A 57,671-nucleotide genomic window follows, 5' to 3' on the forward strand; every position below is an offset into this window, starting at 1 on the left:
ATATGTATAATTCATATAATTGTATGAACATTTACAAATGTATTGGAAGGGATTTGGAAATGTCTGGCGAATGTAGAGGTACTTCGAGAAATTTCTATTGACAACATAGTCTACATTATTAATAGCAAAAAGTCATGATTACGGATGGTTACTTTGGCGGATTTGATTCTATCAGAAAGTAAAGTATGGGGAGGATCACAATGTCAGCAAAAAAACGTAAGTGGCTAAAAATGGTGTTTACGGGATGTATTCTTGGTTCATTGTTAGTAACAGCAGGATGTTCAGGGAAAAAAGTAAGTACAGATGATGAGAAGACGATTAAGGTAGGTGTACTAGCTTCGTTAACAGGACCGCTTGAATCATATGGGAAACAAACGGTAAACGGGTTTGAACTAGGACTAGATTATGCAACAGGCGGGACAGGGAAAGTAGAAGGGAAGAAGATTAAGTTTGTTGTAGAAGATACGGAAACAAAAGCGGATGTAGCAGTTAAAAAAGCTACGAAACTATTAGAAGAAGAAAAGGTCGATTTTCTTGTTGGATCTTCGAGTTCAAGTGATACATTAGCAGTGTTACCATTAGCGGAAGAATATGAAAAAATAATGGTTGTTGAACCTGCGGTTGCAGATAGTATTACGGGGAAGAACTGGAATAAATATATTTTTAGAACAGGCAGAAATTCATCTCAAGATGCTATTGCTGGTGCTGCATCCATTGCTAAAAAAGATGTAAAGATTGCAACGTTTGCTCCAGATAACGCGTTTGGTCGTGAAGGAATTGCTGCGTTTAAAGCGGGAGCGAAGAAACTAGGGGCGAATATTGTAAATGAACAATATGCTGATACGAATTCTACTGATTTTACTGCAAATATTCAAAACATCATTAGTTCAAAACCAGATTATTTATTTGTTGTTTGGGCTGGTGCGAATTCACCATGGAAGCAATTAAAAGATATGAATGTAGAAGCACAAGGGATCAAGATTTCAACGGGCGCACCGGATATACCAGCATTAAAGACGATGGACGCATTAGTAGGCATGCAAGGATTTTCAGTGTATTATCATACACTTCCGAAAAATAAAGTAAACGATTGGCTAGTGGAAGAACATAAGAAGCGTTTCAATGGAACAGTTCCAGATTTGTTTACAGCTGGAGGAATGTCAGCTGCAATTTCCATTGTTGAAGGGTTAAAGAAAACAAAAGGAGATACAGATGTTGCTACGCTTATTAGGAAAATGGAAGGAATGGAATTTGAAACACCAAAAGGAAAAATGAAATTTAGAGAGAAAGACCACCAAGCTTTGCAAGCGCTTTATTCTATAACGTTACAAAAACAAGAGGGTATTGATTATCCAGTACCTGTTCTAGAGCGAGAATTAACAATGAAAGAAACCGAACCACCAATGCAAAATGAATAGACTGAATATTTAAAAAGATGTAAGGGGAGGAGGGAATCTCTCTTTACATCAACTTCTCTTTTTTATCCTGAAATATGAATTTTTTGAGGAGGGGATAGAGTGAAGAACTTGTTAGAGACTAGAAATCTTTGTGTCTCATTTGGAGAACATCATGTTATTAAAGACGTAAATTTGATGATACCAAAAGGAAAACTTATTTCTATTATTGGACCTAACGGAGCAGGGAAGACAACTCTATTTAACTTGTTAAGTGGACAAATTCCCCCAACAAAAGGTCAGATTTATTTTAAAGAACGTGACATTACAAAGTTATCGATTCCAGAGCGAACCCGCCTTGGTATGGGACGCTCTTTCCAGCTTACAAATATTTTTCCGGAATTAACAGTGATTGAAAATGTACGCTTAAGTGTACAGTCGTTCGTTCAAGATTATTATAGTTTTTTTCCAAACTTCTCACGATTCAAGCAGCAGACGGGAGAGGCGAGGCGTCTTCTGAAGACAGTATTGCTTCACGAAAAAGAAGAAGTGCTAGCGAAAGATTTAGCACATGGGGAAAAGAGAAAATTAGAATTGGCCATGCTGCTAGCGCTCAGAACAGATGTATTACTACTTGATGAACCAACAGCGGGTATCTCTGTTGAGGAAGTCCCGGCTATTCTTCAAGTGATAGAGAATATAAAGAAAAATCGTGAGAATACAATTGTACTTATTGAACACAAAATGGATATGGTTTTACATGTATCTGATCATTTAATTGTATTATTTCATGGCGAGTTATTGGCCGAAGGGTTACCAGAAGAGATTATGAAGGATGAACGTGTACAAACGGCGTACTTAGGGGGATTATATGGTGACACTATTAAAAGTGGATAATATAGAAACGCATTTGGATCAGTTTCATATTTTGCAAGGTGTTTCTTTTATGGTTGAGAAAGGAACAATTACCGTATTGTTTGGAAGAAATGGCGCTGGAAAAACAACAACTTTACGTTCAATTATGGGGTTTCATCGGATTTCTAATGGAGAAATTTATTATTGTGATGAGAAAGTAAATGGTTTATCTACCCATCTGATTTCGCGAAAAGGAATGGGCTATGTGCCAGAAAATCAAGGGATCTTTCATGATTTAACGGTAGAAGAAACATTTGCCCTTGCGGGAGCGAAGAAAGGGCTAGAGGTCGCAGGGAAAGTAGAATGGATGCTCAATTTATTTCCAGATTTAAAGCAATATTGGAATAAAAAAAGTGGGTTGTTGAGCGGAGGACAAAAGCAAATGCTGGCGATTTCAAGAGCATTCATTAATAGTGATGGATTGCTATTAATTGATGAGCCAAGTAAAGGATTAGCGCCGATTATGATTGAAAAGTTAATGTCGGCAATTTTGAAAATGAAAGAGAAAACAACTGTTTTACTTGTGGAACAAAATTTTATGATGGCAAGCCAGATCGGTGATTATTTTTACATTATGGATAACGGGAGAATTGTTCATAACGGTCCGATGCATGAATTGAAGGAAGATAAGGAAACGTGTCATAAGTATTTAGGGATTTCTTAACATTGATACGAAGGAGGTATAGAACGTGGATGTGTTAGTGAACTTGTTTGTAAACGGCATTTCAACAGGTATGCTTATTTTCTTATTAGCATCTGGACTGTCACTTATTTTTGGTTTAATGAGTGTACTCAATTTTGCTCATGGTGGATTGTTTGCATGGGGAGCTTTTACAGGTGTGTGGTTATTTAATATGACAGATAGTTATGTAATTGCATTAATAGGGGCGATTTTGATGGGAATGTTTCTCGGTTTCGTTTTAGAAAGATTTCTTATTCGTCCTGTTTATGGAAATCATGTTCGTCAGCTTCTCGTTACACTTGGTGGAATGCTCGTACTTAGTGAATGTATAAAAGTATTTTGGGGACCGAATCCAATTAGTGCTAAATTACCAACATGGTTACAAGGAAGCTATACATTTGATGGAGTTATATTAATTAAGTATCGTTTATTTGTGATTGTTATTGGAGTCATGATTTACATCGGCTTGATGTTGTTATTACGTAAAACAAAAATAGGTCTTATGATTCGTGCAGGTGTAATGGATAAGGAAATGGTTCAAGCACTTGGTATAAATGTAAAAGCTATATTTTCATTTGTCTTTTTATTAGGGGCTGGAATGGCGGCATTAGGCGGTTTTCTTCTTGCGCCATATTCAGGAGTTATTTTTGCTGAAATGGGTATGCAGTATGCTATTTTAGCATTTATTGTTGTCATTATTGGAGGGTTAGGCAGCGTACAAGGTTCAGCGATCGCGTCTTTAATTGTAGGGTTGGCTGGAGCGTTTACGGCTTATTATATACCTGATTTATCACTTGCAATCAATATGTTAATGTTGTTGTTTTTCTTAATAGTCAAGCCAACAGGACTCGTTGATGAAAAGGGGTGAAATGGTGAAAAGCACATTTAATCGGGCTGGGGTATATTTTGGGATAGCTGTATTGGTTTGTTTAAGCGTGTTCCCTTTTGTAAATGATTCGCGAAGTTTACTCATTTTGTTTACACAAATTTTCATCTTTGCTATATTTGCGATGAGTTTTGATCTTCTCCTTGGTTATACAGGAATTGTTTCATTCGGTCATTGTATGTTTTTTGGAATAGGAGCCTATTGTGTGGCGCTTTTATTTGATCGATATGAGGTTTCGGTGCTTAGCTTTTTTATTGGCATTGCGATCGCGATTGTACTATCAGCGATAATTAGTTATATAGTTGGCTTACTCTCTTTACGGTTAAAAAGCCACTTCTATGCAATGCTAACACTGGCTATTTCCCAATTATTCTTTGTACTTGCTGAAAAGTGGCGAGCTGTCACGCATGGGGGAGATGGCTTTACATTCGGTGTACCTGATATGTTTCGTGATCGGTTCATATTTTACTACATTACACTCGTATGTCTACTTGTGATTTTTTTATTGCTTCGTCTATTTACTCAATCTTCTATCGGAAAAGTTTTGAAGGCAATTTCGCAAAATGAGCAACGAGTAGAAGCACTTGGATATAAGGTTCTTCACTATAAAATTATTGCGAGCATCGTTGCGGGAGTAGTAGCAGCGATTAGCGGTGGTTTATTCGTTATTACATTACGATTTATAAATACATCTGTTTTTTCAATTGAAATGACTTTGAATGCTTTATTGATGGCAATGATAGGGGGAGTTGGAACACTAATCGGGGCGATTGCAGGCGCGGGGATTATTGAATTTCTAAAGTATTATTTATCAGAACTGGCGGCGCAGTATCCAATCTTTGAGCGATGGACGATTTTCCTTGGGTTATTATATATTATTGTGTTATTAGGTTTTCCAACAGGATTAATTGGAGCGATTAAAAAAATAAGAAATATAACCAAGAAGAAGAGGATAGAGAAAGGTAAGAAAGTTGAGCATAGTGCATGAAGCCTGTCCTCAATATTCAAAGAGAAATGCAGAAAGTAGCAGCGAATTAGCAATCATCGAGGAGAAGCACCTATCTCATAAAGTTTTACTTTATGAGATTTTTTGCGTGTATTTCAATCATCATTTTTTGATGATGTATTAAATGAAGAAGAACAAAATATTCTATACGTTTATGACCTGTGTTCTTAAGTATAGCGAAAAAAGAATTACCAGCAGAGTAATTTTTTTATGTATAATTTATGGAGATTTAACAGTTGAAGAGCTTGGGACAAAGTTAGATTTACCTCTGTTTTTAGAAGAAAGAAGAAAAGAAATAGAAGAAAAACTAGTGCGATTTTAGTAAATGGTATGGAAAAAGCCGACACGAATTCTTTTCGTATCAGCTCATTCAAAACGGTACATCTTTTTTAAAAACATCGTAACTATATTTTAAATTCACATCCACTCAAACTTCTTTATTACTCAATTTAAAAAGCATATACAACCTCTTGGCGAGAAATTGCGGTGTATATGGCATGTCCCTATGTAACCACTTTACAATCGTTCCAATTAAAGCTGAGGAACCGTACCAAATAGCAATATCTTTTGGAATATCTTTAGTAGCGAGAAAGGAGTCACTTTCTGCTCTCTCTGTTATATGGCCTGAAAGTGTATTTAACAAACGTTCTGTAAAAATCGGTGTTCGTCTAGAACCAAGAACTACTTTATAGAATTTAGCATTGTCAGTAATGTATTCAAGTAGGTCTACGAGTTTTAACCATCTTTATAAAGAAAGTTAAACGGGCTTCCGAATTAGAATCTAACAATCCTGTAGAGATGGTAACGACAGAGAAATTAAGTACAAATTAAAAGCCATTTGAGTTTCTGAATAAAAAAAGAAGCAATTTATACCATTTGTTAGTCAACATGTTTGCAGTACATCGCTTCTATCTTTATGCAGACTGGAAATGTGATGTACTCCAAATATGATTATTTATAGAGTGACTTATACAATTTTTATTTTTAAGGAGGAATATCAGTGAGTAAAGAAGTCATTGCAATTACAGAAATCCCTAATTTCCAGACACGTACTGAAGAGTTTTTTCCTTTAAAGTGGTATAAAGAAATGCTTCACAATCATTCTGTTTATTTTCACGAAGAAACGAATACATGGAATGTGTTTAAGTATGAAGATGTTAAACAGGTGTTAACCAATTATGAAGTCTTTTCAAGTCAGGGGCCTAGAAGCGGTCTTTTTGTCGGCGATAATAAAAAGTAAGAAAGCACTTCACCTATAACAATGATTACGTTCCTTGATCCTCCTGATCATCGAAAAGTGCGTTCCTTATTAGCAGCAGCTTTCACTCCCCGCAGTTTAAAAGAGTGGGAACCTCGTATTCAACAAATTGCAACAGAGCTTGTAGAAAATATACAAGAAAACACTACAATTAATATTGTGGAAGCTTTGGCGTCCCCTTTACCTGCTCTAGTAATTGCCGATTTATTCGGCGTACCTGCACAAGGTCAAGGTCAGTTTAAAGAATGGGTTGATATTTTGTTCCACCCATACGACAAAGAAAGGTTAGAAGACCTTGAACAACAAAAACAAAAGGCAGCGAAAGAATATTTTGAATACCTTTACCCTATTGTAGTTCAAAAACGTTCGAACCTTTGTGATGATATTATCTCGGATTTGATTCAAGCTGAAGTAGATGTGGAAAAATTGACGGATAATGAAATTGTACAGACAACTATGTTACTTTTAGGGGCAGGTCTTGAAACAACTAGTCACGCAATAGCAAATACATTCTATTCATTGCTTTATGATGACAAGTCATTATATGGAACACTAAGAAATGATATAGGGTTAGTCCCAAAAGCTGTTGAAGAAATGCTTCGATATCGTTTTCATATTTCAAGGAGAGATCGTACGGTCCAACAAGATAATAATCTATTAGGGGTTGAGTTAAAACAAGGTGATGTAGTCGTTGCTTGGATGAGTGCATCTAATATGGATGAAAACATGTATAGTGATCCTTTCTCTATAGATATTCATCGTTCAAACAATAAAAAGCACCTGACTTTCGGAAGTGGTCCGCATTTTTGTTTAGGTGCACCTCTTGCACGATTAGAAATGAAAATTGCATTAGAGGCATTCTTACAAAAATTTTCTAGTATCGAATCAGTAGAAGGGTTTGAATTAGAAAAAAACTTAACTCCTTCTGCTACGGGACAGTCCTTGACTTATCTACCAATGAAAGTTTATAAGGAGTCCTGCCGACAAACCGCGGATATCGTACGTTATCAGGATCTAAATTGTGAAAATTCATAAAAATTAAGGGATGATACATATTACACATGACTAATATGTATCATCCCTTTTACTTTTTGTTCCATAATCGGGCCAGATTGTGGAGGAGCGTTTTAAAAGAAAATTGGGCAGGTTAGTTGAAAAAAGGTTGTGAATAGGTATGGTTATTTTACGAAAATTGGATAGTAGCAAATTTAAAATATTGCTATAGACTTCATCAAACGGTATATAGTAAGGATGATTTGAATTTTCTTATTTGTAATTATATAAGACATACAGATTCGAGTCTTTAGATAGTCGCTTAAAGAGCTATCTTTAAGCCGTTCTAAAGGCTTTTTTGTTGTTCCCGTAAGTTTGAACGCTAGTAAAAATCATTAAATTATTGGAGGTGATGGAATGAAACTTACCTTGCAAAGGCAGCGAAGGGATGTGTTGTGGTGCTGTCCTAACTCAAATGAACGAAAGAATATTCTGTTTAGAAAAGAGAGAGTATTATCCGCTTTATAAGTGGGTTTAGAACAAAGCGGATAAAGGCAATACTGAGCCATAGTAGGAATGTATGTGAAAGGATGAGTATATGTTTGAAGAAGATGGAATAGTGTTGCTTATGGAACCTGTAGATGAAAGAAATCTTAGGAAATTCATTTTGACTATACCTCAGTCAATTTATAAGAGGAAAGAAATTTCTTTACAGTATGGAGCGGCTATAGGAGAAGGATACACAAGTATTATTGAGGAAATCATCAGTGTACATATAGCACCTGAAGTTATAACAGCTATAGGATATGTAAGAGAGGAAACGGCATGATAAAGGAATTGACATACTTGAGTGAGTCTTAAGTATGTCTTTTTTAGATGTATTTGTATGTATATATACAAATGAAGTTACATATATAACTTATTTGTAGGTGATATATGAGGAAAAATAAAAAATGATTGGGATCAACGTTTTGTAGGGTCTCTATACGATATGACGTGAAGATTCGTATTCGTGCTTTTTCCTCTTTTTAACCATGAAAAGCACGTATGTTTTCCAAAATTGATTAAGAAAAGGAAAATGCAAAGTTTTGCTAGAATATATAATTTGAGGTAAGGAAAATGAAAACAAAATAGCTAACATTTTTAGACGATAGTATAACGAAAGGAATATGTGTTTATGAATAATCCTCCACTTAACTACGTTTGAAGTAGGGGTACTCATTCGGTAAAATCTGATAGATGTATAGAAGAAACAATAGGTTAGTATTCATTTAGGAGGTAAAATATGAAATTAAAAAAGACTATATTACTTGTGTTTTTATTTACAATTGGTTTAATGGGATGTTCTGTCATTGAAGAAGGTAAGAATTCAATTGATTACGCTCAAAAGGCAACAGACTATGTGAATGAAGTAAGTACGTTTGCAAATGAAGCGCCGGGATTAGTAGAAAAAGCAATCAATGATAGTACTGCTCGCAAAGAATTAGAAACTAAACTCAGAGAAATTCAAAAGGATATTCCAGCTTTTAATGAATTGACACCTCCTGATGTAGCAAAGGACATTCATCAGCAAATTGTTGGATATAATGAAAAGTTAAATGAATTAATTGATACAACTATGAAAAAGATAGAAGAAGGAAAATTAGATGTAGAACAATTCAAAAACTCGGAACTTATGCAGACAGTTCAACAACTTAAAGATTTGAAAGATAAGATTCAAAATTTAGGGCAGTAAATATAGATTGAAAAAAGTCCGTTATGTATAAATGGGCTTTTTTAAATTGAAGGTATAACAATAAGGCGTTTACTTATTATTTAGAAAAAACGATACCTTTTAGCCGATTAAACTATTTGGGAGATATCGATTGTATCTCCTTTTTGTAAAGTGTTAAGTAGAATCATTGTATCAACCATTTTATGTCCAATTGAAAAAATTGCGGGAATAAGATTTGAAAATTCTTATTATTGGATATTTTATAGTATAACATATCTTTAGCCAATAATCTTAAAAGAATATGTATAGTAGATTATTAATCTACTGTTTGCCCTTGACGATTTAAAGCCATTGTTGTTATGGTTAAATTTGAAATTATAATAGGTTGAGTAAAAGGAGTTTTCGTGATGAAAAGGTTAGGGTGGAGAAGAGTAACGATACTATGTGTTGTTCTTTTAGGTATATGTTGGTTCTTTTTCCATGGAAGTATATTAGAAAAGAGCGGTACGAATGTTTCAAAAGCAAAAGAAAAGACGGCGATAGATGGTTCGCTTTTGCAGGTAGCAGAGCTTCCAAAGACAGGACTAACTGAAAAAGAAATCCCACAAAAGTATGTCCCGGAAGTAGAAGCAAAAGCAGCAATAATCATTGATGCAAATGATGGACAAATTATGTATAAAAAGCATGAAGAGGATGTGCTTGCTCCAGCGAGCATGTCAAAGATGATGACAGCTTATATTCTTTTAGAAAATATACATAAAGGAAAGATTCATTGGGATGATCAAGTGAAAATAAGTGCGAAATCAGCACAAACAGAAGGTGCCAGAATTCCAGTACAAGCGGGGGATGTAGTGACAGTTAGAGATTTATACCATGCACTAATGCTTGAGTCTGCAAATAATTCTGCGGTGGCTTTAGCAGAACATATAGCGAAGACAGAGCAAGAGTTTGCACAACTTATGAATAAAACAGCCGAACAATTGGAGTTATCAGAAGCGACTAAATTTGCAAATGCTTCTGGGCTACAGGAAGCAGACGGCAGTGAAACAAAGATGACTGTAGCTGATGTAGCGAAGTTAGCGTATCATCTTGTGAAAGATTATCCAGAGATAGTAGAGGTCACACATTTACGTCAAAGTCAGTTAGCATTTAAAAGTACGACTGTTACAAGTACAAATGAAATGTTGAATCCATCTAACCAAGAACTTTATATAGAAGGAATGGATGGGCTGAAAACAGGATTCACTGATAGTGCAGGTTATTGTTTTACAGGGACTGCGAAACAAGGTGATAAACGAATCATAACAGTTGTTATGGGTACGGAAAGTAAAATGAAACGTTTTACAGAAACGCATAAACTAATGTCTTATGGCTTCCAGATTGTTAAGTAAGTGAGGAATCTAATTTGAAGGAAAACAGCTTGTTTGAAACTCGAATTGAGTGGAAAATAAGCTGTTTTTTTATTTAATGGGGAATATAAAAAGTGTTAACAACACAAAATGAAGAAGTATGAGTGAGAAAGTTTGAATTTATTTTTGTTTGCTGATATTATAAAGTTATAAACTTATTATTGATAAGTTAGAGGTATATATAACATTATACATATTAGTAAGGCTCAAAATAAAATTGGAGGGAATTAGTATGGCAAAAGATTTTTATTCAGCAATTGAAGACAGAAGATCCATTTATGCAATTAGTAAAGAGCAAGTTGTTTCTGATGAAAAAATTCAAGAAGTAGTAAATCATGCCGTAAAGTATACACCTTCATCTTTTAATTCTCAAAGTGCAAGGGTTGTTGTTTTATTAGGTGAGCAACATGACAAACTATGGGATATTACGAAAGAAACCTTACGAAAAATTGTACCAGAAAATAATTTTGCACCAACCGAAGAAAAAATGCATGCATTTAGAAGTGGTTATGGAACAGTTTTGTACTTTGAAGATAGTAAAGTAATAGAAGAACTTCAAGAAAAGTTTACGTTATATAAAGAAAATTTCCCGACTTGGTCCCAGCAATCATCAGGAATGCTGCAATTTGCGATTTGGACAGCATTAGAAATTGAAGGATTTGGTGCAACGCTACAACATTATAATCCATTAATTGATGAAGAAGTGAGAAAAGAATGGGATATTCCAGACACTTGGAAGCTGATTGCACAAATGCCATTTGGTAAACCAGTTGCACCAGCAGGGGAAAAAGAATTTCAGCCGTTAGAAACTCGAGTGAAAATTTATAAATAAAGTAGAAAAGGATTATCAATTTTGATAATCCTTTTTCTGTGCCTGTTATAGAATATCTTTATAATTTATAAGGATTTTCTTTTGCTAATTCATGTCTTTGTTGTTTTATAGCCATTTTTAATGTATTCTTTTTTCTTTCAATGGGTTCTACTTTTTTGAATGTTAGTAAGGATAGTAAGTATACGAGTGCATAATGAAATTCGGTATAATGTTTTGAACTATTATCAATAATGTGCTCCATAGATAAAAATGAACCTCCTAATATTTAAATATGCAGTAGTCAATTTATCCCGCATTAATGGGCAGTAAGAACCGGATTGGTGAGGGGTGGTTAAAGCTTCATTTTATCATTTTTAGGTTAAATATTCCATTTTAGATTTTAAGGTTTATAAAATCCCTAAATAATCCCCTATATTTTTTTCAATGAGAAGTACCGTTACGATGATAAATAAAATTCAGATGATCCCGTACATATAGATTTATTAGAGAATTATATATGGCACGATATATTAGTCAATCGTTTGGTGAAAGATTGTGATCAAAATATGGATTCTTGGATTGCTCCAGAGCGAGATAAATTCTTTTTTATATAAATTTCATTTTTTAGAATAATATATGGTTGATAAATGTTTAAATTTTTGTAATGATAAGAAGGTGGCTCATGGAAAGAACTTCTTTGTATGGAAATAGTTAATGCTATTTTGAAAGAGCGGTAGAAAAATAAATTCGTCACAGAGGTATTATGCTTTTATTGGTGCTGCATGTGAAGAAAGAATACTACTGGAAATTTCGGTTGGATTTATAATAAATAGGAAGTTTATTATTGCGAAGCTGTATTTGAAGATGAAGTTCACATGAAGTTCACACAAAATTCACGTCAATCATTTAAAATGATTAACGTGTGAAAAATAAAACTCTTGTTAAAAAATGGAACTTGATGAATATTTTGCTTTTATAATATTGTAAAGTATTAAGTTTGTATTTTTTTAAAGAGGATAGTAGGGAAAGGAAGTAAATACAACTTATGAAGAAAGTAATAGCAGGTTTAGCAGCAGCGTCTGTAGCTGGTATGGCAGTTCCTGGAATGGATTCGGCTCATGCACAAGTATCAGAAGATGCATTAAAAGAAATCAATGGACAAACACAAACTCAAACACAAACTCAAACACAAACTCAAACAACAGTAGCTGAAACACCAAAAGTGAATTCTGAGCTAAAATACACAGTGACAGCTGATGTATTGAATGTACGTACAGGTGCTAGCACAGGACATGATATTATTGCTAAAGTACAAGAAGGTCAAGTGTTACAAGTAATCGGTCAAGAAAATGGCTGGTTTAAAGTAAACGTAAATGGTCAAACAGGCTATGTAAGCGGTGATTTTGTAACAACTGGTGAGAAAAAAGGAACTGCTGTTCAACAAGGAACAGGGAACTATACAGTGAAAGTTTCTTCACTTAATGTACGTACAGGTCCTAGCGCTTCTCATACAGTTCTAGGTACTGTAAGCAAAGGGCAAACTGTACAAGTTGTCGGTGAAGTACAAGACTGGTTCAAAATTAACTACAATGGCGAAACTGGCTATGTAAGTAAAAACTTTGTATCAAAAGGCGGTACAACTACAAATGTAGGTACGGAAACGCAACAACCAAGCAATAATGAAATGACAATTCGAAAAGATGGTTCATATGTTGTTGATACTGGAGCGTTACGTGTACGTACAGGTCCAGCTACATATAATGCTGTAATTGGTGGCGTATTACAAGGCCAAACATTACAAGTTATTGGTGGAGAAAACGGTTGGTATAAAATTAACCACCAAGGAAAAACAGGTTATGTTAGTGCAGATCATGTTAAGTTTGTAAAAGGTGGTACAGCAAATGTAACTACGCCTTCTCGTCCAACAACTGGCGGTGAGCAAGGAAATACACAAACAGAAAAACCGCAAACAGAAAAACCAACAATACCATCTGCTAATGGCTCATCAATTGTGTCTATTGCACAATCATTAAATGGTTCACCATATGTTTATGGTGGTACAACACCATCTGGTTTTGACTGCAGTGGCTTCGTTTACTACGTATTAAAACAAGCAGGACACTCTGGCGGACGTCAAACTGTTGCAGGTTACTGGAGCAGTAAACCACATACTAGCAATCCACAACCAGGTGATTTAGTATACTTTAGCAATACTACTGGTAGTGGTGGTATGACTCATATGGGTATTTACTTAGGAAATGGACAGTTTATCAGTGCAGAAACTGAAAAAACTGGTGTGAGAATTCAATCAGTAAACAGCTCTTACTGGAGTAAGCACCTAGCTGGTTACACAAAAGCGTAATAAGAGAATCTTATTCTTAAATATTATAAGGAAAAGCTTTCTAGGAAACTAGAAAGCTTTTTTTCTATTTTATATGTTTACTTTAATGATTGTATTTACGAATCAAGTAAAAATTTAGAATACAAATCGTGAAAATAGTTAGGACGAAATAAGTTTGCAGCGTGACCTGCTAACGGAATTTCTTTATATAAAACGTTTGGAAGAATGGATTTTAAATCAAATAAACAGGATTTATATAGATGATCGTGTTCTCCCATTACCCAAAGAATAGGTTGTGATAGTTCTCTTAGTCGAGATTTCAAATCGAATTCGAGACGGTGTTTGAGTGATTGGGCAATAATAGATGAGTGCAATTGCAATCCAAAGCGATAATAAATGTTTTTTGAAATGACAGCAAAAGGATTAGCTTTTAATACACCACTTGGGAAAATTGTATTTGCATATTGATAAAGCCAAGTGGAATATTCATTTTCACGTTTGTCCCAAAACTTTCGAAAGACGTTATACAAAAGGGATGGATTATTGTAATGACCACCAATATGACAAAGGCTTAATACCTTCTCTGGATACGTGTGAGCAAATAGAGTAGCGATATAACAACCATAGCTTAGGGCGCAAATATGAGCCTCTTGAATACCTTCTTTTTCATAAAGGTCTGATAATTGCTGTACTAGTCTGTCTAAAGAAAAGTCTATTGCTTGTCCTTTGTCTTCACCATGACCTAGTAAATCATACGTTATAATATTGTAAGAAGGAGAAAATCGTTTATATTCTTTTTTGAAGGCACGACGATTTCCGACTAATCCGTGAATGAATATAATGGTTTTCTTTTCAGAATTCTTTTTTGCTTGCACGGTATAGGTATACCCCTTTCGATGAATGAAGATTAGATAGATGTGTATGCTATGAAAATATATATTTTCCATAGTTATATATGAGTAATCATTCTATAGTTTTTTATAGACTATAGGGTGTTCAATTTATATTAAGTACCAGGTAATAATATCAGATGGTTACATCTGTTGTAAAGATAAGGTTTGATGTGTTTTATTACCAAAAATCAGATTAATTGTTTACATTCATATCTTATTCTAATTTTAGAAATAAGCGTTGAGTTTGAAATAAGGAGATGAATAGAGATGGAAACACAAAATAAAGAGAAGGAAAAGGGGAATTGGAGGCAGTTTCTACGCCTTATTCAAGATACAAATCCTCCGAAAGGTATTCTTATTTTTGCATTAGTAATGAGTTTGTTTTCAACAGGGGCGAGTTTGTTTATTCCAATGCTTACAAAAGGGTTAGTTGATAATTTTTCAATTTCTTCAATAAATACAATTCAGATTGTTAGTTTAGTCGCGTTCTTCGTTGTTCAAACAATCGCAGCAGGATTATCAATTTATTTGCTCAATTACATTGGGCAAAAAATTGTAGCTGGAATTAGAGAAAGACTATGGAAAAAAGTTCTTGTTTTACCAGTTTCTTATTATGATCAAAATAAGACTGGTGATACGATTAGTCGCATGACGAATGACACAGGTGTAGTAAAAACATTAATTTCAGAGCACTTGTCCAATTTGTTAACGGGTGGTATTTCAATTGTTGGATCATTAATTGTATTGTTTGTTTTAGACTGGAAAATGACAGTTCTATTGTTAACTGTTATTCCGTTATCTGTTTTGATTTTAGTTCCACTTGGAAGAAAAATGTATAAAATCTCTAAAATATTGCAAGATGAGACAGCCTCTTTTACAAGCGTTTTAAATCAAGTATTATCAGAAATCCGTTTGGTGAAATCTTCAAATACGGAATCAAGAGAATATGAAAATGGTAACAAAGGAATTCAAAAGTTACTACAATTTGGTTTGAAAGAAGGAAAAGTTGAAGCATTCATTACACCAATTATGTCATTTGTTTTAATGGCGCTACTTGTTATTATTGTAGGATATGGTGGAATGCGAGTTTCTAGCGGGGTGCTAACAACAGGAGAGCTTGTGGCATTTATTTTATATTTAGTGCAAATTGTTATGCCAATGAGTCAGCTATCTATGTTCTTTACACAATTTCAAAAGGCAATTGGTGCAACAGAACGTATTAATACAATTTTAGAGTATGAGGTTGAAAATCATACAGAGGGCACTAATGTGACAAATGCAAAACAATCAATTTTGATTGAAAATGTAGATTTTGAGTATAACGAAGGTGAGAAAGTATTACAAAATATTCAGTTTACAATTGAATCAGGAAAAGTGACTGCGATTGTAGGCCCAAGTGGTAGTGGGAAAACGACATTGTTTTCTTTATTAGAACGCTTCTATGAACCAACTAGTGGTGTAATAAAATTAGGTGAAAACCCTATTTCAACATATTCATTACAATCGTGGCGACGTCAAATTGGATATGTTTCACAGGATAGCCCATTAATTGATGGAACGATTCGAGATAACATTTGTTATGGAGTTGAAGAAAAGATAAGTGATGAGGAAATAGAACGAGTATCGGCGATGGCTTATGTTGATGCATTTATTCATGATTTACCGAAAGGGTTCGATACAGAAGTTGGCGAACGTGGTGTGAAATTATCTGGGGGACAAAGACAACGAATTGCGATTGCTCGTGCATTACTCCGAAATCCGCAAATCTTAATGTTAGATGAAGCGACTTCTAGTCTTGATAGTAAATCGGAATCTGTTGTTCAAAAAGCTTTAAATAATTTAATGAAGGGCAGAACAACTTTAGTGATTGCACACAGACTTTCTACAGTTGTAGATGCAGAGAAAATTATTTTTATTGAGAAAGGGAAACTTACGGGAAGTGGTTCGCATGATGAATTGTTACGTTCTCATGATATGTACCGGGAATTTGCAACACAGCAACTGAAAATTAAAGAGGGAGCACTATAAAAAGCGATTGTAGTATTGGATTTTGAAGCAGTGGATAGTTTCTTTAACTTCACTGCTTATTCATTATAATGAATGATAGGGTAATAGAGGAGTGGAAGACAAATAAAAATGTCATTCACTCTTCTATTTATAGGTTACCTTTAAGTAACCTACGCACATCAAAGTGCATAATTGCATTTCGGATTAGATGCAGATAGAATTCATAGTATAAAAAATAACATAGAATGATTGAGGAGTGTTATATTTGGCAGAATTATTACAAGGGAAAAATGCATTAATTACAGGAGCGGGAAGAGGGATTGGTCGTGCAGTAGCAATTGCTTTAGCGAAAGAAGGCGTAAATGTTGGTCTTTTAGCGCGCTCTGAAGAGAACTTAAAAGCAGTTGCGAAAGAAGTGGAAGCTGAAGGCGTGAAAGCTGTTATTGCTACTGCTGATGTATCTTCATATGAAGAAGTTACGACTGCTATTGAAACATTAAAAAGTGGATTAGGTTCTATTGATATTTTAATTAATAATGCGGGTATTTCTAAGTTCGGAAAATTTTTAGAACTAGATGTTGCTGATTGGGAAAAAATTATACAAGTCAACTTAATGGGTGTATACTATGCAACTCGTGCAGCGTTGCCAAGTATGATTGAACAACAGTCGGGTGACATCATTAATATCTCATCTACAGCAGGACAAAAAGGTGCGCCAGTAACGAGTGCATACAGTGCTTCTAAATTTGGTGTTCTTGGTTTAACAGAATCATTAGCGATGGAAGTACGTAAACACAATATTCGTGTAACAGCTTTAACGCCAAGTACAGTTGCAACAGATATGGCAGTAGACTTAGGATTAACAGACGGTAATCCAGATAAAGTTATGCAAGCAGAAGATATTGCAGAGTTTATCGTGGCGCAGCTTAAATTAAATAAACGTACATTTATTAAATCTGCTGGGCTTTGGTCTACTAATCCGTAAGATGTTATAAATAAAAAAAGATTTAGCTTAGGGCTAAATCTTTTTTTATTTGTTTTTTATTCTGAATTTTCACTTATAATAAATTTGAAGGGGATGGTGTTGACATGTATCATTTTGATAAATGGAAGGCTGTTGATAATTACATTACGGACATGCTTGTGCCAACTGATCTGATTCTGGAAGAGGTACTTCCGTATAGTTATAAGAAAGATGTGGACTTTACAATAAAGTTGTAGACTAATCCAATTTGGTTATGAAACATATGATAAAAAGCATGACAGCTTATGTCATGCTTTTTTGTTTTATAATTAATAGAGTTAGTATAGTCATATGGACACAACTTAGTTAAGTCCTTACAAGGGGTTTTAAGGAGGAAGTGTACATATGACAAACAAGAAATTTAATGAAGAGTTTAAAAAAATGGTTGTTGAATTATATTGTTCGGGACAATCTGTAAAACAATTGAGCAGTGAGTATGGCGTATCAGAAGTAACCATTTATAAATGGATTAAAATATATTCTCCTATCACATCAGTTGATAAAGATGAACTGACGCTAGAAGATCTAAAACGAATGAAAAAAGAAACGCTTCGTCTAAAAGAAGAGAATGAAATCTTAAAAAAAGGCTATGGCCATATTCGCGAGAAAATAAAAGATACAGAATTACACCAATTTATTGATTGTCAAATAGAAACGCAATCTGTTCATATGATGTGCCAAACTTTTGGGATAGCAAGAAGTTCTTACTACCAATCTCAGCATAAAACAGAGTCAAAGCGTAGTCGTGAAAATAAAGAATTAACCAAAAAAATTATACAAATTCATCAAGACAGTGGAGAGCGTTACGGTGCGCCAAAGATTCATCAAATACTACTAGAACAAGGGTTACAAGTAAGCATAAAGCGTGTGCAACGGCTCATGAAAAAAGAAGATATTCTTTCCGTTATCTTAAAAAAATACAAACCACATTTATCAAAATCAACTATAGAGGAACGTACAAATCTATTGGAACAGGACTTCTCTACCATGACAATAAATGAAAAATGGGTAGCGGAGATTACTTACATTCACACGCAAAAAGATGGTTGGTGTTACCTTGCATCTGTCATGGATTTGTATTCTAAAAAAATTGTTGGATATTCATTTTCACGAAATATGACAACGAATCTTGTGGTAAAAGCGTTAGTGAGCGCTTACTATACACAGAAATCACCAAAAGGGCTCATTCTACATACTGACTTAGGAACACAATATACAAGTCAGGAATTTCAAATCTTACCCGCGAATTATAAAATAAAGCCGTCTTTCAGTAAGAAAGGCTACCCGTATGATAACGCTTGTATCGAGTCATTTCATGCCATTTTAAAGAAAGAAGAAGTATATCGTACAAAATATGTCACATTTGGACAAGCAAACTTAGCATTATTTGAATACATCGAGGGATGGTATAACCGCAGGAGGATTCATAGTAGCTTTGGTTATAAAACTCCCCACCCCAAGTAATAGAAGATCTAGCCCAAAAAGTAGCTTAGATTTAATTTCTTTGTGTCCAAAATATTGACTCGAATCCAGTTTATTCAATAAAGAATGACTTTCACATAGTAGGAATCATAACTTTTCCTAAAATACAGGTTTATACTTCCCTTTAATATAATCGTTACAAGTGTGTAGAGATAATAAAATTGTTTAATTTTATTCTTAGAAATACAATAACCATCTATCAATCACTTTGGCAGATGGTTATTAAAGATGTTTAAAAAACACAGTTTTTTTTCAATTCTATGATGTTTAGGAATAATAAAGTTGTTTAATTCCAGAAATTAAATTCCAAAGTGAATCATATATTTATTCTCTTCTTTTGCTTGAATAATTTTTTTAGCTAATTCGTTAAGATCAACAGATTGCCTCATATCTTTGTAAGATATAACCACATCTAAGAATTGAGATAATGATTCAGGTGGAATAATTGTAATACTCGAATACGCTAAACCGTATTCAGGGCGTTTTAACGAATGAAAATACGTTTTCATTGTCGATAAGGGTTTAAGCAAATTTTCGATGATATGATCATCTACAGAAATACAGTTATGTTCATCTGGAGTGTAACTCTCGTAAGTTTTTTGATAATTGATGTCATTAATTACGCCAAATTCGTGATTTAAAGCCATAAATTCAACTCCCCTTTTGATAATTTTCCTATCCTTTTCTTAACTATTGTAGCTTTGGACTAAAGTTTGATTAAAACCCTCTTACAAATCCACATTCTGTGTTACACAAAAAGACTCCATTTTGAAAAAAGATTGATCAAAATAGAGTCTTTTTGTGGCTGGATGTTCAATTTTTATAAAAAAGTCTGATCAAAACACATTTAGAATTCTTTAATTGAAAAGATATAGCATCGCATCTTTCTTATAAACATCATGACTTTATTTCATATCCATACCTTCTACGTAAAAAAACTATTTAATTATTATGCATTTCTACGTTTAATAAATAACATAGTTCCAAGGATTAGTAACAAAAGACCAGCACCCACTGAGAGCCACATATAGGACATATTTCCACCTGTGGCTGGTAATGTTCCTGCTTTTGATGTTTTTTCTGTTTTAGGTTGCTCTGTTTTAGGTTGCTCTGGCTGTGATTTTTCTGTTTTTTTCTCTTTGAACCTCACTGTATGACCCATATCTTCAATGTCAACGTTAATTCCCACTAAGATTCCATCTTGATATAGTTCTTCAAACACTACTACTTCTTTACCTTGTAGTTCAGAAGCATTAAATGTGAAGTCAAGTGTGATAGAACCATTTTTCTCTTTTGCAGTAAACTTAGATTCTGCTGTTACTTCTTTACCATCAACTAGTAACGGTTTGTGTGTTGCTTTATCCATTAGTTTACTTTTTACCACGTATTCTTTACCTACGATTAAGTCAGTGTATTCAACTTTATCTTGGATAGTTACAGATTTTGTAGCGTCTAACTCTTTAGAGCCATCAGCTTTGTTAGTAGCAGTTGTTTTAATTACAGGTTCTACGAATCGAACTGTATGACCCATATCTTCAATGTCAACGTTAATTCCCACTAAGATTCCATCTTGATATAGTTCTTCAAACACTACTACTTCTGTTCCTTGTAATTCAGCACCAACGAAAGGAAAGTCTAATGTTACAAAACCATTCTTTTCTTTTGCAGTAAACTTAGTCTCAGCTTTTACTTCTTTACCAGCAATTAATAATGGTTCTTTAGTAACTTTGTTCATTAGTTTACTTTTTACCACGTATTCTTTACCTACGATTAAGTCAGTGTATTCAACTTTGTCTTGGATAGTGATATCCTCTTTTGAATGAATCTCTTTAGAGCCATCAGCTTTGTTAGTAGCAGTTGTTTTAATTACAGGTTCTACGAATCGAACTGTATGATCCATATCGTCAAGGGACATGTTAATTCCCACTAATTCACCATCTTGATATAGTTCTTCAAACACAACTACGTTCATTCCTTGTAATTCAGCACCAACGAAAGGAATGTCTAATGTTACAAACCCATTCTTTTCTTTTGCAGTAAACTTAGTCTCAGCTGTTACTTCTTTCCCCTCAATTATTAATGGTTTTTTAGTAGCTTTGCTCATTAGTTTACTTTTTACTACGTATTCTTTGCCTACGATTAGGTCAGTGTATTCGACTTTATCTTGGATGGTGATATCCATTTTTGAATGAATCTCTTTTCCACCATCGGCTTTGTTAGTAGCAGTTGTTTTAATTAAAGGTTCCACGAATCGAACTGTATGTCCTACATCGTTAATGTCAGTGTTATTTGCCACTAAGACACCATTTTGATATAGTTCTTCAAACACAACAACGTTCATTCCTTGTAATTCAGCACCAACGAAAGGAATGTCTAATGTTACAAACCCACTCTTTTCTTTTGCAGTAAACTTAGTCTCAGCTGTTACTTCTTTCCCCTCAATTATTAATGGTTCTTTAGTAGCTTTGCTCATTAGTTTAGCTTTTAAAGTGTACTCTTTACCAACAACTAAGTTAGTATATTCTACCTTGTCTTGGATAGTGATATCCGCTTTTGAATGAATCTCTTTTCCACCATCAGTTTTGTTAGTAGCAGTTGTTTTGATTGATGGAATCTTTTCGTTTGCTATAACCTCTGCGTTAGCCTTCGGTAACATTAAGTTAAAGAAAAGAGACACTACAGAGAGTAAAGCTAGAATCCTAATTACATATTTTTCCCCCATATTTCCAACCTCCTGCTTGATTTAGATTACAAATATTTTAATATCTAAAATATTTGTAATGAACTACAGTTCCATTATAAAACAAAAAATTACATACTTTAACATTTTATTTAGTCTTTTTAAATTTAAATTATAGGGATTTATCAATAACCTGTTGTGACATGAAGCATATCAAATATTTGATGGTTGTTGGTTTGAAATAAAGTTTAATCCAAATTACAAAGACTTTATTTTGAAAAAATCCCATTCAAAATAAAGTCTTTTCGGAATATTTAGTAACTTATTTTTATAAGAAAGTTTAATCAAAACACATTTAGAATTCTTTAATTGAAAAGATATAGCATCGCATCCTTTTTATAAACGTCGCACCTTTCTTCAAAACTTCGCATCTTTCTTATAAACATCGTGACTTTATTTCATATCCATATCTATACGAATGTCGAAATATTCTTATTTTCATTATACCGAGAATCATTAAAATATGACGTGGGTTCTGATTATTATTCCATTTTTTTAAACAATATTATTTAGTGATAATAGACTTTATTGTAAATAAAACAACTCTATTATCACTAAATAAAAAGCAAGAGTTTACGAACATCTCGCATTTTCGTGTGATAAGCCCTTTGTATTGTAAAAAACGTATATTCAAATATTAATTGCGATTATAAGGTAACTACTGTTAAACTATAATTACAATGGAGGTGTTTAGATTGAACAAAATGTCTTTGGGTCTTACTTTTGTTTCAGTAGGTATTATATTCTTACTGTTATCATTTACAGTATCGTTACCAACTGTATTATGGGCAGTTTCACTTGGAACAAGCATTGTACTGAATTTCACAGGTACTGCAATTTTAATGCAGTTTATCAAAACAACAAAAGAGAGTATATGATTAAAGTACGTAACCTAATAATTGAGGTCACGTACTTCTTCACTATAAAAATCAGCACCATTATTTAACATAGCCTTAGATAAAAATAGTTCATTGTTATTGATCGTCCAAACCAATGGGATAAAGCATCACATCTTTTTTAGAAACGTCGCAACTTTTTTCAAAACTTCGCGTCTTTTTTTTAACATCGTGACTCTATTTTAAATTCACAGTATGAACAAGTAGTACATGACTATCTTGTAATTAACGGTAAAATGAAGTATGAAACATTGTCTGATTAGTTTAGAACTATCTTGTAATAATAAAAAAGAATGCCCATTTGTAATGGGCATTTATATTAATTTTAGTCCGCAACCTTCTTGTAATCAAACAACTTCAAGTGAATGCTGAAGCTGAGTTGCCGGCGCACGATGTTTCAGCAACTCAAGGAAAGTTCTTGCAATTACTTGTACAAATTCAAGGAGCTCGTAATATTTTAGAAATTAGTACTTTGGGTGGATATAGTACAATATGGCTTGCAAGGGCATTACCAACAGGTGGTCGTCTCATTACGCTTGAAGCAAGTGAAAAGCACGCTGCAATTGCTCGTGCTAATATTGAAAGAGCTAAATTGAGTGATGTGGCTCATGTGCGAATAGGAATGGCAATAGACTCGTTACAGCAAATAGCTACGGAAGGTTATGAGCCATTTGATCTTATTTTCATTGATGCGGATAAACAAAACAATCCAGTGTATTTTGAGTGGGCTCTTAAACTCTCAAAGTCAGGCAGTTTAATTATTGGCGATAATGTAGTGCGCGAAGGAGAAGTAATTGATGCTTCTAGTGATGACCCACGTGTGCTGGGAATACGTCGTTTCTATGAATTAATTGCTAGTGAACCGCGTGTCACTGCTACAGCGATTCAAACAGTAGGGAGTAAGGGATATGATGAATTTGTAATTGCGCGTATAATAAAGGAAACGGAAAAATAGAAGGGGAGCTCTGACAAAGAGGTGAGTTTGTGAGTAATTTAGAACAAATAGATTATTTATTAAATTATTTTATTAAGAATACACCTACATTAAGTAATGGGAAAGATATGATAGAAGCAAATGTGGCAAGTATTAAAAATGTCTTTAATTTTGATAGTTATAAAGCTGCACTTGAAATTAGTTATAATCAATTTGAGGAATGGTTAAATGAATTGCTGGATAAAGAAAAGCCACAAGAGGATATAGTAGCCTTTAATTTCGGACTGTATGAGACTGAAAATAGCATTCAATTATATATTTCCGGCTCAAATGAATGGCACAGCGATGATGAAGGCTGGGCAAGTAATAATGATTATTTTCCAGAGGACACATCTCCAAGTATAACGCTTTATGAAAATTTATATAGAGTGTTAGAGAACAACCTCGTATTAGGAACATTTTTAACGATTGCTTCAACTATTATGTTTGTGAATACATATGTACTAAATAATCCAGGGAAATTTGCTAAGGATGTTGCACTTGCAACAGGATTTGATGATGGAGATTTATACAACTTTAACAAGGTGAAGTAAAGAAGAACATTTATGATAATTATCAACAGCAACCTTTAAAAGAGCTGAATTAAAAGGTATGAAGAATTAGGAGGAGAAAAAATGAAGAAAATGTTTGATATGTTATAACGTGTATGTAAGACAGAGAATTCTTCTCGTGCTCCTCCAAATTGAATAGAGTACAGTGGATTAATAAAATTTGGAGGTTATAAAAAGATGAGAAGCGAAAAAGAAATGATGGATTTCATATTAAATACAGCGAGAGAAGATGGACGTATTCGTGTAGTTATTATGAATGGATCTCGTGTGAATCCAAATGTGAAGAAAGATTGCTTTCAAGATTACGATATTATATATGTTGTGAAAGATATACAGTCATTCACATCTGATCATAGCTGGATCGATAGATTTGGAGAAAGAATGATTGTGCAAATGCCAGAAGAAGGTACTTTAGTTCCACCCGCAGAGGATGGCAGGTTTCCGTATTTGATGCAGTTTATAGACGGGAACCGAATCGATTTGACTTTAGTTCCAGTAGAATTAGTAAATGAGCTTCTTGATAGAGATAGCCTAAGTGTACTTCTTCTAGATAAAGATGGATGTATTGAGCCGTTTCCACCAGCAAGTGATTCAGATTATCTTATAAAAAGACCAAGTGAAAATGAATTTGCGGATTGCTGTAATGAGTTTTGGTGGTGTAGCACGAATGTCGCAAAGGGATTGTGGAGAGAAGAGTTATCCTATGTGAAAGGGATGCTTGAAGGTCCCGTGAGAAATATGCTGATACAAATGCTAGAATGGCATATTGGGATGAAAACAAATTTTACAGTAAGCGCAGGAAAGTTTGGGAAGTTTTTTGAACAATATCTTGAGAATAACATATGGAAACAATATATGGATACATTCTCAAATGCAGACTATGAAAAGATTTGGAATTCCGTCTTTGTAATGGGAGATTTATTTAGGGAAATTGCAATCGGAATTGCTAGCTATTGTGGTTACGAATATCCACAGGGTGATGATGATAGAGTGACAAGTTATTTAAAGCATGTGAAGTCTTTACCGCAAGATAGTAAAACTATTTATTAAGTTTTTTAGATAGGAAGGAATGAGATCGTTCCAATGATGGAGCGGTCTTATTTTGGTTTGTAAATATGTATCTTTCTAACAAAATTTGAATGAACGGCATATAAAATGTAAGGGAGGTTTTTATTATGTATTATTTTTATCCATCAGAAATGCTTATTCCTTTTCAATGGACTCCAGAACGTAATAGCCCTTTCTATAATGTGTATTCTTATGTGCCGCATTCAAATGTACTTTATTATCAAAATCCTTCTCATTTGAATCTTGAATTGGTAAATATCGGTATGGAGAATGAGGTTCAAGGTGCTGAAGAAGAGAGGGGTTCTTGGACTCCGTTTTCGTGGGTTGAAAAATATGCTTATGCATTTTCAGGTCCCTATAATAAAGCTGAAGTTGCTCTTACATTTGATGATGGGCCAGACCCTGTATTTACCCCGCAAATATTAGATAAGTTAAAAAGTTATGGTGTGAAAGGTACTTTTTTTCTTCTAGGTGAAAATGCAGAAAGGTATCCTAATGTAGTAAAACGAATTGCGGATGAGGGACATATTATCGGGAATCATACGTACAATCACCCCAATTTAGCTAAAGTGAGTGATGAAGAATACCGAAATCAAATTGTAAAAACAGAAGAGATATTGAAGAAATTGGTGGGATATGCGCCAAAGTTTATACGGCCACCTTATGGTGAAATACGTGAAAAACAGCTGGGATGGGCTACAGAGCAAAACTTTATGATTGTGCAGTGGAGTGTAGATACAGTTGACTGGAAAGGTGTAAGTGCAGAAAAGATTACAAATACTGTATTAGGTAATGCGTTTCCAGGAAGTGTTGTATTACAACATTCGACGCCAGGAGCGAACTTGCAGGGATCCGTAGATTCATTAGATCGAATTATTCCTGAACTGAAAGCGAAAGGATCACGATTTGTGACGCTTCCTAGCATGTTTCAAACGTCGAAACAGAGAAAGTAAATATAAAACAATAAGTTTGAGCTATGAATATAAAATACTGTATTCAGCTTATACATCATTTAAGCAAGAGTGGTGTATTTTTTGTTATGGAAAATATAGATTTGTAATTACTTTTTGTTGTATTATAAAGGGGTAAACTGGAAAAGTTTAGGGAGATGTGAGGTGATAAGATGATATATGTACTTATAAATATAGGAATGAGCATATTAATCGGTATTATATTTATACTAGCTGCACTCATATTGCAAAAAAATCCACCAACAGATATAAACGCAGTATACGGATATCGAACAAAGCGATCAATGAAAAATAAAGATTTATGGGATGTTGGAAATCAATATAGTGCGGAAGTGATGAAACAAAATGGACTTTTAATGATATTAATAGGAAGTTTAATAGGGATGCTATTTAGGTATCCGCATACAATGATTGCTATTTTAGGTCTTATGATCGTATTAATCATTTGCTTATTTATACGGGTGGAGAATAGATTAAAAGCGCTGGAGAAATAATGGGAATATTCCGTATATCTTGTTATTAAAAAATACTGACTCCCATGCTATATAAGCTAGGAGTCAATCAGAATTCATAAATTATTGTTATTTAATATGTCTCGACTTTTTTCTATGACAAATTCATAATATTCAAGTTCATATGGATAGATATCTGCAAATGTTATTGTAATAGGTTCAGCATTTTTGTTTGAAATGGAAATTCCTGTTGCAGATGTGACTTCTCTTTTTAAAAGCTGTAAAAAAGAAGTCGCAGTTATTTTCATTACATCTTCTACTTCATCACCTGGTGCGAACGGAAGTGATTTTGTAACAGCGTGAAAATACATATGACACATTTCACGGTCAATGAAGTGCGGAATTTCATGATTGATTTTAAAAATGCCTTTGTATTCTAAGTCAGTAGCTTGAAAGGATAAGCCTAATTCCTCTTCTATTTCACGAAGACCACCTATTCGTACATCTTCATTATGCATAATATGTCCAGCAGATGTAATATCCCATTTTCCTGGGAAATCTTTCTTATTTTTAGCTCGTAATTGGAAGTATAAAGAAATGTCTTCGTTTTCTCTTTCCACAAACCAGCAATGGAATGTTTCGTGCCAATCACCGTCACGATGTACGTCATCACGTAGTTTTTTTCCAATGTTGTTTCCTGCTGGATCAAATATCGTTAACCATTCTGTCATTTATATTCCCCTTTCTGTATAGTTTAGTATACAATAATTATATGTAATTTTGGAAAAAAAGAAAAATAAGGAGTGTATATTGAATGGGATTGGGGGAAACAAAAATAAATTCTTTCATTTCAACGGAAGAAGAATTACGTCATATTTTAGGGTATCCAAGTGAGCGTGCGGTAAAGAAAGTGATTCCATCACTTGATCATCATTGTTGTGATTTTCTATCTAAATCTCCATTTCTTGTAATATCCACTTCAGATAAGTTTGGACATTGTGATGCTTCGCCAAGAGGAGATGCACCTGGATTTGTATATGTTTTAAATGAACATCAAATTGTAATTCCAGAAAGACCGGGGAATCGGCGAGTGGATTCTATTCTTAATATTTTATCTAATCCAAAGGTGGGTCTTATTTTTTTCATTCCAGGGCTTGGAGAGTCATTACGAATAAATGGGCGTGCAGCTATTACAAACGATGAAGAGATTTTAGAAAAGATGCAGGTAAATGGACGCAATCCACTCCTTGGAATTGTTGTAGAAATAGAAGAGTGTTTCATTCATTGTGCTAAGGCATTTATACGTTCTGAATTATGGAATCCAGATTCTTGGTTAGAAAAAGAAGTATTACCATCAGCGGCAAAAATGCTGGTTGATCATGCTAAAGTGAACGCAAATGAAGAAGAAGTTGCACGCTCATTAGAAGAAAGTTATACAAAAAGGTTGTATTGAAAAATCGCATAGTATATCGTTGGATAAAGTATGTAAATATAATTAATGTAAAGGCATTTTTTTCAAGGATATTCAGTATGGCTTGAGCGCCAGAATATATTTCTATAGGTTATTATCATGTAATATACACTTTTTTATGGGGAATCTTTTAATAGGTTCATTCATTGCCGGAATTATTATTTTAAGATATAAAGTAAAGCTATAATTATGTTATATAGTAAAGAATGTATAAATAGTAAAATGAATGTTTTTTCAAAAATGAGCTTGCTTTTTTGAATTGTCGTAATTATAATAATTTAACAAATAGACATGAACGAAAAGTAACGATAAGGACACGAGATTATTTTTACGGTTTGCAGAGAGGGAGGCCATAGGCTGCGAGCTTCCTAACACGGAAAATAATCTTACCACCTTTGAACTCTGGTAGTGAACGAGAAATCTAGTAATTATTGGCGGCCTCAGCCGTTATCTGAACTTGAGCAATTCAAAATGAATGTATATTTGGATTGGAACAAGGGTGGAACCACGAAAACACACTCGTCCCTTTTTAGGGATGAGTGTGTTTTTTTATAAAATTTAATGCTGAATTGAAAGGAGGTGCAGTTGAATGAAAAAATTGATCCGAACGAGAATCACCATTGACTGCGTAAATGGGGAGAAGTTAATCATCAAGTATTTTGAAAAATAGGAGGAGATTTAAAAATGAGAAATGTAGTACACGTTGGAGTGTTAGGACTTGGAACTGTAGGGAGCGGTGTCGTTCATATTTTGGAAGATCACAAGGAGAAAATCAGTCTTGATACAGGGTATGAAGTAAAGGTAAAAGCGGTGGCAGTACGTGATGTGGAAAAAGAACGTGATGTTTCAATGGATGGAATTAAGATAACAAGTGATGCAAATGAAATTTTAGAAGACCCTAACATTGACATCGTAGTAGAGGTAATGGGGGGAATTCAAGAAGCAAAACAGTCTATTGAAAGGGCGTTACGTAATAAAAAACATGTTGTAACTGCAAATAAAGATTTAATGGCCGTATACGGCAATGAATTATTAAAATTAGCAAATGAAAATGGCTGTCAGTTATATTATGAAGCAAGTGTAGCTGGAGGAATTCCAATTTTAAGAGGATTAGTAGACGGCTTAGCTTCTGATCATATTGAAAAGATTATGGGAATTGTAAATGGCACAACAAATTATATATTAACAAAAATGAGTCAAAATGGTTGGTCATATGAGCAGGCATTGCAAGAAGCACAAAAATTAGGCTTTGCAGAATCAGACCCGTCAGCAGATGTAGATGGACTAGATGCTGCGCGAAAGGTGGCTATTCTTGCAAACTTAGGATTTTCAGTGAATGTTTCTTTAGATGATGTACATGTTCGAGGTATTCGAAATGTAGAGAAAGAAGATTTAGAAATGGCTAGGAAACTAGGTTTTACTATGAAACTGGTTGGGAAAGCAGAGAAGCAAGGTTCAGCTATTAACTTAAGTGTAGCGCCTACTTTATTACCGAGCCATCATCCACTATCTAATGTGAATAACGAATTTAACGCTGTATATGTACACGGTCATGCGGTTGGGGAAGTTATGTTTTATGGGCCAGGAGCTGGAAAATTACCAACAGGATCTGCTGTAGTGAGTGATATTATTTCAATCGTTAAAAATATGAATCAAGTAATGAAAAGTCAAGATGTGTTAAAAGAGTCAGTGCCTTATAAATTAAAACAGGATGAAGAAATTGTTTCGAAATACTTTTTACGTATTTTATTACGAGATGAACCAGGAATGTTTCAGAAAATCACAGAATGTTTCGTCAATGAATTGATTAGTTTAGAAGAGATTATGCAACTTCCATTTAATCAAGAGCTTGCGGAAATTGTAATTGTGACGCATCAAACTTCAAAATATCAGTTTGAAAAAGTTTTAGCATTAATAGATGGTGTAGCGAATGAAATAAAAAGTTATTACGCTATTGAGGAGGAGAAACAATATGTATAAAGGATTATTAAAGCAATATGCTTCTTATTTACCGGTGAATGATCATACACCAGATGTAAGCTTGATGGAAGGAAATACACCACTCATTCCACTACTGAATATTTCTAAAGAATTAGGGATTCATTTATATGGAAAATATGAAGGTGCTAATCCAACAGGATCTTTTAAAGACAGGGGAATGGTGATGGCGGTTGCGAAAGCAAAAGAAGAAGGATCACAGGCAATTATTTGTGCTTCAACAGGTAATACATCAGCATCGGCAGCAGCATATGCTGCTCGCCTTGGGATGAAGTGTATTATTGTTATACCTGAAGGGAAAATTGCTCAGGGAAAGTTAGCACAAGCAATCGCATACGGAGCGGAGATTATTTCAATAGAAGGAAACTTTGATGATGCGCTTCAAGCTGTACGCCAAATCGCAGCAGAAGAACCGATTACATTAGTAAACTCGGTGAATCCATATCGAATTGAAGGTCAAAAAACAGCTGCGTTTGAAATTTGTGATCAGTTGCAAAAAGCGCCAGATGTTCTTGCTATTCCAGTTGGAAATGCAGGGAATATTACAGCATATTGGAAAGGTTTCTGTGAGTATGAAAAAGAAAAGGGATTTAAAAAACCAAGAATTCATGGTTTTGAAGCAGAAGGAGCAGCTGCAATTGTTAAAGGGCATGTTATTGATTCACCAGAAACAGTTGCAACTGCGATTCGCATTGGGAATCCAGCAAGTTGGTCCTATGCTGTAGAAGCGGCGGAACAATCAAATGGTGAAATTGATATGGTATCAGATGAAGAAATTTTAAATGCGTATCAGTTGTTAGCGAAAACAGAGGGAGTTTTTGCAGAGCCAGGGTCAAATGCTTCCTTAGCAGGTGTAATCAAACATGTTCAAGCTGGAAAAATCCATAAGGGAGAGACAGTTGTCGCTGTATTAACAGGAAATGGTTTGAAAGATCCTGATATTGCAATTTCCTCTAACCACTTAGAGATTGCAAGTGTTTCAAACGATATGGAAAAAATTAAAGAACATATTAAAGGAGTGATTGTTTCGTGATTCCATTTAAAATTTGTGTTCCAGCTAGTACAGCAAATTTGGGACCTGGTTTTGATTCTGTAGGAATGGCATTATCACTGTATTTAGAAATGACTGTTAGGGAAAGGTCCACACATTGGCATGTTCTTCATTCCTTTGATTCGTCTATTCCAAATGATGAAAGAAATTTAATCATAAGTACAGCACGCAAGGTATGCCCGTCTTTAGATCCCCATATAATAGAAGTTACTAGTAATATCCCGCTTACAAGAGGATTAGGGAGCAGTGCCTCAGCGATTGTAGCAGGAATAGAACTTGCTAATCAACTTGGAGAATTACATTTAACAACGGATGAAAAAGTACACCTTGCTACAAGCTTTGAGGGGCATCCTGATAATGTAGCAGCTTCTATTTTAGGTGGCACAGTCATCGGGGCAATGGATGGAAATTATGTATCTGTTGTAAGGATAGAGAGTAAAGAACTGGGAGTCATCTCACTTATTCCAAATGAGGAATTAGATACAAATAAAAGTCGATCTGTATTACCCAAAACATTGCCATTTCATGATGCTGTGCGTGCAAGTGCAATAAGTAACGTGTTAGTAGGAGCATTATGTCAAAAAAAGTGGAATGTTGTTGGTGAAATGATGGAAAGAGATCGATTTCATGAACCATATCGTTCGCAGCTTGTTCCACTCTTGTCTTCGATTCGTGAGTATGCAAAAAAGTTTGGAGCATACGGAACAGCACTTAGTGGCGCAGGACCTTCTGTTTTTATTTTAACTCCATATGAAAAACGTCGGGAAATTGCTGAACAGTTAGGGAAAGTATTTCCGGTATTTAAGGTTTGTGAACTGGATATTGATCATGAGGGAGTAGTTGTCAAAAGTGAAGCGGATATTTGTATAGAAAAATTGTAACATGTATCAGAAAGTCTAGAATTTCTTGGGGCTTATATTGTGTATGGCGCAAATTGCTTGTGATTATAGATATCATATTAATAGATAAAAAATGACTACAGCACGTGTACAAAAGTGCTGTAGTCATTTTTAGGTTAAGGATTTGTTGAGTATGTAGTAGTAAAAATAAATTATACGGTTTTCAACTGTACGTGACTGATAATGATGCGATGAATATTGCGAAATTGTATCAGAACAATATTGTAGAGAAGGGTGAATTTAAAACATTACAAGAGAAAGCAAAACAAGTGCCAGTCAAAGAAGAATATAAGCAAGTATATTTAAATTCTGTGTATTCAATCCCTTTATATAAATTCGTGTACAACGATTCTGTAATTACAACACATCATCGGGAATGGGGGAGTATGAAGGTAAAAGATGAGGTCGGAGTATTACTGCCCGTTAATGCGGGATAAAATTACGCATCATTTGAAAACATGGGAATCATTTCATAAGAAAGCAGTGACAGAAGAGATGACGAATTTTGCATATCTTTCAAAAGATAAACTTGTGCAAACAGAAGATACAAAAGTACCAGCAAAATCAGCTGTTATTTTTGAAGAAGGAAAGAAAATGATTTACAAACCAAAAATGACCGAAAAGTAAAAATATTATTTAGAAAGATTCTGTTAGTTATGAAATGAAAGTACTAACTGGCGGTCTTTTGTACGAGTATTGAAAAACGAAATTGTAAATTTTTTGAAAATGTTATTTGGCGTCTTGTTAAAATAAAATCCGAGAGTATAATGTGAAATGAAATACATATTGATTTTACTTCTTTAAAATGAAACCTTACAAAAATGTAAGGTGAATGAAATGAAATTCAATATGAAGATTAATAAACATGAAGTATACTAGGATAAGAGAAAGAGAGGAGAATAGACATGAGTTCTGAATTAGAACAAAATACAAGAAGTAAAAAGAAACGTTCTAAAAGAAAATCTGTGAAATGGTTCATTTTGATTCCATTTTTACTACTCATTTTTGGTGGAGTAGGATATGGTTCGTTTTTATATAATAAAGCAAAAGCGGTTGTCAGTGATGCATATGCACAAATTGAAAAATCGACTAAGCGCGATAAAGAGGTTGAGCCATTAAAAGATAACATTTCTGTTTTAATCATGGGTGTTGATGGAAGTGATATTCGAAAAGGACAATACGGAGAAGCTGTTCGTACGGATGCACTACTATTGGCAACAATTAATAAAGATGATAAATCAGTAAAATTAGTAAGTATTCCACGTGATTCCCGCGTATATATTCCATCAAAAAAGAAAATGGATAAAATTACGCATGCACATGTATTTGGTGGAGTTGAAAGTACAAGGGATACAGTAGAGAAATTTTTAAATGTTCCAGTTGACTATTATGTGAAATTTAACTTTGATTCCTTCGTAAAAATTGTAGATTCACTTGGCGGTATTGATGTGGATGTTCCAGTTGCATTTACAGAACAAGATAGTAAAGATCAAGCAGGTATGATTCACTTAGAAAAAGGTTATCAACATTTAAATGGAGAGCAGGCTCTAGCATTGGCGAGAACACGTAAAATTGATAGTGATGCAATGCGTGGTCAAAGACAACAACTCGTTATTGAAGCGATTGCGAAAAAAGCAATGTCTGTCCAATCAATTAGTAAATTAGGTTCCCTTTTGGATGCTATTGATAGCAATATGAAAACGAACTTAACATTTGATGATATGCTGTCTATTGCAAGAAATATGACAGGAAATGATTTGCAAATGGAGAAAATGCAAATAGAAGGTACTGATAAACGTATGGGTGGTATTTATTACTACATTCCAAACGAAAAAAATGTGCAAGACATCTCTAAAAAATTGAATGAACATCTGGGTGTTACGCCAAAAGCAGTACAAAAATAAAAAAGGTTGGCACCTAGCCAATCTTTTTTATTTAAAATATATATATAATGGGAAAAATACCATTGGAGTTATTTTAAAATGTTTACATATATAATAAAATGTATATATAGTTATTTAATGATTAAAGAGTATAATAATTAGGGTAATACTTCCTTTATATAATTTGATAATGTTCATTTTTGAAGGTTAAAAAGAAATTGAATATATATTAATATGAATGGAAGAATTATATAAATTAATAGAAAGAAAGGGATTTCATAGAATGGGAAATGTATTTAATGTAAAAAGCATTATAGTTACAATAGTGGCTATTATTGCGATCGCAGTTGGGTATTTTGTGTTTCAATCAATCACTTCACCGGCTAGGGCAGTGGCAAATCAAGTAAATTCAGTACAACTTGCAAGTGAGCAGTCAAAAGTGGAAATGAATAAAACGGCACCAGCTCAATTTAATGGTCAAGTAAGAAAAGTTGCGTATCTTACATTCGATGATGGACCAGGAAAATATACAGCTGAACTACTAAATATATTAAAACAAAATGATGCGAAAGCAACATTCTTCTTGATTGGTGCAAATGTAAAACAGTTTTCAGATTTAGTAAAGCGTGAGAAAGCAGAAGGTCATTATGTGGGTATGCATAGTATGACACACAATTTCAAGAGGCTATATACAAGTGGCGAGTATGTGAATGAAATGAAAGAAGATCAAGGTTTAATAGCTAATATTATTGGAGAATCTCCAAAATTAACACGTCCTCCATATGGTTCTATGCCTGGTTTAAATGAAGCGCTCCGTAACAAAGTAGTAGAAGGTGATCTTAAAGTTTGGGATTGGACGATTGACTCTTTAGATTGGAGATATAACAAAATGCCAGTCGATGTTGGTTCGGCCAAAATTGCTGAAAATGTAATTGCAAGTGCAAAGAATCCCAAAGAAGTTATTTTATTGCATGATATTCATCCACAATCTGTTGCAGCAGTACCAGCAATTATAAAAGGGTTAAAAGAAAAAGGATATGAATTTGAAGCATATAATGAAGCTGATCACTTCTCATTGAACTTTTGGCATGACAAACGTATGTAACATAGGAGGAAAAGAAGTTGAGTTATAGAAAAGTAGCATTAGTTGGAGTACTATCAGTAGGATTATTATCAGGTTGTTTTGGTGAAAAACCAGAAGAAAATCTATTTGTTGCATTTGAAAATGCAGCTAAACAAGAGAAGTCGTTGTTTGAAGATGCGAAAAAATTAGAGACCCTAGAAAAACAAGGACAAGAATTATATACTCAAGTTTTAAATGAAGGAAAAGAGCATAATGAGGCTGTTGCACAAAAACTAGATCAAGCAGTTTCAAATGTAGAAGAGCGTGAAAAAATATTAAAAAGTGAAAAAGATGCATTAGAGAAAGCACAAAAAGAAACGAAGGCAGTTCAAAGTAATGTAGAGAAAATTAAAGATAAACAAATACAAAAACAAGCCAAAAAAGTAGAAGAAGCTTATAAAAAACGTTACGATGCTTTTCAAAAAATGAATGAAAACTATGTGAAATCAATGGCGATTGAAAAAGAGCTGTATGCAAAGTTAAAAGTAAAAGAAACAAAGTTAAAAGAAATCAGCGAGAAAGTGAACGAGTTAAATAAATTAACGGAAGAAATGCAAAAAGAAAAAGAGAAGTTTAATGGATATACAAAAGAGTATAACGAAGGAAAATTAGCATTCTATAAAGAAGCGAAAATCAAGATTAAGGAACAATAATAAAATATATAAATTCAAATTTAAAAATGATATAAACCTTTTCTTCGTAGCAGTGATTTATATGTCGAAAAATCATACAGTATCTAAATTGAATCATACAGACAAAAAAGCCGAGAGAACATTTAAATTATGATGTTTTTTTCGGCTTTTTTAACTTGTAGAGCAGAAAAGAATGGAAATAAAATTCTAAAAGAGTTATAGTTTTATATTTAAGGGAGAAAATGATGTTTAAGAAAAGAAATGATGAACATCATATAAGTAAGGAGAATGAAAAATGACATATGAATTTTTACTCAAATTAGGTTTAGCGCTCTTTTTAGGTTTATTTATAGGGATTGACAGGCAGTTAAAGAATAAGCCACTTGGTGTGAAAACAAGTATGGTCATTTCTGTAGCAAGTTGTTTAATTACGATAGTTTCGATTGAATCTGTGAATGTTTACTCTTCACCAGGCCATACAAATATGGATCCAATGCGTTTAGCAGCTCAAATTGTGAGTGGCGTCGGCTTTTTAGGAGCTGGAGTTATTTTAAGAAGAAATAATGATGTTATTTCAGGGCTAACAACGGCATCAATGGTTTGGGCAGCATCTGCTTTAGGGATTGCAATTGGGGCAGGTTTTTATATACAAGCAACAGTTGCGATGATTTTAATTATATTAGCTATAAATGTATTGCCTCATCTTGTTAAAATAGCAGGTCCTTATTCTTTAAGACAAAAGGATGTAGCTATTAAAATTATCGTAAATGAGCACCGGGAACTAGATGGTATTTTTAAACAAATTAATAACTTAAACATGCAAGTAAAACGCGTGAAAATTAAAGATATTGATAGTGAATCTCAGCAATTAGAAATGGTTATATTGGCACCTGAAGATTTATATACAACTGAATTATACAGCTCTCTAAAAGAAATTGATCATATTATTTCGGTTGAGGTGGAGAGTAGGTAGTTAGAAAAGTTGAAAAGGTGATATGAGATAAAAAGGATGATGAGATTCATCCTTTTTATTTTAGATTCATTTTTGTTATTCGGCTATTTGCGGACAGTATCATTTTTATTTAAACATTTAGTGAAAGTAAAGAGTTTAGATGAGGAATAATAAGCAGGAGATGAAAAACGATTTTATTGATTCAAGTTGCACTTTATCAAGCCTGATTTGTCGTCTGTTTTTTTCTATTGTAATCGTAGAAGTAAGATGAAGATTTAATGAGGGTTTTAATTTATTTTGTTTATCTATATAGATATCCTGTTTCTTTTTGATACAATGAGGAACAAAAGGGGGAGAAGAAATGGACATAAAAATCAGAAAGGCAACAGAAAAGGATATAAAGGGAATCGTGAAAGTACATGTTGATAGTTGGAAAACAACATATAAAGGAATATTACCTGATAAAATTATAGATAATATAACATATGAGAGTCGGGAAAAACAATGGAAAAGTATTTTTAAACAAGCGGTAGGAAATCAATATAGGTATGTAGCAGAAACGTTAGATAAGAAAATTATAGGATTTATTGACGGTGGGCCCGAAAGAACAGGAAAATATGATTGTGATGGAGAATTATATGCAATTTATCTTTTGGAAGAATACCAAGGATATAAAGTAGGGAAGCGATTATTTCAAACACTTATGTCAGAATTTATAAAAAATGATATTGATTCTGTATTAGTCTGGGTTATATCGAATAACCCTTCAATATGTTTTTATGAAAAGTTTTCTCCAGAGCGAGTTGATACAAAGTTTTTAGAGAGAGTAAATGTTCAAGAAACGGCGTATTGTTGGAGAGATATAAATTACCTTCATAGAGTAATATCAGATTGAAAGAAAGTATAGAAATAATATAATTATGTAAACAACAAATTGGTTTCAAAAGGAGATGTACAAAATACTATGTATGTCTCTTTTTTATGTACGGGATCTATAATCCATTGAGAAATGAGATTGTAATTAAGTTTAAAATTATAGAAAAAATATGACTAAAAAACCAAAAATTTAATTATGATAAAAAAATTCTGAAATATACACTTGAATTGATAATGATAATCAATTAGAATTTTATTTGATAATGATAATCATTTTCTGGTTGTTATTGTGAAAAATAAAAATTTCGATAGCAACATTTTTAAGAGGAGGACAAATATGCAGCATGCGAAACAAATCGCGGAACATGCAACAATGCAAAGCTTTTTAAATTGTTATTTACGTGAGACAGGATGTGGAGAATGGGTTACAGAAGATGAAAATATTAGTAACATCTTTAGTAGTACAAAGGATACCAGTCCTGATTCAACATATTTATGCTGTCGGTTATCGGCACAAAACATTACTTTATATACAGAAGTTATATATAAATCACTAACAGGCCGTCATCTGTTTGGAAAGCACTTCTATTATCAAATTGGAGCAGGTTGTCATGTTGTGAAAGCAGATTATGTAACGGTTATTACATTACTAATAAAGGAAATGTCCATGAATTATGGAGAGGGGACAAACCCAGACGAACTTTTACTTCGAGTTATTCGGAGTTGTCAAAATATTAAGGAGTTTATTGGGAAGCGAGAACAAGACACTGCAAAATTATACGGTTTACATACGACCTTTATAGAGGCAGAGCAATCTTTACTTTTTGGGCATTTAAACCATCCTACACCAAAGAGTAGACAAGGAATACTAAATTGGAAAAGCTCAATGTATTCACCTGAATTACAAGGAGCATGTCAGCTACACTATTTTCGAGCACATAAAAATTTAGTAAGAGAAAAATCAGCTCTTATGGAACAAGCAACAGAAATCATAAAAGAGGAGTTAAGGAAAGACTCGTTTGTGAGTATGGAATTTATTGAACTTTATTGTGAAGAAGATGACTACTCTTTAATTCCAATTCATCCACTTCAGGCGGAATGGTTATTACATCAGCCTTATGTGAAAAGCTGGATAGATCAAGGTGTTCTTGAGTATCTCGGATCAGTTGGAAAACCATATATGGCAACATCTTCGCTCAGAACAATGTATCATCCAGAATCAAATTATATGTTTAAATTTTCTTTTCCTGTGAAGGTCACAAATTCAATGCGTATTAATAAATTGAAAGAGCTTGAAAGTGGGATAGAAGGGAAAAATATACTAAAAACAAAAATCGGAGAAGTACGAGAAAAGTTTCCAGGATTTGATTTTATATGTGATCCTGCCTATATCACGTTAGGAATTGAAGGGCAAGAATCAGGGTTCGAAGTAATCATTCGCGAAAATACTTTTTACGGTGAAAATGCTAATAATGCAACACTCTTAGCTGCGCTTGTTCAAGATGCACTCCCAGGTGAGCGAACGAGATTAGCAAATATTATTTATCATCTTGCGGAAGAGGAAGGGAGAAGTTGTGAAGAGGTAAGTTTAGATTGGTTCAGGAGGTATCTGAACATTTCTCTGAAACCAATGGTATGGATGTATTTAAAATATGGAGTTGCATTAGAGGCACATCAACAAAACAGCGTGATTCATCTGAAAGATGGTTATCCAGTAAAATTTTATTTCCGTGATAATCAAGGGTTTTATTTCTGTAACTCAATGAAACATATTTTAGATGCCGAATTAGCTGGTATTGGTGAAAAGAGTGGTAATTTATATGATGATAGTATTGCAGATGAAAGGTTCCGTTACTATTTAATTTTTAATCATATGTTTGGATTAATAAATGGATTTGGTACAGCGGGTTTAATAGACGAAGAAATTCTCCTTTCCGAATTAAGGATTACACTTGAATCGCTTCTTACGTATAATCGTGAACCATCTACATTTTTAGAAAGGTTATTGAAAGATAAACAATTACCGTGTAAAGCAAATTTATTAACAAGATTTTTTGATGTTGATGAATTAACAAGTCCTCTTGAGCAAGCTATCTATGTCCAAGTTGATAATCCTCTCTTTCAAGAAGAGACAGGAAAGCATGCGGAAAGAGAAAGCGTTGTTCGTGTGTAGATAATTTTGGAATTTAAAGAAATATACAAATGGTATTTTTATTAATTTCTATCATGGAGGAGACTATGAAGGAAGAGTTTTATCATACAAGAGTAATGAAAGCGGTTCAATCAGAGCGTTATATTGCTGTTAGGCGAAGAGTTTTTCGTCAATTAATAGAGTCGTTAATTTACGAGGAAATTATTTCTCCCATTCAGATACAAGGGGAAGAAGATATAATGTTTATAATTTCAGGGTTTGATGAAAGTGGGAACAGTGTCATATATAAATGCTGGGGTCAAGAACGAATGACATTTGGTCGTATTCGCTTAACTGAAAAATCAATTGTAAGAATACAAAATGATAGAGAAGAAGAAGTAACATCCATTGCACAATTTTTAAATGAAGTTTTTAAAAGGGTTCAGATAGATGAAGTGAAATTACGTTCCTTTATTCAGGAGTTAGAACAAACAATCTTTAAAGATACAATCGCTCAATATGAAAGACACGAAACAAAAGAGAAACTTGTAGAGAGTACATACGATGAGCTGGAAAATCATTTAATAGATGGACATCCTTATCACCCAAGCTATAAAGCACGCATTGGCTTTCAGTATCTTGATAATTACCAATATGGTTTCGAATTTAAACAATCGATAAAACTTATTTGGATTGCTGTCCATGATAAACATACTCATGTAGGTACTATGTCTAAAGATGATGTCAATCATATTGTGAGAGAAGAAGTAGGAGAGAGCAAACTGATTGAATTTTGTTCTACTGTTCAAAATATAGGATGCAACCCAAATGATTATACGTTCATGCCTGTTCATCCATGGCAATGGGGAAATTATATCATTCCGAATTATGCTGAACATATACACAATAGGCACATTATTTTTATAGAACAATCCCAAGATGAATATTTTGCACAACAATCGATGCGTACTTTACAAAATGCTACCAATTGTATGAAACCTTATGTGAAGCTTTCTATGAACCTATTAAATACATCAACTGTTCGGATATTAAAGCCACATTCAGTTGTTAGTGCCCCTACTATTTCAAAATGGTTAACAGATTTGGTAAGAGGTGACTCATATTTACGAGATGAGGCACGTGTTGTTTTATTACAAGAATTTGCAGGTGTAACGTATGATCCACCAGGTCAATCTACATATGGTTCATTAGGGTGCATTTGGCGTGAAAGTATTCACACACATTTAGAAGAAGTGGAGGAGGCTATTCCGTTTAATGCATTATATGCAAAAGAGCAAGATGGAACACCTTTCATTGAGCCGTGGCTAAAGCAAAATGGAATTGAAAATTGGCTCCGTGAGCTTATTCAAAAAGCAGTTTTGCCAGTTGTGCACTTATTAGTAGAACATGGTATTGCGCTAGAATCACATGGACAAAATATGATTTTGATTCATAAACAAGGTGTGCCAGTTCGGGTTGCGCTAAAGGATTTTCATGAAGGACTTGAGTTTTATCGTCCATATTTAAAAGATCTAGAAAAATGTCCTGATTTTACAAAAGTACATAATATGTATGCGAATGGACAGCTCAATGAATTTTTTGAAATGGATAGTATGAGATGTCTACAAGAAATGGTATTAGATGCGCTCTTTTTATTCAATTTAGGCGAGCTAGCGTTACTATTTGCGGATGAATATGAATTTAATGAAGAGAGATTTTGGATACTTGTTGTAGAAGAATTAGAGAGCCACTTTACAAGTTCTCAGCACTTATATGAACGCTTTGAAGAGTTACAGTTATATACACCTACATTTCGAGCGGAACAATTAACAAAACGCCGTTTATATAAAGATATTGAATCACTTGTACATGAAGTGCCGAATCCATTATATAACGCACTGCAACTTATAAAAAGTAAGATTGTTATTATGGAGGAGAATTATGTTAATCGTAAACAAACAAGAATATAGTAAAAATGATTTTGAATTAAGACTACAAATGTATGAAAACATGGAACAGTTTCATGATGCGACTGGAAATAGATTTGCCCTTTGTATAACAGATCCGTTTGATATGATTACACTTGTCTTCTTTTTAAAGAAAAAAGGAGCATCTGTATTACTTATTCATGGAGAGACACCGAGAGATACAGCTGTTGAAATAGCAAAAGGTGCAGCATGCTTTGGACTTTTATATAGAGATTCCAAGCATTTTATAAAACTGAATAGTGAAGATCAAATAAAAAATGAACCGTCCTTATTGCAATATAGTTCAGGAACAACTGGTGAACCGAAACTAATTCAAAGATCCTGGAAAGAAATTGAAAGAGAGATAGATGCTTACAATGAAGCATTGCAGTGCGAAGGTGACGAAGTACCCATTGTATTGGCTCCTGTTTCTCATTCATATGGTTTAATTTGTGGGACACTTTCTGCAATCATGCGAGGGAGTAAGCCGATTGTTATTACAAATAAAAATCCGAAATTCGCATTAAATATTATTCGTAATACACCAAAACATATCGTATATGCAGTACCGCTTATGCTACATATTATGGGAAGTTTTCCACAAGGTACTTTTCAGTTTCATAAAGTGATGACGTCGGGTTCACCATTGCCAGAATCATTATTTTGTAAACTCAAAGGGGTAACAAAGTATATGATGCAGCAGTACGGATGTTCGGAAGCGGGTTGCATTAGCATCTGTCACAATATGAACACACATTTAGATTTAGGAGAACCACTTCCCCATACGTCTGTGCGTATTAGTAATGACCAAAACCAGCCTGAAGAAATAGTGGTAACAATTGGAGAGAAAGTGATTTATACAAAAGATTTGGGATATAGATCAGAACGTGGGATACATTTTGTTGGGCGTATGGATGATGTAATTAACGTGGCTGGTTTGAAAGTATTCCCAATAGAAGTAGAGGAAACGATGCTTCGTCTAGAGGGAATTCGAGAGGCAATTGTGTATCGCGGAAAACATCCTGTAATGGGTGAGATTGTAAAAGCGAAAGTGATTTCTAGTATTGATCCTGTTCAAATAAGAAAATGGTGTATACAACATTTGCCCTCTTATAAGGTGCCGCATGAAATAGAAAATGTAACGGACATTCCTAAAAATGCAACTGGAAAAGTGAGTCGTAAGCTGTTAGAGATGGGGGAATAACAGAATGAATCGTGAAATGTTAAGGATGGATGTATTGAAAATTATGGTAGAAAAAATGGAATTGAAAAATGTTACAGATTTAAAAGATACAATGCGTTTAAATCAAGATTTATATATTGATTCTGTCATGATGCTGCAACTTATTGTTTATATCGAAATGGATTTACAATTATGTGTACCAGAGGATGAAGTAGATCCAAAAGCTTTTTCTACTATAGGTTCATTACTAGATTTTATGGAAGAGTTACAACCGTTACAAGTGGATATAAATAACTAATATTTTAGAAAACGGGTGAAAACATGACTTCAATTAAAGTTCATTGTTTAGTGAGTTGTTTTTGTGAAATTATTAAAAGGCGTAGTGATATAGATTTTCGACCTTTTTACTTTGGGTTATGGGATGGGGATTTTGATATAACAGAGGAAGGAGTCATTTCTTATCATTCTGAGAACATTAGCCATAAAGGTTACTTATATTGGTACGAAAAACTATATGGGATCAAAGTAAACGAATGGTATGATCATTCAAAAGAGAAACAAACAAATTTAGAGACTTTTTTAGATTTAGTAGAGAAAAAACCAGAAAATCGATATGTCATTGTAATGGTAGATATGTCACTATTGCCAGAGAGAGAAAATAAATTTCATCAAAAACCATTTCCGCATTACTTAATGATAGCGAAAACAAATCTGGAAGACGAATGGTTTATGTTTGATCCTGATTTTCGTTGGGAAGGTAATATGGCAAAGGATAAAGTCATTCATTCTATTGAAAATAATCCGTTTGGTGGGGGATATTTCATTGATGTACAGACAGTTCAAGAACCCTCTCAGGAAACGGTAGAAAGTTATTTTGTTGAGACATTCAAAAGGGATTGCAATGAATTAACGATGAAAGTAAAAGACTTGGTCATAAGAATGGTAAATGGTGAAGCGGAACTTTCTAAACTAATACCAGCAGTGAAGCAAATCCCTGTATTGGCCATCCGTAAATATAGTTATGAACATGCATTTGCATATTTTCGTGACACATTACAATACTCTGAAACAGAATTTGATTATTGGTGTGACCGCATAGAAGATATCGTGCAAGGTTTTACAAATGTACAGTATAAAGCAATAAAAATGGCAATGACAAACAATAAAGAGATGTTATCATCAATTGTTGAAAAATTAAATGAGATGAATGAAATTGAATTTACGATTAAACAGGAGCTAGAGAGGCAGTTTGTAGCATGGAAAAACATAAGAACAAATCAGTCTGTTATTGTATAAACAATCATTATTGAATTTGAAATAAAGGGGTTTGAATTTATGAAGTATTCGTTATGTACTATTTCGTTCCGCCATCAGCTAATTTCATTTACTGATATAGTTCAATTTGCATATGAGAACGGGTTTGAAGGAATTGAATTATGGGGGATTCATGCACAAAATTTATATGAACAAGAACGTAAAGTGACAGAAGAACAACTAGATTTTTTGAAAAATAAAAATCTGAAAATTACGATGATAAGTGATTATTTAGATATTTCATTGTCAGCAGATTTTGAGAAAACAATGAACAAATCAGAGCAATTAGCATCGCTAGCAAATTGGTGTAATACAAATAAGATTCGTACGTTTGCTGGACAAAAACGAAGCGACAGCTTTACAAAAGAAGAACGTCAGAAATATGTAAAGCGCATTCGCACTATCTGTGATTTATTTGCGCAACACAATATGTACGTGTTATTAGAAACACATCCGAATACATTAACAGATTGCTTAGACTCAACTCTAAATTTATTAGAAGAGGTAAATCATCCATATTTAAAAATTAATCTTGATTTTCTCCATATGTGGGAATCTGGTGCCGATCCAGTAGAAAGCTATCGCCAATTAAAGCCTTGGGTACAGCATTACCATATGAAGAATATATCTGCAGCTGCTCATTTAGATGTCTTTGAGCCTAATAATGTATATGCTTCAGCTGGTAGTCGAAAAGGAATGGTTCCGTTATTTGAAGGTGTTGTGAACTATGAAGAAATTATTAGAGAAATTCAAGATACGGAACATTTTGCTTCACTAGAATGGTTTGGACATGGTGCGAAAGATGTTTTGCGAGAGGAAATCATTCGTTTAAGAAGAAAACAAATGACAGTATTAACTTCATAAAGTACACAATATGTACGACTGTGATAATAACAAAATGTAAATTTTCGTTTTTTCAACAAATGTAATACTAGAGTGAATAAAAAAGAAACTCTTTTTTGTAAGGGCGTTGAAGAAGCGATTATTTCGAAAAAAACATGTATTTTCTCCATATATAGAAAATAAAAAGAAGTTCACATTCTATACATAATAGTTAGTGAACTTCTTTTTTTCATTAGATGGACTTTTTCAGGGAGATCCGCTTTGTGAGATTCTTTCTTTATGGATGTAAAGTTTAAAATCATAAAAAACCATAATTTACCATGTATTTCATTTGAAAATCTATCCATTTTAATATGTAAAGGAGGTGAACGGAAATGGCTAGAAATCGTAGTTCTAATCAGTTAGTATCAAATGGAGCACAAGCAGCTCTTGATCAAATGAAATATGAAATCGCGCAAGAGTTTGGTGTGCAACTTGGTGCTGATACTTCTTCTCGTGCAAATGGTTCTGTTGGTGGTGAAATCACGAAACGTCTTGTAGCTATGGCAGAACAACAGCTTGGTGGCGGATATACTCGTTAATGTAAAGCTGTATAAAAGAAGGGAAGAGTTCTTCCTTTCTTTTTTTGTATCATTTTTCAAAAGTAAAAAGAAGTTTTCCATTTAATAGCATGAATGTGCTGTTAAATGGATTGGAAAAATAGAAGTAATGCTATGTCATACTCCAATTTCTTTTGTTATATAAGTTAAAAAGCAGATGACATATAGTAGCCCTGATGAAATTTATAATCGAATTTTATCAGGGCTACTACATGGAAGAAATAAATGTGAAAGGTTTCGAAATTAACATGTTAAAAAAAGAAAACAGTTGTTTAATTGCACTTGCATCTGTTCCACTTGTTATGACATTAGGAAATTCAATGCTCATTCCAATCCTTCCAACAATCGAAAAGAAATTGCATATTTCTTCTTTTCAAGTATCTATGATTATTACTATATATTCCGTTGTAGCTATATTATTAATTCCTATAGCTGGTTATTTATCAGACCGGTGGGGACGTAAAATGGTCATGGTCCCGAGTTTATTAATTGCAGCTATTGGAGGCGGTATAACGGGGTGGGTATCATGGAAGGTAGAAAATCCGTATGTTTGGATTTTAATTGGAAGAGCGATTCAAGGAATAGGTGCTGCTGGAGCAATGCCAGTTGTAATCCCATGTGTTGGCGATTTATATAAAGATGAAAAACAAGTAAGTACCGGATTAGGTATTATTGAAACGTCAAACACATTTGGCAAAGTCCTTAGTCCGATATTAGGATCAGCTCTTGCAGCAATCGTATGGTTTTTACCATTTTGGTCCATCCCAGTTTTATGTGCTGTTTCTATCGTTTTATTATTATTGTTAGTAAAAGCAAAGAAACAAGCAAATGAGGCCCCGCCTTTTAAAGAATTTATTCAATCAATTGGTTCAACTTTTCGAGAAAAGGGAAGATGGTTAGTCGCGATTTTTGTATTAGGTGCTATCGTTATGCTCATATTATTTGGAATTCTTTTTTATTTGTCTACGACATTGGAAGAGAAGTACAACATTCATGGAATTTGGAAAGGGTGTATACTTGCAATTCCATTGCTAGTATTATCTATAAGTTCATACATGGCTGGAAAGAAAATTGGTGATGACCAAGGTGTTATGAAAAAATTTATATATACCGGATTCATACTAGCAGCAGTGTCTGTTATGCTTCCATTATTTTTAAAAGGAATTTACTTATTAATTATTTGTCTTGTTATTATGGGGATTGGCATTGGGATCGCTTTACCGTGTTTAGATGCTCTTATTACTCAAGGAATTGAAAAAGAACAGAGAGGGACGGTTACTTCTTTCTATAGTTCGATGCGTTTTATCGGTGTAGCTGCAGGACCGCCACTCTATTCTTTTTTTATGAAGGGAGCAGATCATGAAGTTTTTTATTTAACAAGTATCTTTGCGATAATTGGAGCAGTGGTTACAATTGTTTGGATTAAACCAGAGAAAGACCAATCTATTCTGAAGCGGCAGCCGAAACCAATTTCTTAATTTGTCCTGTTATTCAATATGCATGCTAGCTATAGATTTATTGTGTTTGCGAGTATGGATGAGAGTCACATATTTACAACATATAATATGTGACTCTCATTATTTACTTGTTAAGTAATAAGTTGTTTCAGCATATAAAGAGCAACTCCCCAAATAATAACCCCTGAAACTTTATTTAGAATTGTAATTGTATTTCCTGATGAATCTATTTTTCCAATCATGCGCCCTGCAAATGCTAAGCCGATAAACCAAAGCCAAGAAACCGTAATTGTTGTGAAAGTAAAAGCCCATTTTTCGCTGCCTACATATTGGATAGAGTTTGTACCAATCACACCAATCGTATCTAAGATTGCATGTGGATTTAATAAAGAAACAGAGGCGGCAAAGATAATTTGCTTTTTGATAGTCATTGATTTTGCCTCAATCGTCTCTTTTGTAGACTCACTTTTCCAAACCATCCAACCCATATAAACTAAAAAGAAAAATCCAATTACATAAAGTGTGGTTGTTAGCCACGAAAAGGTAAGAAGCATAAGTGATACACCTTGTACCGCAATTAATATTAAAATTGTATCGCAGATAGATGCGGTTAGGATAACTGGTGTAGCCCGCAAAATACTTGGCTGACTAGCACCTTGGTTAAAGACAAAGACGTTTTGTACACCTAATGGAATAATGAGTCCAAACGCCAGAATCATTCCGTGCATGATCGCTTCAATCATTTTATTTCCTCCTATATAAATTGCTGAAATATGATAGTGTATATTTTATAAAAGAAAATTGAAATTGTATCCATCCATATGGTTGGATAACAAACCAACCAAAAAAGCGAGGCGACAGCATGGAACGATTTGACTGGAAGCCAAATGGATCTTCTCCAGTTCCCTTATATAAACAAATTGAGGAGTATATAAAAGAGAAAATTATAAATGGAGAATGGACGGTTGGTACAAGATTACCGTCGCAACGAGCTTTCTCCCATGCATTTGAAGTGAATCGAAGTACAATTGTAATGGCTTTAGATGAATTGGCAGCGCAAGGGTTGATTGAAGGAAAAGGTAGAAGGGGAACAATTGTGAAAAACGATGCATGGAGTATATCAACTTTGAAGTCTCACTCTAACTGGAATTCCTATGTAGAAACAGGTATTCATTATCCGAATCTCCCTACCATTCAAGAAATTAATCAAGCTGAATTTTATCCATATATCATTCGATTAGGTACTGGAGAACTTTCACCAGAGCTTTTGCCTGAGAAAAAAACGAAACAAATCATGAAAGAGCTTTCTCATGGGCAAATTCCTTTAGGATACGCGGAGCCAAGAGGGGATTTCAAATTGAGAGAGCAAATAGCAAAGTACCTAAAAAAATTTGATATTCTTACATCTCCAGCATCTATATTAATTGTTTCGGGAGCAATTCAAGCACTGCAGCTTATTTCGATGGGACTTCTATGCAAAGGCTCGTCCATTTTACTTGAAAAACCATCATATTTATATTCTCTCAATGTTTTTCAGTCTGCTGGAATGCGTTTGTTTGGTATTCCAATGGATGAGCATGGGATTCAACCATCGCTTATTTCAAAATACACAAGACAATTCCATGGTTCAATTTTATACACCATTCCGTCTTTTCATAATCCAACAAGTCTTGTTATGAATGAGCAAAGAAGGCAAGAAGTTATGAAAGTATGTAATGAAATTGGATTACCTATAATTGAAGATGCTGTCTATCAAGATTTATGGTTTGATTCATCTCCACCAAAACCATTGAAGGCAAATGATACAAATGGGATTGTATTACATATTGGAAGTATGTCAAAAGTCATTAGTCCTGGTTTAAGGATCGGTTGGATTGTTGGACCAGAACCAGTCATTAAAAGATTGGCAGATATAAAGATGCAAATGGATTACGGTTCGAGTTCGTTATCACAACGAGCTGCTGCAGAATGGTTTGCAAGTGGGTTATATGAAAAACATATACAGCAAATACGAGTTGAGTTGAAAAAACGGAGAGACTTTATGCTCAAAATGCTAGAGAAATATTGTAGAGATATAGCAACTTGGCAAATACCAACTGGTGGATTTTATATTTGGCTACAAATCGAACCAAACATTTCAATACGAGAGTTGTTTGAAAAGGCATTACAAGAAAAAATTCTACTCAATCCTGGAAATGTGTATGATAGAAATGCAAGCCAATATTTACGTCTCTCTTATTCATATGCTTCAATGCATGAAATAGAAAAAGGTGTTAAAACGGTTGCGAGATTGATAAAGAATCTCTCAATATAATGACTATATTTTTTGGGAAGTAAAAAATGATATTATAGATGCTAGTAACTGAAAAAGGGGAAGAAATATGAAACACTATGTTATTTGTCAAGTTATTGATGGAATAAAATATTTAGCTGCCTATGCAGAAACAAGACAAGAAGCAATTGAAAAAGCTGAATTATTAGGGCTAAGAACAGGAGGACGCTACGTTGTTGTTACTGCTGAAGAAGCGGAAGGATTACAGTATCCTTAATTGTTAAGCTACTAATATAGAGAAAAAGAGTGAATCTAAGATTCGCTCTTTTTTCATATTTGTATAAAATTAACTTCAAATATCGTTTCTTTGTTGCTAAGACAGTATTATAATTATTTCTGTATATTATGATATTTTATTTGAGAGTGGTTATAAGAATGCTGTATGAGCGTATAAGTAATATTTTAACCATAGAAAGTACATTGGTGATAGAGGAGAGTAAAAAATGAATGAAGTAAACATACGGCCTAAAAAAAGGTCTAAGTATCGTATTATGTTAGGAACGTGGTATTACTCTGTAAAAAGAAATATTCAATGGTTAACGGATGGGAAAAAGTATGCTAAAACTTTTCAACAAGAAAAGTTATCTTGTACGGTTATACAGCATCGAACGATACTGCTTCGTAAACTTAAAGATGTAGATATGTGGTATCAAGAGAATAAAATTATTAATTTAAAAATCGCCATTAAACAGTTAAACGGTGTTGTGATTAAGCCGGGAGAAACATTTTCTTATTGGCGTTTAATAGGTAAGACTACAAGGAGAAAAGGGTATGTAGAAGGAATGGTGTTGCATTATGGTACTTTTAAACCAGGAGTTGGAGGTGGGCTTTGTCAACTTTCAAATTTAATATACTGGATGACTCTACATACAACACTAACCGTAACAGAACGATATCGTCATAGCTATGATGTATTTCCGGATTCAAAGCGTACACAGCCGTTTGGAAGTGGTGCGACTTGCTCCTACAACTATCTTGATTTACAAATAAAAAATGAAACAGATCAAGCTTATCAACTTTATCTTTACGTGACAGACGAACACTTAGTGGGGGAATGGAGAACAGCCTATCCTCAGCTTTACCAATATGAAGTATACGAAAAAGAACATGCAATTAAGCCAGCTTATTGGGGTGGCTATATCCGACGTAATGTCATACATCGAAGGGTGTTTAATCAACAAAAACAGTTTGTTGAGGATCAATATGTAACGGAAAATCATGCAATAATGATGTATGAGCCACTTCTGTCTTATAGTAGTGATAAAAGTGAGGAGTAGTACTTTATGAATAAGCCTAATAAAATGAAACTTTAATTTTACGGATAGTGAATCTTATCTCTAACACATATACTTACGTCGAATTTTGAGTTGGCGGTATAATTGTTCGTAAGTAGTAGGATAAAACATTTAGTTTATTAGGCTTATTTCTTTTTTTATGATGTAGTGTTTTTACAATATCCATGTGAAAATGATGAGAAAAGTAAATGAATACAGTAAGAGGTATTATTCTATGGATAATGAAACTAATTTAAAAAAAATTCAATTTCCGTTTCTAAATCGATTAATATATGTTTTGAAATTCCAAGACTGTAAAAAATTTTCGGCAGCGTTAAAGCCAGACTGATAGAGCCATTCTTTTTCATCGGTAGTTAATTGGAATTTTGTACTTGTAATTGTTCCAGTTGGAATTGTAATGGTTCTTGCTTTTGATTCTTTATCTAGATGGCGTAAGTCGTGTGCTTGCATCATCGTTTTGAATAAGCCTTTAAACATAGAGAGGGGATCTTTATAAGGAACAGGTTCAGCTTGTATTTCATTTTTTACAAAATGAAAACCAAAAGTTGGCCAACGGGGTAAATTAGGGGAGTCAAAAATCCAAATTGGATAATTGCTAAGAAGACCTCCATCAACCATATAGCAAGGTTGTTTCCATTTTGGTGTTTTCCACTTTACTGGTTCGAAATAGAAAGGAATGGTGCTGCTCATTCTAACTGCTTTTGCAATAGAGAAATCTTGATTTGTAAAGCCATAGTTAGGTAAATCATCAGGGAAAATAATCATCTTTCCATTACTAATATCTGAGGCAATAATTTTTAAGTTTTGTGGATTAGGTAAGTCACTAAAACTATGGATCCCTTTTTTGTGCAAGAGGTCTTCTAACCAGCTTTCTAAATAGTTGTTTGAATAAATGCCTAATTTAGTCCATGCGCTTAATCCCTTTCCTATAAAAGGGACTTTATCAAGTAAACTTTTTTTTATAAATTGATGATAGTTAACGTTATTTATAATTATTTTTAATTCTGTACAAGAATAACCAGCTGCTAGAAGAGCTGCAATAATAGCCCCAGCAGATGTTCCCGCTACACGCTCCCACTCATAGCCATGATTTGCTAATGCACAAATTGCTCCAACATGCGCAATTCCGCGCACGCCGCCACCTTCAAAAACACCATCAATTTTCATAGGAATAGTTCCTTTCAAAGGTTGGATTTGCCGTATAGTAAAAAAGCACGTGATTCACGTGCTTTTTTTACAATAGTTTTTAAAGCTACTTAGCAACCTATGAAACCGCCCCAGCAGCTAGCTCCAATGATGATTAAAAGGATGAATAAAACGATTAGTAAAGCGAAACCGCCGTAACCGCAACCACCGCCACAACTGTAGCCGTAGCCGTAACCACCGCCACAACTATAGCCGTAACCGCCACCATAACCAAAACCCATATGGAATGCCTCCTTATAATAAAAGTTGAAATAAAGAAAAATGAACAATTTGAGGATCTGCTATAAGGAATTATGAAGGATCGTATTTGTAGGAACACTGTATACTATGCTGTATTAAAGTTATTCGCGTACTAGGGATAAGCCCGTTTTTTTTGAATAAATTATTTTGATTTTTCAGGATGAAGGATATGCCGTGTTTATGCTATGATACGGATAAGTACATTTATGTAAGGAGAATATATGAGAAACCAGATTGATTTACTAATTGATAAATATGATTTAACACATATAAAAAGAGAACTACTAGCTACTATATTTCCATGTATAAAAGTTGTTCCGGGACAAGAAGAGTCACTTCCCATTGGCTGTTCAAAAATGGGGGGGCTTCCTGATGTCCCATCTACATTTGAATATCCAACTCACGAAGGAAAGGCATTGGATTTTATTGCACAATTTAATTTAGCTGATTTGCAAGATATGGGCGTGGGTCATGATTTACCTGAAACAGGTATGTTGTATTTCTTCTATGATAGTAATTATCAACATGCTGGTAATGGATGTGTTTTATATCATAACGTTCCGTTAGAACAATTACAGAGGGTAAATGATAAACAATCAAAGTATACACAATGCACATTAACATTTAAATTAACCTATAAACTTCCTGAGCTATTTATTGAGGATGAAGCTGATTCGGATCGTTTTTTACAACTATTAGAGGAATTAATGCCAGATCATTATGATAATCATCAAGTATTTGGCCAACCATTCTCAGTTCAAAGAGAAGTGTTTGAAGAAGCTGGAGAATCTGTTGGTATTCATGATCACGATATGACATTGTTATTCCAAATTGACTCTGATTATACAAATTGTAATATGATGTGGGGAGATTTAGGTATGCTGTATTTTTGTATTGGAAATGAGGATTTAAAGCAACGTCGTTTTGAAAATACATGCTGTGTATTGCAATCTTGTTAGAAAGAAAAGCAGTAGTTTAATTCTTATTAAGAACCTACTGCTTTTCTATTTTAGTATATGTATCTATTATAGTATAAATATCCTATTATAGATACATATAGATTATAATATATGTATAATCGCATATTTTCTTTTTGAAAAAATATTGTATACTTTAAAAATATATGGAGTTTTTTCGTATATTTTTAGAATAGAAGGATGTGGCGAGATGAAGAAAACAAACAAGTATGTAACAGCTGTCGCGCTTTGTTCAACAATCATGATAGGTGGTTTACAAGTGCCTGCTGTATCATATGCAGCTACAAATACAAAAGTGGTAGCTACGCAACCAGACGCAAAAATACTAGGGGATTTCCGAAAAGAATTAAAAAAACATATTGATAATCGCGAAGAGAATATTACAATTACGTATAAAACAAAAGCTAAGAATGCTAGAGAAGTAATGGATACGCTTTATAAAGAGTATACTAAAATAGTAGATGCAGATGAGTATTTAAAATATAATGTAGCAAGTACACAATATTCAATTCGTGGTATACCAGGGAACTATACTTTTACATTAAAAATTTCATATCGTGAATCAAAAGAACAAACACAATACGTGAAGGCGCAAGCAAAATCAATTGTAAGTTCTATTTTGAAGGCGGGCATGGATGAGCATGAAAAAGTGAAAGCAATTCATGATTATGTTGTGAAACATGTTTCTTATGATACTTCTTACAAGGCTTATACAGCATATGAAGCATTGGCAAACCGCTCTGCTGTGTGTCAAGGATATACATTATTAACATATCAATTACTAAAAGAAGCAGGGATTCAATCCCATATTGTAACAGGAAAAGGGAATGGACAAGCTCATGCTTGGAATCTAGTGAAGATCGAGAATAAGTGGTATCATCTTGATACTACATTCGATGATCCAGTTCCAGATAAAGCAGGTCGTGTGACATATTCTTATTATAATATGTCTGATGAGCAGTTAGGAAAAGACCATGAATGGGATCGTAATAAATACCCAAAAGCATCAACTAATTATTATAATGAATTAACAAATAAGATAAAAACAGGTAGTCCTAAAGCGGTAGTATACCAAAAAATGCTAAAGGATACGAACTTAATTTATCTATCCGCACAATACGGGGCTGAAAATTACAATGAACTTAAAGCGAAATTGCAGAAGCAATTCACTGCAAAGCCTAAAAAGGTAGAAATGCGTTATAAACAGTCGATGGATGGAACAATGCAAGATATAAAAAAAGTATTAAATGAACTTTCTTGGCCAACAGGGGCGAAAGGAGTTTCATACCAAGTTGCACCGTATAGTGCGATGGCAGGTTATTCATTAGCGACAATCACATTCAAATATTAATGAAAAGGGGCATCTGTAACAGGTGCTCTTTTTGTATTTGTGAGTGGTACCTTTCCGTGACGGTTAGAAAGGTATCAGTTATAGTTAGAATAACTACAATGTTAATGTTCATAATACGTTAGATCTATCTTTTTTAGCGTGGGTGGCGATTTTTAAAGGGGTAGCTCTATTGATGAGACATTAATGCTTAAAAAATCTAGAAAAAGAAGCCAATATAAACTGGCTTCTTTTGTCTTTTCATGTCTATTTCCACCAATCATCAAACATCGATGCAGGTACTTGTCTTTTATGTTCACTTACTGTATAACGTTTTTCAATTTTTTCTGCTACATCTGCAGAAACTGTCTTTCCCTCTAAGTAATCATCTAGTTGATCATATGTAATACCTAATTCCGTTTCATCTGCTTGACCTGGTTTTTCATCTAATAAATCTGCTGTTGGCATTTTTAAGTAAAGACGTTCTTCAGCACCTAATTCTTGTAATAAAGCACGGCCTTGGCGCTTTGTTAAGCCTGTAAGTGGTAAAAGATCGGCACCACCATCTCCGAATTTTGTGAAGAATCCTGTTACAGCTTCAGCAGCGTGGTCTGTTCCGATAACAAGTAGGCCTTGTTGGCCGCCAATTGCATATTGTGTGACCATGCGAATGCGAGCTTTGACGTTTCCTTTATTAAAATCTGTTAATGAATCACCTAATAAGTCACTATATTGGTTAGAAAATGTATCAACTGTTGAGGCAATATCAAAAGCAACAGATTGGTCAGGTCGAATAAATTGTAGTGCTAACTGTGCATCATCTTCATCTTTTTGTACGTGATATGGAAGGCGTACAGCGAAAAATGTTGCATTGCCTCCTTCATTACGAACTTCTTCAACTGCAAGCTGTGCTAAGCGACCGGCAAGTGTAGAATCTTGTCCGCCGCTAATTCCGAGCACAAATCCTTTTGCACCTGTTGTTTTTAAATAGTCTTTTAAAAAATCAATTCGTTTACGGATTTCTGTTTTTGGATCGATTACAGGTTGAACATGTAGTGCTTTCATAATTTGTTCTTGTAATGTCATTATGGTTTCCTCCTATTCATTTAGAACGAGCAATAAGTATATATGTACTGATTCATAAATCTCCATTCATATTATTTCGCAAAATTAACGAATATACAATAGGTTGCAGATATGAATGTAGTTATTATAATGAAACGGATTCGTTTAATCAATTTTTCTGTAACCTTTCAAAAGTGTAAGGTTTTTGTCATTTGAATCGATGGAAGATATTTCCGCGATTTATTATGATAGCGATATAGTTATTGAAAGGGCGGAGGATACAACATGAACATTAGAGAATTAGCGTTCCGTAATGTAACACGGAATCGACGAACATATTCAGCTTATTTTTTGAGTAGTGCATTTGCAATTATGGCTTTTTTTGTTTATTCGTTTTTTGCTTTTCATCCTTCATTAAGTGCAGGTCAGTTAGGTCAATATGTATTTGTAAGCATGTCTTTTGCACAATTTATTATTTATCTTTTTACGTTTTTCTTCATTCTATATTCAATGGGAATGTTTTTAAAAACAAGAAAGCGTGAATTAGGAATTTTAATGATGTTAGGGATGACGAATTTTCAATTAAGACGTCTTATCTTTTTTGAAAATGTAATGATTGGTATTGCTGCAATCATTACAGGAATTATTTGTGGGATGTTGTTTTCAGGTGTATTAATTTGGATTGCTCCACTTCTATTAAAATTGGATATATCGTTGCCATATTATGTTCCAACAACTGCAATTGGTATAACATGTGCTATGTTTTTCATTCTATTTATCATTATTTCATTCTTTAGTGCAGGGATGATTCAGAAAAACCAAATTATGAAACTGTTTAGAGGTTCAGCGAAAGCAAAGCCAGAACCAAAAGCTTCTATTATTTTTTCAATACTAGCTGTATTATTGCTTGGCGTGGGATATATAGGTGCGTTAACTTCGCATGGTGCCATGGTGTTCATTATGTTGATTCCAGTAACGACTGTTGTCATTATTGGCACATACTTACTATATAAGCAGTTCAGTGTATTTATTATTCGAGCATGCAAGAAGAGTAAACGGTTCTACTGGACAAGAACAAATATTATTACACTTTCAGATTTAGCGTATCGGATGAGAGATAATGCACGAATGTTCTTTATTGTAACAATAATTTCGACCGTTGCTTTCTCAGCAATTGGTACATTAGTGGGCTTTGCTTCTATGACAAAGGGGATTATGGAACAACCAATTACATTTCATTACCACTCTCAACAAGGGAATGGAAATGAATCACAGCACTTACAATTTATTGGACAAACATTGAAGAAGCATCATATATCCGCTGAAGAAATAGAGATTGTATCAAAGAAGACAGAAGATAAAGCATTAAGAGATGCGACCTTTGTGAGAGAATCTGATTATAAAAAGTATGCAAAGTTAACGGGGGAGCCAGTTGAGTTATGGAATGAAAATGAAGTACTATTTCTATCGATAGAAATCCCGGGTCCACCGAGAAAAGAGAGAACAACAATTGAATTACCGCATGATAAAAAAACGTTGCAGGTGAAAAAAGTTAACACCTCTTCTCTTGGTAAAGTGCTTACTGGAAATATATATAGTTTCAGAATCTCAATATGATTTACTACAAGATGGGTTTAAAGAAGTAAAAGATTACATGTATAAAACAAAGGAGACAAAAAATGAAATTGAAGTCGGAAAAGAACTCACAAACCAAATAAAATCTTATCAAGAACATTCAAGGTTTAGTGCTGCAGCATATGATCAAAACCAGGCTTTACAATTTGCTGGACCTATTTTGTTTGTAGGATTTTTTATTGGCATTGTATTCTTTGTTTGTGCAGGTAGTTTTCTATACTTCCGCCTATTCTCTGACTTAGAAGACGATTATCGTTTATTTGATTCCATTCGAAAAGTGGGGTTAACAAGCGGTGAGTTAGCAAAAGTAGTGACAATTCGATTGGCATTATTGTTCTTTGTTCCAATTGGAGTCGCGACATTCCATGGTGCGGTTGCGTTAACGGCGTTAGGGCAAATGTTTGAGTATTCGCTTTTAAAAGAAAATGCCATTGTATTAAGTATCTTTGTGGGGGTTCAAATCGTATACTTCATTGTGATACGATCCCGTTATTTAAAGCAATTGAAAGAAAGATTACGAATGAGCTAACTTATAGTAGCTAAAAAAAAAACCTCTTAACACATGGTGGTAAGAGATTTTTTTTATGTGAATAACCTTGTTTTTCACATATATTTGTCTTACGCTGGATTTGTTTGCAAGAAAGTAATATACATATATTGTAAAGTTATTAGTTGCTTTATTAACAGAAGATTTTACAAACGTCTTTTTCGTCAGCATATCTGATGAA

Annotated in this window: 49 protein-coding genes and 7 pseudogenes; 46 read left to right on the plus strand and 10 right to left on the minus strand. The window is 33.9% G+C overall.

What is annotated here, in order from left to right:
- Positions 1 to 200: 200 nt before the first annotated feature.
- The 6 genes and pseudogenes from CN288_RS15060 to CN288_RS30220 form a co-directional block, all read left to right on the plus strand.
- Complete coding sequence (locus CN288_RS15060; RefSeq protein WP_026591965.1) at positions 201 to 1,418, plus strand: substrate-binding domain-containing protein; 1,218 nt, start codon at positions 201 to 203, stop codon at positions 1,416 to 1,418.
- Between the two features lie 99 nt (positions 1,419 to 1,517).
- Complete coding sequence (locus CN288_RS15065) at positions 1,518 to 2,291, plus strand: ABC transporter ATP-binding protein (RefSeq protein ID WP_026591964.1); 774 nt, start codon at positions 1,518 to 1,520, stop codon at positions 2,289 to 2,291.
- Entirely contained in the window at positions 2,269 to 2,973 is a 705-nt protein-coding gene (locus CN288_RS15070) for a branched-chain amino acid ABC transporter ATP-binding protein (protein WP_026591963.1), read from the plus strand. The genes CN288_RS15065 and CN288_RS15070 overlap by 23 nt, the downstream gene beginning before the upstream one ends.
- A 25-nt stretch (positions 2,974 to 2,998) precedes the next feature.
- Positions 2,999 to 3,859 (plus strand): branched-chain amino acid ABC transporter permease, encoded by an 861-nt coding sequence (locus CN288_RS15075; RefSeq protein ID WP_026591962.1) that lies wholly within the window; start codon positions 2,999 to 3,001, stop codon positions 3,857 to 3,859.
- Position 3,860: 1 nt separating this feature from the next.
- Positions 3,861 to 4,865, plus strand: a complete 1,005-nt coding sequence (locus tag CN288_RS15080) for a branched-chain amino acid ABC transporter permease (RefSeq protein ID WP_026591961.1) — start codon at positions 3,861 to 3,863, stop codon at positions 4,863 to 4,865.
- A 111-nt stretch (positions 4,866 to 4,976) separates the two neighbouring features.
- Positions 4,977 to 5,070, plus strand: a pseudogene (locus CN288_RS30220) (transcriptional regulator); the annotation flags it as partial.
- 240 nt (positions 5,071 to 5,310) lie between these two features.
- On the opposite strand, the gene CN288_RS15090 reads toward CN288_RS30220, so the two are convergent.
- The gene (locus CN288_RS15090) at positions 5,311 to 5,595 is read right to left on the minus strand and encodes a TetR-like C-terminal domain-containing protein (protein WP_231503937.1); all 285 of its coding nucleotides are present in this window, start codon (positions 5,593 to 5,595) and stop codon (positions 5,311 to 5,313) included.
- A 288-nt stretch (positions 5,596 to 5,883) separates the two neighbouring features.
- On the opposite strand from CN288_RS15090, the pseudogene CN288_RS15095 reads away from it, so the two are divergent.
- The 5 genes and pseudogenes from CN288_RS15095 to CN288_RS15115 form a co-directional block, all read left to right on the plus strand.
- Positions 5,884 to 7,113: pseudogene (locus CN288_RS15095) on the plus strand (cytochrome P450); the annotation flags it as partial.
- Positions 7,114 to 7,732: 619 nt separating this feature from the next.
- On the plus strand, positions 7,733 to 7,963 hold the full coding sequence (locus CN288_RS15100; RefSeq protein WP_026591958.1) for a hypothetical protein: 231 nt from the start codon (positions 7,733 to 7,735) through the stop codon (positions 7,961 to 7,963).
- Between the two features lie 456 nt (positions 7,964 to 8,419).
- The gene (locus tag CN288_RS15105) at positions 8,420 to 8,869 is read left to right on the plus strand and encodes a DUF6376 family protein (protein WP_026591957.1); all 450 of its coding nucleotides are present in this window, start codon (positions 8,420 to 8,422) and stop codon (positions 8,867 to 8,869) included.
- 386 nt (positions 8,870 to 9,255) lie between these two features.
- Positions 9,256 to 10,239: a D-alanyl-D-alanine carboxypeptidase family protein gene (locus CN288_RS15110; protein ID WP_090688582.1), complete on the plus strand. Its 984-nt coding sequence runs from the start codon at positions 9,256 to 9,258 to the stop codon at positions 10,237 to 10,239.
- A gap of 250 nt (positions 10,240 to 10,489) precedes the next feature.
- Complete coding sequence (locus CN288_RS15115) at positions 10,490 to 11,089, plus strand: nitroreductase family protein (RefSeq protein WP_026591955.1); 600 nt, start codon at positions 10,490 to 10,492, stop codon at positions 11,087 to 11,089.
- A 58-nt stretch (positions 11,090 to 11,147) separates the two neighbouring features.
- Here CN288_RS15115 and CN288_RS15120 read toward each other — a convergent pair whose 3' ends face one another.
- Positions 11,148 to 11,330 (minus strand): hypothetical protein, encoded by a 183-nt coding sequence (locus tag CN288_RS15120; protein ID WP_026591954.1) that lies wholly within the window; start codon positions 11,328 to 11,330, stop codon positions 11,148 to 11,150.
- 214 nt (positions 11,331 to 11,544) lie between these two features.
- Between CN288_RS15120 and CN288_RS29630 the strand changes: the two are divergent.
- Together CN288_RS29630 and entFM are read left to right on the plus strand one after the other, a co-directional pair.
- Positions 11,545 to 11,682, plus strand: a pseudogene (locus tag CN288_RS29630) (TrmB family transcriptional regulator); the annotation flags it as partial.
- Between the two features lie 431 nt (positions 11,683 to 12,113).
- Complete coding sequence (gene entFM / locus CN288_RS15130; protein ID WP_098302566.1) at positions 12,114 to 13,430, plus strand: enterotoxin EntFM; 1,317 nt, start codon at positions 12,114 to 12,116, stop codon at positions 13,428 to 13,430.
- Between the two features lie 95 nt (positions 13,431 to 13,525).
- Here the strand turns inward: entFM and CN288_RS15135 are convergent, their stop codons facing one another.
- The gene (locus CN288_RS15135) at positions 13,526 to 14,284 is read right to left on the minus strand and encodes an alpha/beta fold hydrolase (RefSeq protein WP_026591952.1); all 759 of its coding nucleotides are present in this window, start codon (positions 14,282 to 14,284) and stop codon (positions 13,526 to 13,528) included.
- Between the two features lie 285 nt (positions 14,285 to 14,569).
- Here CN288_RS15135 and CN288_RS15140 point away from each other — a divergent pair, with 285 nt between their 5' ends.
- The 3 genes and pseudogenes from CN288_RS15140 (at position 14,570) to CN288_RS15150 (ending at position 18,826) form a co-directional block, all read left to right on the plus strand.
- Positions 14,570 to 16,330, plus strand: a complete 1,761-nt coding sequence (locus CN288_RS15140) for an ABC transporter ATP-binding protein (protein ID WP_098302567.1) — start codon at positions 14,570 to 14,572, stop codon at positions 16,328 to 16,330.
- 244 nt (positions 16,331 to 16,574) lie between these two features.
- Complete coding sequence (locus tag CN288_RS15145) at positions 16,575 to 17,294, plus strand: 3-ketoacyl-ACP reductase (RefSeq protein ID WP_026591950.1); 720 nt, start codon at positions 16,575 to 16,577, stop codon at positions 17,292 to 17,294.
- Positions 17,295 to 17,678: 384 nt separating this feature from the next.
- Positions 17,679 to 18,826 (plus strand): annotated as a pseudogene (locus tag CN288_RS15150) (IS3 family transposase).
- Between the two features lie 288 nt (positions 18,827 to 19,114).
- Here CN288_RS15150 and CN288_RS15155 read toward each other — a convergent pair.
- Together CN288_RS15155 and CN288_RS15160 are read right to left on the minus strand one after the other, a co-directional pair.
- Positions 19,115 to 19,462 (minus strand): hypothetical protein, encoded by a 348-nt coding sequence (locus CN288_RS15155; RefSeq protein ID WP_026591949.1) that lies wholly within the window; start codon positions 19,460 to 19,462, stop codon positions 19,115 to 19,117.
- Between the two features lie 302 nt (positions 19,463 to 19,764).
- Positions 19,765 to 21,537: a VaFE repeat-containing surface-anchored protein gene (locus CN288_RS15160; RefSeq protein ID WP_098302568.1), complete on the minus strand. Its 1,773-nt coding sequence runs from the start codon at positions 21,535 to 21,537 to the stop codon at positions 19,765 to 19,767.
- 713 nt (positions 21,538 to 22,250) lie between these two features.
- On the opposite strand from CN288_RS15160, the gene CN288_RS15165 reads away from it, so the two are divergent.
- The 6 genes and pseudogenes from CN288_RS15165 to CN288_RS15190 all read left to right on the plus strand — a co-directional run bounded on the left by CN288_RS15165 (position 22,251) and on the right by CN288_RS15190 (position 26,529).
- Positions 22,251 to 22,433, plus strand: a complete 183-nt coding sequence (locus CN288_RS15165; protein WP_026591947.1) for a hypothetical protein — start codon at positions 22,251 to 22,253, stop codon at positions 22,431 to 22,433.
- Positions 22,434 to 22,806: 373 nt separating this feature from the next.
- A pseudogene (locus CN288_RS15170) lies at positions 22,807 to 23,406 on the plus strand (O-methyltransferase); the annotation flags it as partial.
- A 29-nt stretch (positions 23,407 to 23,435) separates the two neighbouring features.
- Positions 23,436 to 23,978, plus strand: a complete 543-nt coding sequence (locus CN288_RS15175; protein ID WP_098302569.1) for a hypothetical protein — start codon at positions 23,436 to 23,438, stop codon at positions 23,976 to 23,978.
- 195 nt (positions 23,979 to 24,173) lie between these two features.
- Positions 24,174 to 25,046, plus strand: a complete 873-nt coding sequence (locus CN288_RS15180; RefSeq protein WP_026591945.1) for an aminoglycoside 6-adenylyltransferase — start codon at positions 24,174 to 24,176, stop codon at positions 25,044 to 25,046.
- 125 nt (positions 25,047 to 25,171) lie between these two features.
- A complete protein-coding gene (locus CN288_RS15185; RefSeq protein WP_090688595.1) occupies positions 25,172 to 26,017 on the plus strand; it encodes a peptidoglycan-N-acetylglucosamine deacetylase in 846 nt (281 codons plus the stop codon).
- Positions 26,018 to 26,187: 170 nt separating this feature from the next.
- Positions 26,188 to 26,529: an SdpI family protein gene (locus CN288_RS15190; RefSeq protein ID WP_026591943.1), complete on the plus strand. Its 342-nt coding sequence runs from the start codon at positions 26,188 to 26,190 to the stop codon at positions 26,527 to 26,529.
- Between the two features lie 74 nt (positions 26,530 to 26,603).
- Here the strand turns inward: CN288_RS15190 and CN288_RS15195 are convergent, their stop codons facing one another.
- Positions 26,604 to 27,218 (minus strand): NUDIX hydrolase, encoded by a 615-nt coding sequence (locus CN288_RS15195; RefSeq protein WP_026591942.1) that lies wholly within the window; start codon positions 27,216 to 27,218, stop codon positions 26,604 to 26,606.
- Positions 27,219 to 27,301: 83 nt separating this feature from the next.
- Here CN288_RS15195 and CN288_RS15200 point away from each other — a divergent pair, with 83 nt between their 5' ends.
- From CN288_RS15200 to CN288_RS15285, 18 genes and pseudogenes are all read left to right on the plus strand, one after another.
- Entirely contained in the window at positions 27,302 to 27,940 is a 639-nt protein-coding gene (locus CN288_RS15200; RefSeq protein WP_026591941.1) for a pyridoxamine 5'-phosphate oxidase family protein, read from the plus strand.
- A gap of 702 nt (positions 27,941 to 28,642) precedes the next feature.
- Entirely contained in the window at positions 28,643 to 29,938 is a 1,296-nt protein-coding gene (locus CN288_RS15205; protein WP_026592294.1) for a homoserine dehydrogenase, read from the plus strand.
- Positions 29,931 to 30,989 carry a threonine synthase gene (gene thrC, locus CN288_RS15210; protein ID WP_026592293.1) on the plus strand — a complete coding sequence of 353 codons (1,059 nt, stop codon included), beginning with the start codon at positions 29,931 to 29,933 and terminating at the stop codon, positions 30,987 to 30,989. Before CN288_RS15205 ends, thrC begins: the two co-directional genes overlap by 8 nt.
- Positions 30,986 to 31,888: a homoserine kinase gene (thrB, locus tag CN288_RS15215; protein WP_026592292.1), complete on the plus strand. Its 903-nt coding sequence runs from the start codon at positions 30,986 to 30,988 to the stop codon at positions 31,886 to 31,888. Before thrC ends, thrB begins: the two co-directional genes overlap by 4 nt.
- A gap of 269 nt (positions 31,889 to 32,157) precedes the next feature.
- Positions 32,158 to 32,533, plus strand: a pseudogene (locus tag CN288_RS15220) (glycoside hydrolase); the annotation flags it as partial.
- 278 nt (positions 32,534 to 32,811) lie between these two features.
- On the plus strand, positions 32,812 to 33,810 hold the full coding sequence (locus tag CN288_RS15225) for an LCP family protein (protein ID WP_026592289.1): 999 nt from the start codon (positions 32,812 to 32,814) through the stop codon (positions 33,808 to 33,810).
- A gap of 262 nt (positions 33,811 to 34,072) precedes the next feature.
- Complete coding sequence (locus tag CN288_RS15230) at positions 34,073 to 34,894, plus strand: peptidoglycan-N-acetylglucosamine deacetylase (protein ID WP_098302570.1); 822 nt, start codon at positions 34,073 to 34,075, stop codon at positions 34,892 to 34,894.
- A 17-nt stretch (positions 34,895 to 34,911) separates the two neighbouring features.
- A complete protein-coding gene (locus CN288_RS15235; RefSeq protein ID WP_026592287.1) occupies positions 34,912 to 35,565 on the plus strand; it encodes a YkyA family protein in 654 nt (217 codons plus the stop codon).
- Positions 35,566 to 35,839: 274 nt separating this feature from the next.
- Positions 35,840 to 36,517, plus strand: coding sequence for an MgtC/SapB family protein (locus CN288_RS15240; protein WP_026592286.1), 678 nt, complete (start codon positions 35,840 to 35,842; stop codon positions 36,515 to 36,517).
- Between the two features lie 340 nt (positions 36,518 to 36,857).
- Positions 36,858 to 37,391 (plus strand): GNAT family N-acetyltransferase, encoded by a 534-nt coding sequence (locus tag CN288_RS15245; protein WP_098302571.1) that lies wholly within the window; start codon positions 36,858 to 36,860, stop codon positions 37,389 to 37,391.
- Between the two features lie 318 nt (positions 37,392 to 37,709).
- Positions 37,710 to 39,545, plus strand: a complete 1,836-nt coding sequence (locus CN288_RS15250) for an IucA/IucC family protein (RefSeq protein ID WP_098302572.1) — start codon at positions 37,710 to 37,712, stop codon at positions 39,543 to 39,545.
- A gap of 65 nt (positions 39,546 to 39,610) precedes the next feature.
- Complete coding sequence (locus CN288_RS15255; RefSeq protein ID WP_098302573.1) at positions 39,611 to 41,473, plus strand: IucA/IucC family protein; 1,863 nt, start codon at positions 39,611 to 39,613, stop codon at positions 41,471 to 41,473.
- Positions 41,445 to 42,674, plus strand: coding sequence for an AMP-binding protein (locus tag CN288_RS15260; protein ID WP_098302574.1), 1,230 nt, complete (start codon positions 41,445 to 41,447; stop codon positions 42,672 to 42,674). Before CN288_RS15255 ends, CN288_RS15260 begins: the two co-directional genes overlap by 29 nt.
- Before the next feature lie 4 nt (positions 42,675 to 42,678).
- On the plus strand, positions 42,679 to 42,951 hold the full coding sequence (asbD, locus tag CN288_RS15265; RefSeq protein WP_026592281.1) for a petrobactin biosynthesis protein AsbD: 273 nt from the start codon (positions 42,679 to 42,681) through the stop codon (positions 42,949 to 42,951).
- 23 nt (positions 42,952 to 42,974) lie between these two features.
- Positions 42,975 to 43,949 (plus strand): DUF6005 family protein, encoded by a 975-nt coding sequence (locus CN288_RS15270; protein WP_090688611.1) that lies wholly within the window; start codon positions 42,975 to 42,977, stop codon positions 43,947 to 43,949.
- 39 nt (positions 43,950 to 43,988) lie between these two features.
- Entirely contained in the window at positions 43,989 to 44,831 is an 843-nt protein-coding gene (locus tag CN288_RS15275) for a sugar phosphate isomerase/epimerase family protein (protein WP_090688613.1), read from the plus strand.
- 353 nt (positions 44,832 to 45,184) lie between these two features.
- Positions 45,185 to 45,391: an alpha/beta-type small acid-soluble spore protein gene (locus CN288_RS15280; RefSeq protein ID WP_026592278.1), complete on the plus strand. Its 207-nt coding sequence runs from the start codon at positions 45,185 to 45,187 to the stop codon at positions 45,389 to 45,391.
- A gap of 266 nt (positions 45,392 to 45,657) precedes the next feature.
- A complete protein-coding gene (locus CN288_RS15285) occupies positions 45,658 to 46,887 on the plus strand; it encodes an MFS transporter (protein WP_441296563.1) in 1,230 nt (409 codons plus the stop codon).
- Between the two features lie 110 nt (positions 46,888 to 46,997).
- Here the strand turns inward: CN288_RS15285 and CN288_RS15290 are convergent, their stop codons facing one another.
- Positions 46,998 to 47,609 (minus strand): LysE/ArgO family amino acid transporter, encoded by a 612-nt coding sequence (locus tag CN288_RS15290; protein ID WP_026592276.1) that lies wholly within the window; start codon positions 47,607 to 47,609, stop codon positions 46,998 to 47,000.
- Positions 47,610 to 47,728: 119 nt separating this feature from the next.
- Here CN288_RS15290 and CN288_RS15295 point away from each other — a divergent pair, with 119 nt between their 5' ends.
- The 3 genes from CN288_RS15295 to CN288_RS15305 all read left to right on the plus strand — a co-directional run bounded on the left by CN288_RS15295 (position 47,729) and on the right by CN288_RS15305 (position 50,475).
- Complete coding sequence (locus tag CN288_RS15295; protein ID WP_098302576.1) at positions 47,729 to 49,180, plus strand: aminotransferase-like domain-containing protein; 1,452 nt, start codon at positions 47,729 to 47,731, stop codon at positions 49,178 to 49,180.
- Between the two features lie 67 nt (positions 49,181 to 49,247).
- Positions 49,248 to 49,415, plus strand: coding sequence for a DUF3933 family protein (locus CN288_RS15300; protein WP_081811034.1), 168 nt, complete (start codon positions 49,248 to 49,250; stop codon positions 49,413 to 49,415).
- Between the two features lie 226 nt (positions 49,416 to 49,641).
- Positions 49,642 to 50,475, plus strand: coding sequence for a VanW family protein (locus CN288_RS15305; protein ID WP_026592274.1), 834 nt, complete (start codon positions 49,642 to 49,644; stop codon positions 50,473 to 50,475).
- A gap of 261 nt (positions 50,476 to 50,736) precedes the next feature.
- On the opposite strand, the gene CN288_RS15310 is transcribed toward CN288_RS15305, so the two are convergent.
- Complete coding sequence (locus CN288_RS15310; protein WP_098302577.1) at positions 50,737 to 51,660, minus strand: patatin-like phospholipase family protein; 924 nt, start codon at positions 51,658 to 51,660, stop codon at positions 50,737 to 50,739.
- An 89-nt stretch (positions 51,661 to 51,749) separates the two neighbouring features.
- A complete protein-coding gene (locus tag CN288_RS15315; RefSeq protein ID WP_090688631.1) occupies positions 51,750 to 51,920 on the minus strand; it encodes a YjcZ family sporulation protein in 171 nt (56 codons plus the stop codon).
- Positions 51,921 to 52,160: 240 nt separating this feature from the next.
- Here CN288_RS15315 and CN288_RS15320 point away from each other — a divergent pair, with 240 nt between their 5' ends.
- Together CN288_RS15320 and CN288_RS15325 are read left to right on the plus strand one after the other, a co-directional pair.
- Positions 52,161 to 52,898 (plus strand): YwqG family protein, encoded by a 738-nt coding sequence (locus tag CN288_RS15320; RefSeq protein WP_098302578.1) that lies wholly within the window; start codon positions 52,161 to 52,163, stop codon positions 52,896 to 52,898.
- A 208-nt stretch (positions 52,899 to 53,106) separates the two neighbouring features.
- Positions 53,107 to 54,267 carry a transglutaminase domain-containing protein gene (locus CN288_RS15325; RefSeq protein ID WP_090688638.1) on the plus strand — a complete coding sequence of 387 codons (1,161 nt, stop codon included), beginning with the start codon at positions 53,107 to 53,109 and terminating at the stop codon, positions 54,265 to 54,267.
- A 243-nt stretch (positions 54,268 to 54,510) separates the two neighbouring features.
- On the opposite strand, the gene nadE is transcribed toward CN288_RS15325, so the two are convergent.
- The gene (gene nadE, locus CN288_RS15330; RefSeq protein WP_026592269.1) at positions 54,511 to 55,329 is read right to left on the minus strand and encodes an ammonia-dependent NAD(+) synthetase; all 819 of its coding nucleotides are present in this window, start codon (positions 55,327 to 55,329) and stop codon (positions 54,511 to 54,513) included.
- Between the two features lie 264 nt (positions 55,330 to 55,593).
- Here nadE and CN288_RS15340 point away from each other — a divergent pair.
- A pseudogene (locus CN288_RS15340) lies at positions 55,594 to 57,472 on the plus strand (FtsX-like permease family protein).
- The last annotated feature ends 199 nt before the right edge of the window (positions 57,473 to 57,671 follow it).

It is taken from the genome of Bacillus sp. AFS023182, assembly GCF_002560575.1.
Classification (GTDB): domain Bacteria; phylum Bacillota; class Bacilli; order Bacillales; family Bacillaceae_G; genus Bacillus_A; species Bacillus_A arachidis.

Coding starts and splice junctions, on each gene's coding strand:
- CN288_RS15110 (WP_090688582.1), top strand. CDS start 9,256: ATGAAAAGGTTAGGGTGGAGAAGAGTAACGATACTATGTGTTGTTCTT.
- CN288_RS15305 (WP_026592274.1), top strand. CDS start 49,642: ATGAATGAAGTAAACATACGGCCTAAAAAAAGGTCTAAGTATCGTATT.
- entFM (WP_098302566.1), top strand. CDS start 12,114: ATGAAGAAAGTAATAGCAGGTTTAGCAGCAGCGTCTGTAGCTGGTATG.
- CN288_RS15195 (WP_026591942.1), bottom strand. CDS start 27,218: ATGACAGAATGGTTAACGATATTTGATCCAGCAGGAAACAACATTGGA.
- CN288_RS15325 (WP_090688638.1), top strand. CDS start 53,107: ATGAAGAAAACAAACAAGTATGTAACAGCTGTCGCGCTTTGTTCAACA.
- nadE (WP_026592269.1), bottom strand. CDS start 55,329: ATGACATTACAAGAACAAATTATGAAAGCACTACATGTTCAACCTGTA.
- CN288_RS15225 (WP_026592289.1), top strand. CDS start 32,812: ATGAGTTCTGAATTAGAACAAAATACAAGAAGTAAAAAGAAACGTTCT.
- CN288_RS15240 (WP_026592286.1), top strand. CDS start 35,840: ATGACATATGAATTTTTACTCAAATTAGGTTTAGCGCTCTTTTTAGGT.
- asbD (WP_026592281.1), top strand. CDS start 42,679: ATGAATCGTGAAATGTTAAGGATGGATGTATTGAAAATTATGGTAGAA.
- CN288_RS15120 (WP_026591954.1), bottom strand. CDS start 11,330: ATGGAGCACATTATTGATAATAGTTCAAAACATTATACCGAATTTCAT.
- CN288_RS15320 (WP_098302578.1), top strand. CDS start 52,161: ATGAGAAACCAGATTGATTTACTAATTGATAAATATGATTTAACACAT.
- CN288_RS15100 (WP_026591958.1), top strand. CDS start 7,733: ATGTTTGAAGAAGATGGAATAGTGTTGCTTATGGAACCTGTAGATGAA.
- CN288_RS15155 (WP_026591949.1), bottom strand. CDS start 19,462: ATGGCTTTAAATCACGAATTTGGCGTAATTAATGACATCAATTATCAA.
- CN288_RS15230 (WP_098302570.1), top strand. CDS start 34,073: ATGGGAAATGTATTTAATGTAAAAAGCATTATAGTTACAATAGTGGCT.
- CN288_RS15300 (WP_081811034.1), top strand. CDS start 49,248: ATGAAACACTATGTTATTTGTCAAGTTATTGATGGAATAAAATATTTA.
- CN288_RS15250 (WP_098302572.1), top strand. CDS start 37,710: ATGCAGCATGCGAAACAAATCGCGGAACATGCAACAATGCAAAGCTTT.
- CN288_RS15295 (WP_098302576.1), top strand. CDS start 47,729: ATGGAACGATTTGACTGGAAGCCAAATGGATCTTCTCCAGTTCCCTTA.
- CN288_RS15315 (WP_090688631.1), bottom strand. CDS start 51,920: ATGGGTTTTGGTTATGGTGGCGGTTACGGCTATAGTTGTGGCGGTGGT.
- CN288_RS15260 (WP_098302574.1), top strand. CDS start 41,445: ATGTTAATCGTAAACAAACAAGAATATAGTAAAAATGATTTTGAATTA.
- CN288_RS15185 (WP_090688595.1), top strand. CDS start 25,172: ATGTATTATTTTTATCCATCAGAAATGCTTATTCCTTTTCAATGGACT.
- CN288_RS15275 (WP_090688613.1), top strand. CDS start 43,989: ATGAAGTATTCGTTATGTACTATTTCGTTCCGCCATCAGCTAATTTCA.
- CN288_RS15140 (WP_098302567.1), top strand. CDS start 14,570: ATGGAAACACAAAATAAAGAGAAGGAAAAGGGGAATTGGAGGCAGTTT.
- CN288_RS15255 (WP_098302573.1), top strand. CDS start 39,611: ATGAAGGAAGAGTTTTATCATACAAGAGTAATGAAAGCGGTTCAATCA.
- CN288_RS15190 (WP_026591943.1), top strand. CDS start 26,188: ATGATATATGTACTTATAAATATAGGAATGAGCATATTAATCGGTATT.
- CN288_RS15205 (WP_026592294.1), top strand. CDS start 28,643: ATGAGAAATGTAGTACACGTTGGAGTGTTAGGACTTGGAACTGTAGGG.
- thrC (WP_026592293.1), top strand. CDS start 29,931: ATGTATAAAGGATTATTAAAGCAATATGCTTCTTATTTACCGGTGAAT.
- CN288_RS15105 (WP_026591957.1), top strand. CDS start 8,420: ATGAAATTAAAAAAGACTATATTACTTGTGTTTTTATTTACAATTGGT.
- CN288_RS15200 (WP_026591941.1), top strand. CDS start 27,302: ATGGGATTGGGGGAAACAAAAATAAATTCTTTCATTTCAACGGAAGAA.
- CN288_RS15180 (WP_026591945.1), top strand. CDS start 24,174: ATGAGAAGCGAAAAAGAAATGATGGATTTCATATTAAATACAGCGAGA.
- CN288_RS15285 (WP_441296563.1), top strand. CDS start 45,658: ATGTTAAAAAAAGAAAACAGTTGTTTAATTGCACTTGCATCTGTTCCA.
- CN288_RS15160 (WP_098302568.1), bottom strand. CDS start 21,537: ATGGGGGAAAAATATGTAATTAGGATTCTAGCTTTACTCTCTGTAGTG.
- CN288_RS15245 (WP_098302571.1), top strand. CDS start 36,858: ATGGACATAAAAATCAGAAAGGCAACAGAAAAGGATATAAAGGGAATC.
- CN288_RS15310 (WP_098302577.1), bottom strand. CDS start 51,660: ATGAAAATTGATGGTGTTTTTGAAGGTGGCGGCGTGCGCGGAATTGCG.
- CN288_RS15280 (WP_026592278.1), top strand. CDS start 45,185: ATGGCTAGAAATCGTAGTTCTAATCAGTTAGTATCAAATGGAGCACAA.
- CN288_RS15060 (WP_026591965.1), top strand. CDS start 201: ATGTCAGCAAAAAAACGTAAGTGGCTAAAAATGGTGTTTACGGGATGT.
- CN288_RS15115 (WP_026591955.1), top strand. CDS start 10,490: ATGGCAAAAGATTTTTATTCAGCAATTGAAGACAGAAGATCCATTTAT.
- CN288_RS15080 (WP_026591961.1), top strand. CDS start 3,861: ATGGTGAAAAGCACATTTAATCGGGCTGGGGTATATTTTGGGATAGCT.
- CN288_RS15270 (WP_090688611.1), top strand. CDS start 42,975: ATGACTTCAATTAAAGTTCATTGTTTAGTGAGTTGTTTTTGTGAAATT.
- CN288_RS15290 (WP_026592276.1), bottom strand. CDS start 47,609: ATGATTGAAGCGATCATGCACGGAATGATTCTGGCGTTTGGACTCATT.